Annotated in this window: 50 protein-coding genes, 1 tRNA gene and 1 pseudogene (1 of these 52 running past the window's edge); 27 read left to right on the forward strand and 25 right to left on the reverse strand. The window is 44.4% G+C overall.

The annotated features are described in order from the left end of the window. The first annotated feature begins 24 nt into the window (after positions 1 to 24). Positions 25 to 101 (forward strand) — tRNA-Asp (locus tag HGG78_RS13460). 184 nt (positions 102 to 285) lie between these two features. On the opposite strand, the gene add is transcribed toward HGG78_RS13460, so the two are convergent. The 6 genes from add to glnA all read right to left on the reverse strand — a co-directional run bounded on the left by add (position 286) and on the right by glnA (position 8,796). Continuing rightward, positions 286 to 1,287 (reverse strand): adenosine deaminase, encoded by a 1,002-nt coding sequence (add, locus tag HGG78_RS13465; protein ID WP_172533204.1) that lies wholly within the window; start codon positions 1,285 to 1,287, stop codon positions 286 to 288. Positions 1,288 to 1,370: 83 nt separating this feature from the next. Then, entirely contained in the window at positions 1,371 to 3,926 is a 2,556-nt protein-coding gene (gene gepA, locus HGG78_RS13470) for a phosphodiesterase GepA (RefSeq protein ID WP_172533205.1), read from the reverse strand. Positions 3,927 to 4,020: 94 nt separating this feature from the next. Beyond that, on the reverse strand, positions 4,021 to 5,424 hold the full coding sequence (glnG, locus tag HGG78_RS13475; protein ID WP_053312254.1) for a nitrogen regulation protein NR(I): 1,404 nt from the start codon (positions 5,422 to 5,424) through the stop codon (positions 4,021 to 4,023). Between the two features lie 30 nt (positions 5,425 to 5,454). Next, positions 5,455 to 6,510, reverse strand: coding sequence for a nitrogen regulation protein NR(II) (glnL, locus tag HGG78_RS13480; RefSeq protein ID WP_053312253.1), 1,056 nt, complete (start codon positions 6,508 to 6,510; stop codon positions 5,455 to 5,457). A 131-nt stretch (positions 6,511 to 6,641) separates the two neighbouring features. Continuing rightward, positions 6,642 to 7,208, reverse strand: a complete 567-nt coding sequence (locus HGG78_RS13485; protein ID WP_172533206.1) for a DUF4124 domain-containing protein — start codon at positions 7,206 to 7,208, stop codon at positions 6,642 to 6,644. A gap of 178 nt (positions 7,209 to 7,386) precedes the next feature. Then, positions 7,387 to 8,796 carry a glutamate--ammonia ligase gene (glnA, locus tag HGG78_RS13490; protein ID WP_053312251.1) on the reverse strand — a complete coding sequence of 470 codons (1,410 nt, stop codon included), beginning with the start codon at positions 8,794 to 8,796 and terminating at the stop codon, positions 7,387 to 7,389. Positions 8,797 to 9,294: 498 nt separating this feature from the next. On the opposite strand from glnA, the gene typA reads away from it, so the two are divergent. Continuing rightward, positions 9,295 to 11,118 carry a translational GTPase TypA gene (typA, locus tag HGG78_RS13495; protein ID WP_053312261.1) on the forward strand — a complete coding sequence of 608 codons (1,824 nt, stop codon included), beginning with the start codon at positions 9,295 to 9,297 and terminating at the stop codon, positions 11,116 to 11,118. Positions 11,119 to 11,217: 99 nt separating this feature from the next. Then, positions 11,218 to 11,751 carry an AAA family ATPase gene (locus HGG78_RS13500; RefSeq protein WP_172533207.1) on the forward strand — a complete coding sequence of 178 codons (534 nt, stop codon included), beginning with the start codon at positions 11,218 to 11,220 and terminating at the stop codon, positions 11,749 to 11,751. 168 nt (positions 11,752 to 11,919) lie between these two features. On the opposite strand, the gene HGG78_RS13505 is transcribed toward HGG78_RS13500, so the two are convergent. Beyond that, complete coding sequence (locus tag HGG78_RS13505) at positions 11,920 to 12,561, reverse strand: DUF2959 domain-containing protein (RefSeq protein WP_168523692.1); 642 nt, start codon at positions 12,559 to 12,561, stop codon at positions 11,920 to 11,922. A gap of 92 nt (positions 12,562 to 12,653) precedes the next feature. Here HGG78_RS13505 and HGG78_RS13510 point away from each other — a divergent pair, with 92 nt between their 5' ends. From HGG78_RS13510 to HGG78_RS13520, 3 genes are all read left to right on the forward strand, one after another. After that, positions 12,654 to 13,595, forward strand: coding sequence for a virulence factor BrkB family protein (locus tag HGG78_RS13510; RefSeq protein ID WP_255091356.1), 942 nt, complete (start codon positions 12,654 to 12,656; stop codon positions 13,593 to 13,595). Further along, positions 13,567 to 14,001: a D-aminoacyl-tRNA deacylase gene (dtd, locus tag HGG78_RS13515; RefSeq protein WP_172533209.1), complete on the forward strand. Its 435-nt coding sequence runs from the start codon at positions 13,567 to 13,569 to the stop codon at positions 13,999 to 14,001. The genes HGG78_RS13510 and dtd overlap by 29 nt, the downstream gene beginning before the upstream one ends. Positions 14,002 to 14,200: 199 nt before the next feature. After that, complete coding sequence (locus HGG78_RS13520; protein WP_053312247.1) at positions 14,201 to 15,130, forward strand: bifunctional GNAT family N-acetyltransferase/hotdog fold thioesterase; 930 nt, start codon at positions 14,201 to 14,203, stop codon at positions 15,128 to 15,130. On the opposite strand, the gene HGG78_RS13525 is transcribed toward HGG78_RS13520, so the two are convergent. From HGG78_RS13525 to hslR, 4 genes are all read right to left on the reverse strand, one after another. Beyond that, entirely contained in the window at positions 15,094 to 17,013 is a 1,920-nt protein-coding gene (locus HGG78_RS13525) for an AsmA family protein (protein ID WP_172533210.1), read from the reverse strand. The two genes, HGG78_RS13520 and HGG78_RS13525, sit on opposite strands and share 37 nt — an antisense overlap. Before the next feature lie 106 nt (positions 17,014 to 17,119). After that, complete coding sequence (gene pckA, locus HGG78_RS13530; protein ID WP_172533211.1) at positions 17,120 to 18,748, reverse strand: phosphoenolpyruvate carboxykinase (ATP); 1,629 nt, start codon at positions 18,746 to 18,748, stop codon at positions 17,120 to 17,122. Between the two features lie 343 nt (positions 18,749 to 19,091). Beyond that, a complete protein-coding gene (gene hslO, locus HGG78_RS13535) occupies positions 19,092 to 19,967 on the reverse strand; it encodes an Hsp33 family molecular chaperone HslO (protein ID WP_053312244.1) in 876 nt (291 codons plus the stop codon). Between the two features lie 31 nt (positions 19,968 to 19,998). Continuing rightward, positions 19,999 to 20,385 (reverse strand): ribosome-associated heat shock protein Hsp15, encoded by a 387-nt coding sequence (gene hslR / locus HGG78_RS13540; RefSeq protein WP_053312243.1) that lies wholly within the window; start codon positions 20,383 to 20,385, stop codon positions 19,999 to 20,001. 240 nt (positions 20,386 to 20,625) lie between these two features. On the opposite strand from hslR, the gene gspC reads away from it, so the two are divergent. The 12 genes from gspC to HGG78_RS13600 all read left to right on the forward strand — a co-directional run bounded on the left by gspC (position 20,626) and on the right by HGG78_RS13600 (position 31,929). Beyond that, a complete protein-coding gene (gene gspC, locus HGG78_RS13545) occupies positions 20,626 to 21,537 on the forward strand; it encodes a type II secretion system protein GspC (RefSeq protein ID WP_373682300.1) in 912 nt (303 codons plus the stop codon). Between the two features lie 38 nt (positions 21,538 to 21,575). Beyond that, the gene (gspD, locus tag HGG78_RS13550) at positions 21,576 to 23,606 is read left to right on the forward strand and encodes a type II secretion system secretin GspD (RefSeq protein ID WP_172533213.1); all 2,031 of its coding nucleotides are present in this window, start codon (positions 21,576 to 21,578) and stop codon (positions 23,604 to 23,606) included. Further along, complete coding sequence (gene gspE, locus HGG78_RS13555; protein ID WP_172533214.1) at positions 23,603 to 25,102, forward strand: type II secretion system ATPase GspE; 1,500 nt, start codon at positions 23,603 to 23,605, stop codon at positions 25,100 to 25,102. Before gspD ends, gspE begins: the two co-directional genes overlap by 4 nt. Before the next feature lie 3 nt (positions 25,103 to 25,105). Then, positions 25,106 to 26,326 (forward strand): type II secretion system inner membrane protein GspF, encoded by a 1,221-nt coding sequence (gene gspF, locus HGG78_RS13560; protein WP_053312239.1) that lies wholly within the window; start codon positions 25,106 to 25,108, stop codon positions 26,324 to 26,326. 53 nt (positions 26,327 to 26,379) lie between these two features. Continuing rightward, on the forward strand, positions 26,380 to 26,823 hold the full coding sequence (gene gspG / locus HGG78_RS13565; RefSeq protein WP_053312238.1) for a type II secretion system major pseudopilin GspG: 444 nt from the start codon (positions 26,380 to 26,382) through the stop codon (positions 26,821 to 26,823). Positions 26,824 to 26,899: 76 nt separating this feature from the next. Further along, entirely contained in the window at positions 26,900 to 27,478 is a 579-nt protein-coding gene (gspH, locus tag HGG78_RS13570) for a type II secretion system minor pseudopilin GspH (protein ID WP_053312237.1), read from the forward strand. Further along, a complete protein-coding gene (gspI, locus tag HGG78_RS13575; RefSeq protein ID WP_422108887.1) occupies positions 27,468 to 27,824 on the forward strand; it encodes a type II secretion system minor pseudopilin GspI in 357 nt (118 codons plus the stop codon). Before gspH ends, gspI begins: the two co-directional genes overlap by 11 nt. After that, positions 27,811 to 28,461: a type II secretion system minor pseudopilin GspJ gene (gene gspJ, locus HGG78_RS13580; RefSeq protein ID WP_172533215.1), complete on the forward strand. Its 651-nt coding sequence runs from the start codon at positions 27,811 to 27,813 to the stop codon at positions 28,459 to 28,461. The genes gspI and gspJ overlap by 14 nt, the downstream gene beginning before the upstream one ends. Next, complete coding sequence (gspK, locus tag HGG78_RS13585; protein WP_172533228.1) at positions 28,451 to 29,485, forward strand: type II secretion system minor pseudopilin GspK; 1,035 nt, start codon at positions 28,451 to 28,453, stop codon at positions 29,483 to 29,485. The genes gspJ and gspK overlap by 11 nt, the downstream gene beginning before the upstream one ends. After that, positions 29,454 to 30,665, forward strand: coding sequence for a type II secretion system protein GspL (gene gspL, locus HGG78_RS13590; protein WP_172533216.1), 1,212 nt, complete (start codon positions 29,454 to 29,456; stop codon positions 30,663 to 30,665). Before gspK ends, gspL begins: the two co-directional genes overlap by 32 nt. A 10-nt stretch (positions 30,666 to 30,675) precedes the next feature. Continuing rightward, positions 30,676 to 31,170, forward strand: coding sequence for a type II secretion system protein M (locus HGG78_RS13595; protein ID WP_053312232.1), 495 nt, complete (start codon positions 30,676 to 30,678; stop codon positions 31,168 to 31,170). Beyond that, entirely contained in the window at positions 31,171 to 31,929 is a 759-nt protein-coding gene (locus tag HGG78_RS13600; protein WP_338326141.1) for a type II secretion system protein N, read from the forward strand. A gap of 44 nt (positions 31,930 to 31,973) precedes the next feature. Here the strand turns inward: HGG78_RS13600 and cysQ are convergent, their stop codons facing one another. The 4 genes from cysQ to HGG78_RS13620 form a co-directional block, all read right to left on the reverse strand. Continuing rightward, positions 31,974 to 32,801, reverse strand: coding sequence for a 3'(2'),5'-bisphosphate nucleotidase CysQ (gene cysQ, locus HGG78_RS13605; protein WP_168786871.1), 828 nt, complete (start codon positions 32,799 to 32,801; stop codon positions 31,974 to 31,976). Positions 32,802 to 32,825: 24 nt separating this feature from the next. Next, the gene (gene nudE / locus HGG78_RS13610) at positions 32,826 to 33,371 is read right to left on the reverse strand and encodes an ADP compounds hydrolase NudE (protein WP_053312229.1); all 546 of its coding nucleotides are present in this window, start codon (positions 33,369 to 33,371) and stop codon (positions 32,826 to 32,828) included. A gap of 162 nt (positions 33,372 to 33,533) precedes the next feature. Then, positions 33,534 to 34,121, reverse strand: a complete 588-nt coding sequence (gene nfuA, locus HGG78_RS13615; RefSeq protein ID WP_172533217.1) for a Fe-S biogenesis protein NfuA — start codon at positions 34,119 to 34,121, stop codon at positions 33,534 to 33,536. A 101-nt stretch (positions 34,122 to 34,222) separates the two neighbouring features. After that, positions 34,223 to 34,927: a ComF family protein gene (locus HGG78_RS13620; protein ID WP_172533218.1), complete on the reverse strand. Its 705-nt coding sequence runs from the start codon at positions 34,925 to 34,927 to the stop codon at positions 34,223 to 34,225. Between the two features lie 88 nt (positions 34,928 to 35,015). Here HGG78_RS13620 and bioH point away from each other — a divergent pair, with 88 nt between their 5' ends. Then, positions 35,016 to 35,789: a pimeloyl-ACP methyl ester esterase BioH gene (gene bioH / locus HGG78_RS13625; RefSeq protein ID WP_172533219.1), complete on the forward strand. Its 774-nt coding sequence runs from the start codon at positions 35,016 to 35,018 to the stop codon at positions 35,787 to 35,789. Positions 35,790 to 35,949: 160 nt separating this feature from the next. Further along, positions 35,950 to 36,420, forward strand: coding sequence for a hypothetical protein (locus HGG78_RS13630; RefSeq protein WP_053312226.1), 471 nt, complete (start codon positions 35,950 to 35,952; stop codon positions 36,418 to 36,420). Positions 36,421 to 36,537: 117 nt separating this feature from the next. Here HGG78_RS13630 and HGG78_RS13635 read toward each other — a convergent pair whose 3' ends face one another. Further along, complete coding sequence (locus HGG78_RS13635) at positions 36,538 to 38,865, reverse strand: Tex family protein (protein WP_053312225.1); 2,328 nt, start codon at positions 38,863 to 38,865, stop codon at positions 36,538 to 36,540. An 84-nt stretch (positions 38,866 to 38,949) separates the two neighbouring features. Next, positions 38,950 to 39,429 (reverse strand): transcription elongation factor GreB, encoded by a 480-nt coding sequence (gene greB, locus HGG78_RS13640; protein ID WP_053312224.1) that lies wholly within the window; start codon positions 39,427 to 39,429, stop codon positions 38,950 to 38,952. Positions 39,430 to 39,582: 153 nt separating this feature from the next. Between greB and ompR the strand changes: the two genes are divergently transcribed. Beyond that, on the forward strand, positions 39,583 to 40,302 hold the full coding sequence (gene ompR, locus HGG78_RS13645) for an osmolarity response regulator transcription factor OmpR (protein ID WP_053312223.1): 720 nt from the start codon (positions 39,583 to 39,585) through the stop codon (positions 40,300 to 40,302). A 60-nt stretch (positions 40,303 to 40,362) separates the two neighbouring features. Next, the gene (envZ, locus tag HGG78_RS13650) at positions 40,363 to 41,667 is read left to right on the forward strand and encodes a two-component system sensor histidine kinase EnvZ (protein ID WP_172533220.1); all 1,305 of its coding nucleotides are present in this window, start codon (positions 40,363 to 40,365) and stop codon (positions 41,665 to 41,667) included. A gap of 99 nt (positions 41,668 to 41,766) precedes the next feature. Here envZ and HGG78_RS13655 read toward each other — a convergent pair whose 3' ends face one another. The 6 genes from HGG78_RS13655 to gmk all read right to left on the reverse strand — a co-directional run bounded on the left by HGG78_RS13655 (position 41,767) and on the right by gmk (position 49,460). Further along, positions 41,767 to 43,161 (reverse strand): uracil-xanthine permease family protein, encoded by a 1,395-nt coding sequence (locus HGG78_RS13655; RefSeq protein ID WP_053312221.1) that lies wholly within the window; start codon positions 43,159 to 43,161, stop codon positions 41,767 to 41,769. 219 nt (positions 43,162 to 43,380) lie between these two features. Next, the gene (gene recG / locus HGG78_RS13660; protein WP_172533221.1) at positions 43,381 to 45,459 is read right to left on the reverse strand and encodes an ATP-dependent DNA helicase RecG; all 2,079 of its coding nucleotides are present in this window, start codon (positions 45,457 to 45,459) and stop codon (positions 43,381 to 43,383) included. Positions 45,460 to 45,543: 84 nt separating this feature from the next. Beyond that, a complete protein-coding gene (gene trmH, locus HGG78_RS13665) occupies positions 45,544 to 46,230 on the reverse strand; it encodes a tRNA (guanosine(18)-2'-O)-methyltransferase TrmH (protein WP_168523650.1) in 687 nt (228 codons plus the stop codon). A 67-nt stretch (positions 46,231 to 46,297) separates the two neighbouring features. Next, positions 46,298 to 48,418, reverse strand: coding sequence for a bifunctional GTP diphosphokinase/guanosine-3',5'-bis pyrophosphate 3'-pyrophosphohydrolase (gene spoT, locus HGG78_RS13670; RefSeq protein WP_168523648.1), 2,121 nt, complete (start codon positions 48,416 to 48,418; stop codon positions 46,298 to 46,300). A 39-nt stretch (positions 48,419 to 48,457) separates the two neighbouring features. Continuing rightward, positions 48,458 to 48,730: a DNA-directed RNA polymerase subunit omega gene (gene rpoZ / locus HGG78_RS13675; RefSeq protein ID WP_053312218.1), complete on the reverse strand. Its 273-nt coding sequence runs from the start codon at positions 48,728 to 48,730 to the stop codon at positions 48,458 to 48,460. Between the two features lie 106 nt (positions 48,731 to 48,836). After that, the gene (gmk, locus tag HGG78_RS13680) at positions 48,837 to 49,460 is read right to left on the reverse strand and encodes a guanylate kinase (RefSeq protein ID WP_053312217.1); all 624 of its coding nucleotides are present in this window, start codon (positions 49,458 to 49,460) and stop codon (positions 48,837 to 48,839) included. A gap of 389 nt (positions 49,461 to 49,849) precedes the next feature. Here gmk and HGG78_RS13685 point away from each other — a divergent pair, with 389 nt between their 5' ends. After that, entirely contained in the window at positions 49,850 to 50,524 is a 675-nt protein-coding gene (locus tag HGG78_RS13685) for a 7-cyano-7-deazaguanine/7-aminomethyl-7-deazaguanine transporter (protein WP_172533222.1), read from the forward strand. Positions 50,525 to 50,597: 73 nt separating this feature from the next. Here HGG78_RS13685 and gppA read toward each other — a convergent pair whose 3' ends face one another. Both gppA and rhlB read right to left on the reverse strand, forming a co-directional pair. Beyond that, positions 50,598 to 52,091, reverse strand: a complete 1,494-nt coding sequence (gene gppA, locus HGG78_RS13690) for a guanosine-5'-triphosphate,3'-diphosphate diphosphatase (RefSeq protein ID WP_172533223.1) — start codon at positions 52,089 to 52,091, stop codon at positions 50,598 to 50,600. Positions 52,092 to 52,098: 7 nt separating this feature from the next. After that, the gene (gene rhlB / locus HGG78_RS13695) at positions 52,099 to 53,409 is read right to left on the reverse strand and encodes an ATP-dependent RNA helicase RhlB (RefSeq protein ID WP_172533224.1); all 1,311 of its coding nucleotides are present in this window, start codon (positions 53,407 to 53,409) and stop codon (positions 52,099 to 52,101) included. A gap of 111 nt (positions 53,410 to 53,520) precedes the next feature. On the opposite strand from rhlB, the gene trxA reads away from it, so the two are divergent. The 4 genes and pseudogenes from trxA to ubiD form a co-directional block, all read left to right on the forward strand. After that, positions 53,521 to 53,847 carry a thioredoxin TrxA gene (trxA, locus tag HGG78_RS13700; RefSeq protein ID WP_053312213.1) on the forward strand — a complete coding sequence of 109 codons (327 nt, stop codon included), beginning with the start codon at positions 53,521 to 53,523 and terminating at the stop codon, positions 53,845 to 53,847. A 197-nt stretch (positions 53,848 to 54,044) separates the two neighbouring features. Then, a complete protein-coding gene (gene rho / locus HGG78_RS13705) occupies positions 54,045 to 55,304 on the forward strand; it encodes a transcription termination factor Rho (protein WP_053312212.1) in 1,260 nt (419 codons plus the stop codon). Between the two features lie 107 nt (positions 55,305 to 55,411). Further along, a complete protein-coding gene (locus tag HGG78_RS13710) occupies positions 55,412 to 56,407 on the forward strand; it encodes a hypothetical protein (RefSeq protein WP_053312211.1) in 996 nt (331 codons plus the stop codon). A gap of 77 nt (positions 56,408 to 56,484) precedes the next feature. Then, a pseudogene (ubiD, locus tag HGG78_RS13715) lies at positions 56,485 to 57,671 on the forward strand (4-hydroxy-3-polyprenylbenzoate decarboxylase); its annotated part runs 191 nt beyond the window's last position; the annotation flags it as partial.

Genomic DNA, 57,671 nt, shown 5'->3' on the forward strand with positions numbered 1-57,671 from the left:
ATATTGTCTAACCAGACACGCAGCGGAGCGGTAGTTCAGTTGGTTAGAATACCGGCCTGTCACGCCGGGGGTCGCGGGTTCGAGTCCCGTCCGCTCCGCCACTTTATTAGAAACCTCAGCAGCAATGCTGGGGTTTTTTGCGTTTAGGGCATTAAGCTATACTCGTTACACTAGCCTCTCTTCTCTTTATTGCTACAGCGACAGAAGTGCATAGCACTAAAAAATGAGTATGAAAAAGCCGATACATAACATGATCGGCTTAGATAAAGAAATATTTGTTCTTTATTAACGGCTGGCTACTTTCTCTTGTAATGCACTTTTATCTTTTTCTGTAAGGAAAGCAAGCTCCAATCCGTTTATTTGAGCTTGGCGAATTTGAGTTTGAGAAAGACCGGCTTGAGGTGCTGCAACTTCATATTCATAAGGTAATTCAATGCCTTCAACTGCAGGGTCATCAGTATTGAGACAGGCAAGTACACCATGTTCAAGGAATTGCTTAATAGGATGAAGACTGAGTGAGTCAACTGTGCTGGTTTGGAAGTTGGATGTTAAGCATGACTCGATACCAATACGCTTTTCTACCAAATAATCCATGAGTCGTGGGTCGTGGATTGCTTTTACGCCATGCCCAATGCGCTCTGCGCCGAGCTCTTTAATGGCTTGCCACATACTTTCGGCACCTGCTGCTTCGCCAGCGTGTACAGTTACTTTCAGACCTGCATCTCTTACTTGCTTAAAGTGAGAGATAAAACGGTCTCCGGGTTGACCAAGTTCATCACCGGCGAGATCCACTGCAACGATGTTGTCTTTTTGCGTTAAAATAGCATTCAATTCTTGCTGGCACGCTTCTGTACCAAAAGTTCGACTCATAATACCGATGAGATTAGCTTGAATACCAAAATCTCGAACTCCTGCTCGAACGCCATCAACCACAGCTTCGACGACTCCTGCAAGTGGTAGGTTATGTTTCATTGCCATGTAATAAGGTGAGAAACGCAATTCTGCATAATCAATTTGTGCATTTAAAGCATCTTCAACGTTTTCGTAAGCAACACGGCGGCACGCATCAAGATCACCAAGTACAGCGACACCCCAATCGAGCTTAGATAGGAAGGCAACAAGTGATGGTTCGGCTTCGACAATTTGTACGTGTGGTGTTAATTGTTCAATGTTGTCTGCAGGAAGTTTTACATTGAATTGTTGGCCAAGTTCTAAGATGGTTTTGGTGCGAATATTACCGTCGAGGTGACGGTGTAAATCTGTAAGCGGCAGGTTTTTAGTTATCATTATTTTCTTTCCGAATGTTTTTATCTGGCACTAGTATAAAAATCAATATGATCAGTGTCAGTAGTAAAGCCGTTAAAATCGCTCTATTTCGTCGATTTTTGTTTCACGTTAACCATATCTGTTGGCCAATCTGCAAACGGAATGGCTTTGCTGAATAAAAAGCCCTGTCCATGCACGCATTCTAGTTGCTTGAGTAACTCTACTTGTTCATTAGTCTCAATACCCTCTGCGACTATTTCGACATTAAAACCGCGAGTCATGTTAATAATTGCAGCAACAACAGAGCTATCTGTGTTTTCTTGAGCTAACTGGGAAACAAATGCCCTATCAATTTTTAAGCAGTCAAAAGGGAGTTTGTGCAAATAAGCGAGAGAGCTATAACCTGTACCAAAGTCATCGATGGCAATATCAATCCCAAGTTGTTTGAGTGACTTCATGTTTTCGAGAATGACTGGATCGTTATCTACAATTCTAGATTCAGTTATCTCTAGCGTCAGGTTGCTTGGGGGAAGCTCTGTTTTTTCTAAGGTCTGCTCAAGTTGTTCGATAAAATCTGGTTGAGAAAGTTGGTTTACCGATAGATTTACATGGATCTTGAAAGTGCTATCCCATTTCCCCATCTGGATACCTTTCATGGTATCGAAACAAGACTTGTATAAAATTTGCTCACCAATTAAACCGATGAAGCCACTCTCTTCCGCAATTGGAATAAAGTCTAAAGGGGGGATAATCTCACCACTTGATGTTACCCAGCGTGCTAAAGCTTCTGCGCCTACAATCTTACCCGTAGCAAGCTCTACGATAGGTTGATAAAAGGGGATGTATTCTTGGTTCTCAATTGCCAGCTTAATTTGAGTCAGCATTTGCGTGCGTTTACGTGATTGTTCAGCCATTTCTGGTGAGTAATAGCTGATGTGTGTCAGTTCTAGTTTTGCATTGCTTAATGCGATACTACCGTTACGTAGACTGAGTGTCATATTCGCACTCTCATCACCGAGCACAACACCAATGGATACGTTGATCACTACTTGTTCACTGTACATCGCAACGGGGGCTGAAAACATTTGTAGAATGTTATTTGCCGCGCTTTGGGTTTCAGATCTTTGCTTTGCGGATGGTATGTAAATGGCAAACTCATCGCCACCAATACGTGCAATGTATGAGTTGTTAGCAAAAAGAGAGCGTAGTCTTTCTGCAATGATCACTAGTAATTTATCGCCTTGTTGATATCCCAGGCTGTCATTGATGTCTCTGAATTTATCTATACCAACGATAAGCAGGCTACCGTTGAGTTTATTTAAATGCTCACAGCTTTCTATTAAACCCTCTCGGCTATAAAGTTTAGTAAGAGAGTCATAGACCAATTGAGAACGAAGTGCTTTAAACGAGGCTTTTAAATTATTTGCCATTTCATTAAATGAATAAACCAATAAGCTTATCTCATAAATCTTTCCTGCCTTAGGCATCGCACTTTCCCAGTCTCCTTTTGCAAGTTGTTTAGCTGCAGAAGCTGTAGCAGTAATCGGTGTGGTTACATGATTAAATGCAATAAGCCCAATTCCAATGCCGATCAGACTGACGATGCATCCGATTATCCAGCTATTTTGCTGATTTTCTGGAAGTTTGCCTAATAGATCAGTTTCCGATATTGAGACCCCTATGAACCAATGAAGACCATATTGATCTTTAAATGGAGTGAGAAGGTTGAAGTAACGAATTCTATCGACGCTGGTTTCAAACTTACTGAATGAAGAGGGCAGCAACGTATTATGGGTATCGACATATTGAGCACTGGCTTGTATTACAGGGTTTGCATTTTCTATTGCAAATAGTCGTTCTCCTTGGGGGGATAAGTTAGTCCCCCATGAGACAACGGCGCTTGCGTTTGAGTGGGCAACAAGCCGTTTTTGCTGATCCATGATATATACATTGGCACGCGTCTGTTTTCTTAATGAATTAAGAAAGGTGTTGAAGGTGTTTATTTTTACATCGCTAACGACGACGCCGATAAATTGGCTACTATCAAAAACGGGAGCGAGAGCTGAGAGGGTGACTTCTTGGCGTTCGTCGACATTGGCATAAATAGAAGACCAGCCAGATGTGAGACTTTTGGCTACAGGGCTATACCACGGCCGGATTCGAGGATCATAATCAACAATGGTAGAGCGGATGTTTCTATTTATCGTGTCACCTTTATAGATGATTAAATTCTGTTGCGTTCTTTCATCTTGCAGCATGAGTGAGTATTCATGATCATTTTCTTTTCTAAAGCCAACAAACTCGGCTTGCTCTCCACCGAAACTGATGACATCAAGCTGCTCGATTGTCTTGTAAAGACTATCGAAACTGGTTAGCAGATATTGTTCAATTTTACTTGTGTTGCCTGGGGTATAGAGGTGGTTGAAGCCAATGCTATGACTGATAGCAAGACTCGCTTGAAACGGTTTGTCGAGAAAGTTGAGTAGATGTTGCTCAACGTTATTTGTTAAAGAAATAAGTTGTTTGCTACTAAGGTCATCCACGACACCTTCATAGTGATATTTTTGAACGCCAATGATCACACCAATGGTGAGCAGGAAGATCATAACAAACGGGAGAACAACGGCTGTTCTCAGCGTAATTTGGTTGATAAATGGCATGTCGTGTCTTTTCTTCCATAAAAAATTGAGAAAACACGCGAAGGAAGAGGGGGATTTAGCTTGCTGATTACAAGCTAATCACCAGCTTAAGTTATTAGTAAAGTTCTTTTAACTTCCTTGTCAGCGTGTTGCGTCCCCATCCTAGCACCTTTGCGGCATCTTGTTTATGCCCATTGGTATGATGGAGTGCTGCTTCTAAAAGTATACGTTCAAATTCAGGGAGTGCGTAAGAAAGTAGTTCAGTTTCTCCTGAAGCTAAGGATGACTTAGCCCAACTTGCAAGTTGTTGCTGCCAACTTATATCATTATCAAACTCGTTATTTTTCTTTTCTGATAATAACTCGGAAGGAAGATCACTGGGCAGAACCTCACTGCCACTTGCCATCACGGTTAGCCATCGACAAATATTTTCAAGTTGACGCACGTTACCTGGCCATTCTAATCGATTTAAAATCTCGACACTTTTGGGGTGTAAGGTCTTCATCTCTACACCTAGCTCTTTCGCTGCTAGGGCTAGGAAATGTTTTGTCAGCTTTTCAATATCTTGACGTCGTTCACGTAGTGCTGGGATATGAATTCGAATCACATTGAGGCGGTGAAATAAATCTTCGCGGAATTTGCCTTGATGAACGAGCTTTTCTAAATTTTGGTGAGTTGCAGCGACAATGCGTACGTCAACTTTGATCGCTGAATGTCCTCCAACCCGATAAAACTGACCGTCGGCGAGGACGCGTAATAAACGGGTCTGAATATCGAGTGGCATATCACCGATTTCATCTAGAAATAACGTTCCACCATTGGCTTGCTCGAAGCGGCCTTGGCGGACGCTATTCGCACCAGTGAATGCTCCTTTCTCATGGCCAAATAGCTCCGATTCAATAAGGTCTTTGGGGATTGCGGCCATATTCAGGGCTATAAACGGTTTTTGTGAACGAGGACTATGGCGATGAAGTGCATGCGCGACTAACTCTTTGCCGGTACCTGACTCACCATTAATGAGCACTGAAATAGACGAGCGAGATAAACGACCAATCGCACGAAACACCTCTTGCATTGATGGTGCTTCACCGATTATTTCTGGCGTGTCATCAATGCCAGCTTGCTGGGCTGATTGCTCTTTACGTTGCTCTTGACCGTGAGCGATCGCTCGTTCAACTAAGGTAAGTGTTTCATCTACATCGAATGGTTTAGGCAGATATTCAAAAGCGCCTTTTTGATAAGCATTAACGGCTGCGTCTAGGTCAGAATGCGCGGTCATAATAATAACGGGCAATTCCGGAGAGCGAGAGTGAACTTGATTGAGCAGTTCGATACCGTCAATGCCTGGCATTCGTATATCTGAAATGAGTACATCTGGCGTTTCTCTTTCTAGTGCCATCAATACACTTTCTGCATCCGAGAAGGTTTCACATTTTATATTGGCAGATGAAAGTGTTTTTTCCATTACCCAACGGATTGAACTATCGTCATCGACAACCCAAACGTATCCTTTACTCATAATTTTTATTCCTTAACAGCAAACCGAATCTCACAGTGGTGAAATGGGTAAATATATTGTAAATGTTGTTCTACCTGGCCAGCTTTCTACATCAATTTTTCCATTATGTTGGTCAATGAGATTTTGTGAGATTGAGAGACCTAAGCCTGTCCCGCCTTCTCGCCCGCTGACCATTGGGTAGAAGAGCGTGTCTTGCAATTCCAATGGAATACCTGGTCCGTTATCGGTGATCTCGATACGTGCGACCAATTTATGTCGCTGGCCATGAATATTAGCTTGGTGCACCGTTCTGGTGCGCAACGTTATTTTTCCATGTGGCTGGGATGTTAATATTTGAGCTGCATTGCTAACGATATTAAGCAAAGCCTGTTCGATTTGATCGGTATCCATCAAAATATCCGGCAGGCTTGGGTCATAATCTCGCTCTATTACTAAATTGGTGCTAGCTTCTAGCTCGACTAGCTGTCGAACTTTTTCCAAGATGACATGTAAGTTTTCAGACTGCTTTTTGCCAGGCCTTTGTGGGCCAAGCAAACGATCCACCAGCGCACGTAAGCGGTCTGCTTGCTCAATAATGATTTGGGTGTATTCAGTTAAACTCTGGTCAGGAAGCATTCTTTCTAGCAGTTGAGCCGCACCACGCAGTCCACCTAATGGGTTTTTAATTTCATGTGCTAAGCCTCTCACCAGTAACTTTGCAGCTTGTTGTTGTGCGTGTTGGTTGAGCTCTTGGGTTAGGCGACGTTGTTGCCCCACTTTTCGCATTTCGACCAATAGCATCAATTCACGTTGCCAAGAGATTGGACTTACAGTGACTTCAAGCATCAGCGGTTTACCATCAACGACAAACGTAACATCACTGTCAGTAATACTTTGACCACTTTGCAAAGGTTGAGATAGCAACGCTAAATCTAACGAAGCATGCTGGATTAATTTCGACAAAGGTTGGTTGATGATACGTTTGGCACTTTGGGAAAATAATTGTTCTGCTGCAGGGTTGGCGTAACGGACCGAAAGTGATTCATCTAGCATCAATGTCGCGGTGACCACATTGTTTAAAATGGTTTGGCTTAGCTCGTAATTCACGTTTTCATCCTTGTTCGTGTTCCAAAATAGTGCACCGCACAAACTTGGTGCATTATATGGCTAAGTATGGCGCATTGGTATCAGAAGAAAAAGTGAAACCTATTGTTATATCAAGCGTCTTGGTGAGAAGGTCATTGTTTCACAGTTGCTCGATGTAAATGCACCGTCACAATCGATGAAGATGCAATAACCTTGCCGTTTACAACTGATTGAATTAAAAAGCGATGACTGCCTCGGTCAATGTTTTTTAGCACCCAACGAGTTTGATTTGTTGGCGTGCTATAGGGCTTTTCATTAAGTAGTAGTTGTAATTGTTCTACGGCACTTAAACGGCGATTCAGCTCAACTTGAATCGTAATTTGCCCAGCGCTGTTATGAATATTTTCATTATTGTTTGGTGAAATAATGGTTATGGTAAGTGGCGCTAAAACTGGTGAGTATTTATCTTGCATGGTGTTGTTGAGCTGAGGTTGCTCGGCAGGTTCGAGTGCTTCAAAAGTAGGAGTTGTGGCTACAACATGAGCGTCGGCAATGACTATTTCTTCAGCTCGGTAGTTTAGTTGAGCATCATCACTTATGGGCTCATCACTAAAGTGGCGAATGTTATCGCCATCTACCCATGTGTACACATTTTGAGCGTTGCTAAGTGCTGCAATAAACACGCTGAGCGTAATGATGATGCTACGAATTAGGTTCACGATCTCTTCCTTCAAAAAGATGTTTTCACATTAGGTGAATAGCGGCGTATATGGCCGTTATCGCTATAACACTAATGCTAGCGTGTGCTTGCTTTTCTCCTAATATTAAAAAGGCCCGCCTGCGAGGCGAGCCTAATAAATCAGTAACCAGAGTTACATTTTACACTTGGGATAAGAACTATACAGAGTAGTACAATTCAAATTCTAGTGGGTGAACAGCCATATTCACACGTTCTACATCTTTTGATTTTAGCGTGATGTAAGAGTCGATGAAATCATCAGAGAATACGCCGCCAGCGGTTAAGAACTCACGGTCTTCGTCCAGTGCTTTCAGAGCCACTTCTAGTGATTCTGCTACTTTTGGAATCTCAGCTGCTTCTTCCGCAGGTAGGTCATACAAATCTTTATCCATTGCTTCACCTGGGTGGATCTTGTTCTTGATACCATCAAGACCAGCCATAAGAAGTGCGGCAAACGCTAGGTATGGGTTTGCTGCTGGATCTGGGAAGCGAGCTTCGATACGACGTGCTTTCGGGCTTGGTACCACAGGGATACGGATAGAAGCAGAGCGGTTACGAGCTGAGTAAGCGAGCATAACTGGCGCTTCAAACCCTGGAACAAGACGCTTGTACGAGTTCGTTGACGGGTTAGCAAATGCGTTGATAGCGCGCGCGTGCTTGATGATACCGCCAATGTAGTAAAGCGCTAGGTCAGATAGACCGCCGTATTTGTCACCAGCAAATAGGTTTACACCGTCTTTTGCTAGAGATTGGTGAACGTGCATACCGCTACCGTTGTCGCCAACAAGTGGTTTAGGCATGAAAGTCGCTGTTTTACCGAATGCGTGAGCAACGTTATGAACAACGTACTTATAGATTTGGATTTCATCTGCTTTAGTCGTTAGCGTGTTGAAGCGAGTTGCGATTTCGTTTTGACCCGCTGTCGCTACTTCATGGTGGTGTGCTTCAACAACTAAGCCCATCTCTTCCATGATCAAACACATCGCTGAGCGAATGTCTTGCGATGAGTCAACTGGCGCTACTGGGAAGTAACCACCTTTAACACCTGGACGGTGACCTTTGTTACCACCTTCGATGTCGGCACCAGTGTTCCATGCTGCTTCTACGTCATCAATTTTAAATGATGCACCAGACATGTCGTTGCTGTATTTCACGTCATCGAATAGGAAGAATTCAGGTTCTGGGCCAACAAGAACGGTGTCTGCTATGCCTGTAGAGCGCATGTAGTCTTCAGCGCGTTTAGCGATAGAGCGTGGGTCACGGTCGTAACCTTGCATTGTTGCAGGCTCTAGAATGTCACAACGGATGTTTAGCGTCGCATCTTCTGTGAATGGATCAAGAACTGCACTTGATGCGTCCGGCATCATTACCATGTCAGATTCATTAATGCCTTTCCAGCCAGCAACTGATGAACCATCGAACATCTTACCTTCTTCGAAGAAGTCTGCGTCGATTTGGTGAGCAGGAATTGAGATATGTTGCTCTTTACCTTTTGTATCGGTAAAGCGCAGGTCAATAAACTTAACTTCGTTTTCTTGGATAAGCGATAGAACGTTTTCTACTGACATCTTGGATAACCTCCAGTGTTATTAAAGCGGTAATAGCCCGAATCGATTGAAACTAGCATTGATTAATTTCATTTCAAACTTATTAATCGATGCTGTTTCCGTTAAAGCCAAATTCGTGCCAAAAAAATTAGTCCATTAATTTCAATTGGTTGCTTAATTTAGTGCCTAGTTTTAACAGATGATTGCACCATAATGATCTTTCTCTGCACTATATTGGTGCTTGGTTGTTTTCGCTGCACCATTATCAAACAAACTTGGACTATTCAGCCTAGATTTAAACATATTGTCAATGAGGATTTTGTTCCTTTTGATGCAATTTGTTTCAAATCAAGTTAAGGGCTAAACTGGTAGGGAGCGAAAATCAGCGTGATAGATCACATATTTCTAGGTTTTTCGCCAAAATCTGGTACATTATTGACCGTTTTTAAAATCAAGTTCTATGCTCGTTGCGGCAATGTCCCGAAGCGAGTTACTCCTTTAATAAGTGAAGCAAAATCCATGGCTACTCCACAGATTGATAAATTAAGAAATATCGCGATCATCGCACACGTCGACCACGGTAAAACAACCTTGGTTGATAAACTCCTGCAGCAGTCAGGTACGTTAGAGTCTCGCGGTGAAACGGAAGAGCGGGTCATGGACTCGAACGATATCGAGAAAGAGCGCGGTATTACTATTCTTGCGAAAAACACAGCAATCAACTGGAACGATTACCGCATCAACATCGTAGACACCCCTGGACACGCAGACTTCGGTGGTGAAGTTGAACGTATCATGTCTATGGTTGACTCTGTTTTGCTTATCGTTGACGCTGTTGATGGCCCAATGCCACAAACGCGTTTCGTAACACAAAAAGCATTCGCACATGGCTTGAAGCCAATTGTTGTTATCAACAAAATCGACCGTCCAGGTGCTCGTCCTGATTGGGTTATGGATCAAGTATTTGACCTATTCGATAACCTAGGTGCAACTGATGAACAGCTAGACTTTAAAGTCGTTTACGCTTCAGCACTAAACGGTTGGGCTACGCTAGAAGAAGGTGAGACTGGCGAAAACATGGAACCACTGTTCCAAGCGGTTGTTGACACAGTAGAAGCACCAAACGTAGACCTTGATGGTCCACTGCAAATGCAAGTGTCTCAGCTTGATTACAGCTCTTATGTTGGTGTTATCGGTGTTTGTCGTGTAACTCGTGGTTCTGTTAAAGCAAACCAACAAGTGACCATTATTGGTGCAGACGGCAAAAAACGTAACGGTAAAGTGGGTACGGTTTTAGGCTATCTTGGCCTTGAGCGTCATGAAGTTGAAAAAGCTAATGCTGGTGACATTATCGCTGTAACGGGTTTGGGCGAGCTTAAAATCTCGGACACTATCTGTGACCAAAACAATGTAGAAGCTATGGTTCCACTTTCTGTTGATGAACCAACAGTAACCATGACTTTCCAAGTAAACACTTCTCCTTTTGCAGGTAAAGAAGGTAAGTTCGTGACTTCACGTAACATTCTTGAGCGTCTGCAAAAAGAATTGGTACACAACGTTGCACTACGTGTTGAAGAAACTGACAACCCAGACCGTTTCCGTGTATCAGGTCGTGGTGAACTTCACCTTTCGATTCTGATCGAAAACATGCGTCGTGAAGGTTTTGAGTTAGCGGTATCTCGTCCTGAAGTTATCATCAAAGAAGAAGATGGTCAGAAAATGGAACCGTTTGAAACGGTAACCATTGACGTAATGGAAGAGCACCAAGGCGGCATTATGGAGAAAATTGGTTTACGTAAAGGTGAACTGAAAGATATGTCTCCAGATGGTAAAGGTCGCGTACGTCTAGACTTCGTGATGCCATCTCGTGGTTTGATTGGTTTCCAAACGGAATTCATGACGCTGACTTCAGGTTCTGGTTTGCTTTACCATACATTTGATCACTACGGTCCACACAAAGGCGGTAACATTGGTCAACGTAACAATGGTGTGCTTATCTCTAATGCGACCGGTAAAGCATTGACTTACGCACTGTTTAACCTACAAGAGCGTGGTCGTCTATTTACTGAGCACGCAGATGAAGTTTACGAAGGTCAAGTTATCGGTATTCATAACCGTTCTAACGACTTAACAGTTAACTGTCTGAAAGGTAAACAGCTAACTAACGTTCGTGCTTCTGGTACTGATGAAGCGCAAGTGCTTTCTCCGGCAATCAAGTACACGCTTGAGCAAGCTCTAGAGTTCATTGATGATGATGAACTAGTAGAAGTAACGCCAGAAAGCATTCGTATTCGTAAGCGTCACCTGACTGAAAACGATCGTAAACGTGCAAGTCGTGGCTAAGCTTAAGAGCTAAAACTGCGCTTCGTAGAGTAATATGAAAGGGTGAGAAATAACTTCTCGCCCTTTTTTGTATCTGTCGTTTTTATTTAAAGGAAGAAGATGAAACCGATTATTATTTCTGGTGGTCCTGGAGCTGGAAAAACCACAATCATTGAACAATTAAAACACCGAGGATATCTCACCTTTGCTGAAGGTTCTCGTACGCTGATTGAGCAGCAAAGCCAGCATAAAGATGGCATATTACCGTGGACTGACTTAGCGGCTTTTGCGCAGTTATGCTTACAATTGATGAGTGAACAGAAGCTGCAAGCGCAACAAAGTGGAAAGCAGTGTTTTTTGGATAGAGCGATTCCTGATATTTGCGCCTATCTAAAGCAAGGTGGTTTGGCAGTGCCTGATGAATATATTCAAGAGAGCCAAGGTTATCATCGATATGCTTTTTTCTGCCGTCCTGAAGCGTCAATTTACGTTCAGGATGCCGTGCGTCCTCATTCATTTTTAGAAGCGTTAGAGATTCATCATCAGCTACAAGAAACTTACCAAACGCTTGGATTTGAGGTGATTGAAGTGCCTTGGGGAAGCGTGATAGAGCGAGCCGACTTTATCGAAGCTAATACCAATCGTAGTGAATAGCTGGTCATTCTCGCTGGTTAAAACACTCGATAACGGCGTTAGAATTTTTGATGGTAGAATAACTACTGTTCGATAAATTCCGCCTTGTTATCAAGCATTTTTTTCTAAGCTATTTCTGATCACTTATTTACTGTGATTGGTATGAGATTCAGTCGGCGTAAGTGTCTTTTATTTAGCGTTGAGCTTGGTTAAAAACTTATCAGACTCAGCAATCGCAGTGTTCATTTGTTTGATCGCATAGCTGATATCTTGCTCTAAACTGATGAATTCACTTTGCATAGAACCTATCGCACTCGCATTCAAGTTGTGTTTTAAATACAACGTATTGTCTCTGAGCGTATTAAGTACTGGTGTCATTTTCTGTTCGGCGCGCTTCATGGCTGACAGCATGGTTTGATAAGACGCTTTTGTTTCTTTCAGCTTTTGTTGGCTTGCTCGTTTCAGTTTGCTGCTGGTATAAAGTTCTAGCTCAGATTGCCATTCATCAAATAGGGCATCAGATACATCTTCAATGGCAGCAATACGATTACTAACCTCTTGTGCGGCTTGTTCACTATCCTGGTATTTATCGTTGATCTGGTTATAAACTTCTTCAAGCTCACCGCCGTTGAAATTGGTCAGTACAGATAATGCCTCTAGAGCGCTAGTAAATTCTTGCTGAGCATCTTGTTGTGAGGTTTTAGCGTCTTCAACGCGATCAACCATAATATCTCGTTTGTGATAGCCAACTTGTTCCATCGCGGAATAGTAAGCCGATTGACAACCTGTTAACGTGAAGATGGAGACAAGTACGGCGAGCAAATAAGGCATCTTAATTTCCTTTCGATTAGAATGACTTTGATACGACGGAGTCTCAAAGTGTTGGTGGTATGAGTAAGCGGTTTATGGATAAGTCTAGTACAATGAATGAGTTGATAGGGAGATACAAGTTGAAATTTGATCAAGCCGTGAAAGCTGGGATCCAGTTTACACGTTATCTGCTGAACCGTATGGGCCATGACCGTGTTAACGTAAATGCGGGTTATTTAGCCTATATCACGTTACTATCGATTGTTCCGATGCTGACTGTTCTTCTGTCCATTCTCTCCTCATTTTCTATTTTCACCAATGTTGGTGTTGTGATTCAAGATTTCGTTATTACCCACTTTGTTCCTGCTGCGGGTGATGTGGTGCGTGAAGCATTAATCGAGTTTATTGCCAATACGGGCAAGATGACGGCAGTCGGTGGTGGCTTTTTATTTGTCGCCGCGTTAATGCTGATATCGAATATTGATAAGAATTTGAATTACATTTGGCGAGTAAAGAAGAAGCGTCGTATGGTGCTGTCTTTTTCAATGTACTGGATGGTGTTGACACTTGGTCCTATTTTGGTCGGTGCGAGTATTGCGGCTACGTCTTACATTACCTCTCTGAAAATCGTTGATAATGAAACCGTTACCGGAGCGTATAATTTACTACTACGTTGGCTACCTTTTATCTTGTCATTTTGCGCATTTGTCGGCCTTTACCTACTAGTTCCCAACAAGAAAGTGCATTTTTCCCATGCGCTTATTGGCGCTATTGTGGCTGCACTTTTATTTGAATTCAGCAAGAAAGGGTTTGCTGCATACATCACTCAATTTCCTTCGTATCAACTAATTTATGGCGCGCTAGCTGCGATTCCCATCTTGTTTGTCTGGGTGTATTTGTGTTGGATGATTGTGTTGGTTGGTGCTGAAGTGACAGCTGCTTTAGGTGAGAAAGAGCACTGGAGCAACAGCAAAGAAATGCTAAACTCATCGCCAGTTTCAAATCAAGAAGTGAAAGGAAGTCAAAGTGATAGCGTTGATCCAGAGAGTGAGTGAAGCCGCCGTTCGTGTTGATGGTCAAGTGGTTGGTGAAATAAACCAAGGTTTATTAGTCTTACTGGGTGTTGAAAAAGACGATGATGAAGCGAAAGCAAAGCGTCTAGTCGAACGAGTCACTAGCTACCGCGTTTTTGAAGACCAAGACGGAAAGATGAACTTAAACATCCAACAAGTGAACGGTCAGGTATTGGTGGTGTCTCAATTTACATTACCTGCTGATACGAAAAAGGGAACGCGAGCAGGATTTTCTAAAGGTGCTCATCCGGCAGACGCTGAACGTCTGTATGATTACTTCTCGGATCGATGTGAACAAGTCTTACCTACTCAGCGAGGCCGCTTTGCCGCGGATATGAAAGTATCACTGATCAATGATGGTCCAGTAACGTTCTGGCTTCAGGTTTAATAAAGGAATTAATGGTCGCTTCTTCAGTTTGGATATACCTTTCCCAGCTAGAAGCTACAGCGGTGTTGGTTATGTTTGTTTACCCCAAACACATAGTTTATCTATGCTGATGGGGGGAACTCGCTTGCCATCTATCTGTAACTTCAAGCTGTTCGGGTATCGTTCTTACTAGTAGGTTCGGCAATTTAGGGATAGCAATATGTTTAAACTGATTACGCCAATTACCGATAACCAACTCAATAAGTATTATCACTTTCGTTGGCAAATGTTGCGTGAACCATGGCATTTACCGATTGGCTCTGAACGAGATGAATATGATGGCATGAGTCACCACCGCATGATCGTCGATGGGCGTGGACGGCCGATTGCGATTGGTCGACTTTACATCACGCCTGACTGTGAAGGTCAAATTCGCTACATGGCGGTCAAAAGTAGTCGTCGTAGCAAAGGCATGGGTTCACTTGTGCTGGTGGCATTAGAGTCGCTTGCTCGCCAAGAGGGAGCGAAGCGTTTGGTGTGTAATGCGCGCGAAGATGCCATCGCCTTTTATGAAAGGAATGGCTTTGAAAGACGTGGATCGTTAACCGATGAGCGTGGCCCAGTGCGTCATCAGCAAATGGTTAAGCCGCTTGACCCTATGGCAAACGTATTACGCAAGCCAGAATGGTGTACGGAATTACAAGAGCGTTGGGCGACTCATATCCCCATTAGTGAAAAAATGGGTATTAAAGTTACTCAGTATACCGGTTACCAATTTGAATGTAGTGCCCAATTAAATCCCAACCTTAACCCGCATAACACCATGTTTGCCGGTTCGGCATTTACCTTGGCAACTCTTACCGGCTGGGGGATGGCGTGGTTATTGATGCGAGAGAGAAACCTAGACGGTGATATTGTTTTGGTTGATAGTCGAATTCGTTATCGTCACCCTGTAGTACATAATCCGGTGGCATTAACATCACTTGATGGGATCAGTGGTGATTTAGACCGATTAGCCAGCGGACGCAAAGCGCGTATTGTGGTGGATGTGACGATTGCTAGTGGTGATAAACCAGCAGTTGAGTTCGTTGGTACTTACATGCTTATCCCTAATTACCAAGAGCTGTTGGCAGAATTATCTGACTCTTGAGGGTCACATGAATAGTTCATTTGCTGCTTGTCGTGAATCAGTTCAAAGCGAGTTTCACGGCAAGTTTGCTTAACATCAACGTTAATCTGTGCATTTTTCATATCGAGTAAGTCAATATTACCAATGATGTTCAGTTGCATATCCTGCGTGGCTAGTTGAGTGGGTTCAATTTTGATGCGTCCTCGATCAGCGGTAATCGTCAGATCATCTAGGTTAAAAGGATGCTCTGTTCTTTGATCGTATTCATTGCTGGTCAGTAACGTTGCTTCGCGTAGGTTTGCTTTCAAACTACCCGTTAGGGAATGAGCTAGAGTCGAGTGATCACTCGCCAGACCTTGCAATTGCACTTCAAATTCACTAACCCCTTCGATGCTAAAAGGTAATGGTAGAGCATTATTGATAAGAGATAGAGGAAAACCATCAGCGTGAATTTCAGTTTGCCAAGGCTCGCTGATTGCGTTGAAGTCCCACTTAGCTATTGCATCGATATAACCTTTTTCTAAAGGAATAAACAGGCGATCTAAACTCCACTTTCCTTGATCGCTGTGCATTTCAATCACGCTTTGCGTGGCAAGTACACTGTCATAACTGGCGCTATTTGCTGTTATCTGCAACTCTCCTTGCCATAACCCAAAGCGTTTGTTGTCAATTAATGTCAGATCGTACCCCTCGATATTGACACCAGAAAGTTGCCAGTAAGGGGCTTTGGCAAGTTGTATAACCTGGCTGTTGCCGATATTTAGCTTTTCTATACTCATGTTTTCAATTGATGATAGCAACTGAGTGAACCAATCGAAGCCATGTGCCGTCTCATTGACCCATTTTAAACCGCGAACATTAAGCTGTTTTAATGACAGAGACGATGGAGTCATGCTCCCCGATAACTGAATATCACCCTGATACAGCTCAGCATTAAAGTCATTGATAATGAGTTGCCCTGGGCGCGTTTCGATACTAATACTGGGTTCAACCCACTGCTGACCGAACCAAGTCGCATCGTCTGCTCTAAGTGATACATAGCCTTGCTCTTGTTGCCAAAGTGAAGCGTGCGGATAGAGGTTTTCTAGTGAGATATCAACATTGCGTAAGTTCACATCACCCATAGTCAAATTGCTATTTAAGATATCCAGACTGTTGATATGGTCGATCTGGTTGGTTAAATACGCTTGGCTTATTTGAGTTAGTCGCTTACTTTCGTTGGCGCTTAGGTTGAGTTTATCAACCGTGACGTTGACCAGAGACCATCCTTGTGGATATTGTTCAGCTTGTCCTGAAATAGCCGCACCTTGCCAGGTAAATGAAAGCCCATAAACGGTGCTGTTATGTGGCTTGTAATCCATATCCAGCAGCACATTATTTAAAGCTTCACCTTGCCAGTAGAGTTGTTCGGCAGAAAATTGAATCTCTCCAAAAGGAATTGATGAGTGCTTATCTGACCAAGAGGGTTGCTTGATCTGCGTATTAACTCCACGTGCCACCCAACCTTGATGAGCGATATCGACATTATGCAGTGCTAATTGATGAAGATAGAGATAAGGAAGGCGCGGCAGGTTAGGAAGATCATGCTGCAAATTAAGACCATCAAGTAAGATACTATCAATTACCAGTTGGTTATCGTGGATCAGAGTGGCATTAAGCCAAATATCAGCCTGTGCAATAGGGATTGTCTGTTTATCTTGATGTATTACCAGGTGATGAAAGCGAAAATGTAAAGGGTATTGGTACTCGACCGATTCAAAGGTGATATTGCCCTTAGAAAGTCGCTCTACAACCAATTGGCTAACTGGCGTGGCATATTGGGTATGTAACAAAGCAAAACAGCCCAATAGCGCGGTCAGCACAAGAGCGATAACTGCAATCAGCAACGCCAATACCTTTTTCATGTTTTCCCTATCCTTAATCCCTTGTCGTGACAGAGTGAAACAAATTCTCTTTATCGGCAACAAAAAAAGCCCCTGTTAAAAGGGGCTTGTTACAAACTTATCAGTTTTAGTCGACTTGAGGGCCTGCTGCCACTAAAGATTGACCTTCTGCGTTATCGGTGTATTTCGCAAAGTTATTGATAAAGCGAGAAGCTAGATCGTGCGCCTTGCTTTCCCATTGTAATGGGTCAACGTAAGTGTCACGAGGGTCTAGAATACCAGTATCAACACCTGGAAGTGATGTTGGTACTTCTAAGTTGAAGATTGGAATATGCTTTGTCTCTGCATTTTCAATCGAACCATCTAGGATCGCATCAATAATACCGCGTGTATCTTGAATCGAAATACGTTTACCACTGCCATTCCAACCAGTGTTAACTAAGTAAGCTTCTGCACCTGACGCTTCCATACGTTTTACCAATACTTCAGCGTACTTGGTTGGATGTAGCGTTAAGAATGCGGCGCCAAAACAAGCAGAGAACGTCGGTGTTGGTTCAGTAATACCACGCTCAGTACCTGCAAGTTTAGCAGTAAAACCTGATAAGAAGTGATACTTGGTTTGTTCTGGTGTTAATTTGGATACCGGAGGGAGCACGCCAAATGCATCAGCCGATAGGAAGATCACTTTATTGGCGTGACCGCCTTTTGAAACTGGCTTAACGATATTGTCGATATGATGAATTGGGTAAGAAACACGAGTGTTTTCGGTTTTCGAACCATCATCAAAATCAATAGAGCCATCATTGCGCACTGTTACGTTTTCTAATAGGGCATCACGGCGAATCGCGTTGTAGATGTCTGGTTCAGCTTCTTTAGATAGTTTGATGGTTTTTGCGTAGCAACCACCTTCGAAGTTAAACACACCTTCGTCATCCCAACCATGTTCATCATCACCGATCAAAGCGCGTTTAGGATCAGTTGAAAGGGTGGTTTTACCTGTGCCAGATAAGCCGAAGAAAACAGCAACATCACCATCTTTACCCATGTTTGCAGAGCAGTGCATAGAAGCAATACCTTGTAGAGGCAAGAAGTAGTTCATCATTGCGAACATACCTTTTTTCATCTCGCCGCCATACCAAGTGCCGCCAATCAATTGCATTTTTTCAGTTAGGTTGAATACGGTAAAGTTTTCTGAGTTCAGACCTTGCTCTTGCCATTTTGAATTGGTGCATTTTGCGCCATTCATGACAACGAAATCAGGTTCAAAACTAACGAGTTCTTCTTCTGTTGGGCGGATGAACATGTTTTTAACAAAGTGTGCTTGCCATGCAACTTCGGTAATTACACGTACACTTAAACGCGTATCTGGGTTAGTTCCACAGTAACCATCAATCACAAAAAGTCGTTTTCCAGACAATTGTTGTGTGACGAGTTCTTTAAGCTCGTCCCAGACTTCTTGGGTAATGGGTTTGTTATCGTTTTTAACCGTGTCTGATGTCCACCACATATTTTCACGGGTGGTGTCATCTTTCACAATGAATTTATCTTTTGGTGAGCGGCCAGTAAAAATACCTGTATCGACAGCTACCGCGCCAAGCTCAGTGACGATGCCTTTTTCATAGCCTTCGAGTTCTGGGCGGGTCTCTTCTTCGAACAGTTGTTCATAACTTGGGTTGCGAAGAACTTCAGTTACGTTTTTTAATCCGTGTTGGGTTAGGTCTAATTGTGCAGCCTTTGTATGTTCCATAACGGTCATAGGTGCTCCTTATAAGGATTTTGTAGGGATTTTGTAATAATACTTGTAGTTTGTAATTGTTATCTGCTCACCATGCTAGCAACGAGACTGGGATAAAACAGGGACGCAGCTCAAAAATTGCCCACGACTGTTGTGTGGTTTTAGGTGTCCCGTCACATATTGGCCTAACTATTTTATCGCGCACGCAAACCTTTGCGCTAGATCAAAAAGATTAATACTTTTTGAAAATTAAGTATGGCGTACTGTCCCTTTGGTGTTTGATTTTATTGGCTTTTGATCACAAAAAAAGCCAGCTTGATGCTGGCTCTGAGACGTATTTCACGTGCTTGATAATACATGCAAATTAATGAAGAGTACCGCTGTTCTGGGTCGCTTGACGGTAGAGTTCAGTTATCTCTGCTTGGTCAAAGGAATAATTCGTGCCGCAGTAATCACAATGTAAAGAAACTGATCCTTCAGTGGCTAAAATGTCGTTAATTTCATCTTGGCCGATAGTGATGATTGCTGCACCACTGCGTTCACGTGAACAACCACAGTGGAACTCTACTGGCTGCGGGTCGAACAGTTGTACTTTTTCTTGGTTATAAAGACGATAAAGTAGATCGTTGGCTGGTAAAGTAAACAGCTCTTCATTTTTGACGGTATTGGTCAGCTGCTCTAAATGTTCAAAGTCATCAGGTGTTCCAGTACCATCAGGCATGGTTTGTAGCAACATGCCAGCGGCATGGGCTTTGCCTTCGTGCTCACCGATACGGATCCAAAGGCGGGTCTTCAACTGCTCTGAACGGATAAAATAGCCTTCTAGTACTTCAACTAAATTAGCGCCCTCTAGACCGACTACACCTTGGTAACGCTCGCCTTGTTTTGGTTCAATAGTGATAACAAGATGGCCTTTGCCCATCAAAGTATGTAGGTCTGCATCATCAGCAATATCACCTTCCCAGCGTGCAACGCCACGAACTTTTTGTTCGTTGTCACCGTTAATAACAGCAAGCGATACCGGGCCATTACCTTGCAGTTGCATGGTAATCGAGCCTTCAAATTTGAGTGTTGCAGTCAGTAGTGTAGTCGCTACCATCAATTCGCCTAACAGTTTTTGTACAGGCGCTGGGTATTCCTTGCTAGAGATGATTTCTTGATACACTTTATCCAATTGTACCAATTCGCCACGTACAGAAAGGTCTTTAAACAAGTAGCGATTTAAAATGTTATTTGCCATTTAGCTATTTCCTCGGAGCATGGTCCCGCTTTTATTGATGTTTAAATTTAATAATGTCTCGACGCTGTTTTTTATCAGGTCGTCGCTCTGGGCTTGGATTATGTGCATTGAGTTTGCGTTGCTCGGCATGGTGTGCACGTTTAGCGATACTTTCGCTGGTTTCACTATACAAGGCTTGTGCTTCTGGAGCCCCGCGGCGTTGCCCAGATAATTTCTCAACGGTCACGGTTTTCTCTTCTGGACCTTGGCGCAAGGTTATGGTTGCGCCAAGTTCGACAATTTTGCTAGGTTTACTACGCTGACCATTATAGTGAACTTTACCACCATCGACCATGTTTCGAGCGATAGAACGAGTTTTATAAAAGCGTGCAGCCCATAACCATTTATCTAATCTTATTTGTTCAGTCTCAGAACTCATACTAGGAAAGTGCCTCTAACAGAGTTAGCCTTGCGTGTTTATGTTTGGCTTACAATGGTGTTTTCGTTCCAGATTTTCAAGCGACCCGACAAATTAATGTCAGATAAAGGGACGCTGAAGAGGTATGTGATATATTAGTTCGTTCGTATAAGGCAATGAACTATATGAAAATGATATCGTTGGTTACAAAAGCAAAATGGTTAACGAAAAATTGCAAATAAAGGATATCTTTTGAGGCGAATTAATTTTAGCAATATGACCTCATCAAGCTCATGGCAGATAGGCGTGCTACAAAAAATACCACAGTGGCAAAAACAAATCAGTTTTGCTCTCACTTTGTTATTACTGATCCTATCTGCTTGGATAATGGGCAAGATGGTGTGGTTGCTACAACAAAATACCTTTGATGTTGCACCTTGGGTGCCGACATCAAGTTCATCGACTACTGCTACTCAGCAGTCGCTTGATCTTTCCTCATTACAACAAGGTGACTTATTTGGACGTTATAGTGAGGAAAAAGCAGAGGTGGTGCAAACCGTAATCAAAGATGCGCCTAAAACTAGCTTAAGTTTATTGTTGGTTGGTGTCGTTGCCAGTAATGAACCCAGTAGAAGTTTGGCGGTTATTGCTAATCGTGGCAGTCAGGCCACTTATGGTGTCAATGAAGTAATTGAAGGCACAAGAGCAAAGCTAAAAGCCGTACTGGTTGATCGCGTTATTATTGATAACTCTGGTCGTGATGAAACACTGATGTTAGATGGGGTTGATTATCACAGGCCAAGTGTGCAAGTGCCTGAAAAAGTTATTGCTTCTAATGCGCGAGGTAATAACCCCGCGTCTGAAGAAGAGAAGTTGGATGACATTCGAATCGCAATTTCTCGCAATCCGCAAGAAATATTCAAGTATGTTCGCCTGTCTCAAGTCAAGCGAGATGATAAGGTGCTTGGATACCGAGTGAGCCCGGGTAAATCCCCTGAATTGTTTGAGTCTGTCGGCTTGCAAAACGATGATATCGCCATTCAATTAAATGGACAGGATTTAACGGATCCAGATGCCATGAGCAAAATTTTTCAGTCAGTCTCGGAGTTAACGGAAATCAACTTAACGGTTGAAAGAGACGGACAACCACATGACATTTATATCCAATTTTAAAAAGACTGATGCATAAGCATGAGTTTAGGGAGTAAGACGTGAAGCATTGGTTAAACAAAAGTACTTGGTTATTGATGGGAGGTTTGCTGTCGTCACCATTGGTACTTGCTAACGATTTTAGTGCCAGTTTTAAGGGTACAGACATTCAAGAATTCATCAATATCGTTGGCCGTAATCTCGAAAAAACCATTATTGTAGACCCTTCAGTTCGAGGCAAAGTCGACGTTCGTAGTTATGACACGCTCACTGAAGAGCAATACTACAGCTTCTTTTTGAATGTACTGGAAGTATATGGTTTTGCTGTGGTTGAGATGGACAATGGCGTCCTGAAAGTCATTAAAGCGAAAGATGCAAAAACATCCGCTATACCAGTGGTCGGTGATGACGAGAAAGAAAATGGCGACAGCGTGATTACGCGTGTGGTTGCCGTGCGTAATGTCTCGGTGCGTGAGTTATCGCCATTGTTACGCCAATTGATTGATAACGCGGGCGCGGGTAACGTAGTGCATTACGATCCTGCCAATATTATTCTGATTACCGGTCGTGCTGCTGTGGTTAACCGTTTGGCCGATATTATCAAACGTGTTGACCAAGCCGGTGATAAAGACATTGAAGTGGTTGAACTAAACAATGCATCCGCCGCTGAAATGGTACGTATTGTTGAGGCATTAAATAAAACGAATGATGCTAAAAATACCCCAGAATTTCTGCAACCCAAGCTTGTGGCTGATGATCGTACCAACGCGATTTTGATCTCGGGTGATCCCAAGGTGCGTGAACGCTTAAAGCGTTTGATCAAGCAGTTAGATGTTGAGATGGCAACCAAGGGTAACAACCGCGTTATTTACCTTAAGTACGCCAAAGCCGAAGATCTGGTCGATGTACTAAAAGGTGTCTCTGATAACTTACAAGCAGAAAAGCAATCGGGTCAAAAGTCGGGTCAAGGGGCACAACGCGGTGAGGTAATGATTTCTGCGCACCCTCAAACCAATTCACTGATCGTCACGGCACCTCAAGATATTATGAAAGCGCTGGAAGATGTGATAGCCCAGCTTGATATTCGTCGCGCGCAGGTGCTTATTGAAGCTCTGATTGTTGAAATGGCCGAAGGTGATGGCATCAACCTAGGGGTTCAATGGGGGTCGTTGGAAAGCGGCTCTGTTATTCAATATGGCAATGCAGGCGCACCAATTGGTCAGGTGATGGTTGGTTTAGAAGAAGCAAAAGATACCACGACCTCTAAAGCGGTTTACGATTCAGATGGAAACTTTTTACGTAATGAAAACACGACTGAAAAAGGCGATTACTCAACATTAGCTTCAGCACTTGGTTCGGTCAATGGCGCTGCCATGAGCTTAGTGATGGGGGATTGGACGGCTTTAATCAGTGCGGTTGCGAGTAATTCAAACTCCAATATTCTGTCATCACCAAGTATCACCGTGATGGATAATGGCGAAGCATCTTTTATTGTTGGTGAAGAAGTCCCAGTTCTTACTGGTTCAACGGCGGGTTCTAGCAATGATAATCCATTCCAAACCGTAGATCGTAAAGAGGTGGGTATTAAACTCAAAGTGGTACCACAAATTAACGAAGGTGATTCCGTTCAATTGCAAATTGAACAAGAAGTGTCGAACGTATTAGGTGCCAATGGCGCGGTTGACGTACGTTTTGCTAAACGTCAGCTTAATACTTCAGTCATTGTTCAAGATGGGCAGATGCTGGTTCTGGGTGGTTTGATTGACGAACGCGCAGTGGAAAGTGAATCGAAAGTGCCACTGCTTGGTGATATTCCCGGACTCGGTTACTTGTTTAAATCGACTCGCACTCAAGTGGAAAAGAAAAACCTAATGGTGTTTATCAAGCCAACCATTATCCGTGATGGTATGACGGCAGATGGTATTACACAGCGCAAATACAACTACATTCGAGCAGAACAGTTGTTCAAGTTAGACCAAGGCTTGAAGTTAATGGATGATAATAACATTCCCGTTATCCCTAAATTTGGTAGTGAGCGCCTTCATGCACCAGAAGTACAAGCCTTTATCGATCAAATGGAAAAGTCGCAATGACCGATGTTTTGCAACAACTTCAGTACCGTCGTTTACCGTTTAGTTTCGCCAATCGCTTTAAATTGGTGTTAGAGCAAGCGGAAGAGAACGCGATACCGACTTTGTTTTACGTTGCACCACTGGCGATAGAATCGCTGGTGGAGGTCAAACGTGTGGTTAAACAACCTTTAAATTTAGTTGAAATGACCGCAAGTGAGTTTGAAAGTAAGTTGACCGATGCGTATCAGCGTGACTCTTCAGAAGCACGGCAATTGATGGAAGATATTGGTGCCGATAACGACGACTTTTTCTCACTGGCTGAAGAATTGCCACAAAGTGAAGATTTGCTCGAGTCGGAAGATGATGCGCCAATCATTAAATTGATTAACGCGATGCTGGGTGAGGCGATCAAAGAAGGGGCTTCCGATATTCATATCGAAACCTTTGAAAAAGTCCTTTCGATTCGTTTTCGTGTTGATGGTGTGTTGCGCGAGGTGTTATCACCGAGCCGTAAACTTGCCCCCTTGCTCGTGTCTCGCGTGAAGGTTATGGCCAAGCTTGATATCGCCGAAAAACGCGTCCCACAAGATGGTCGTATTTCATTACGTATTGGTGGCCGTGCGGTTGATGTTCGTGTCTCTACCATGCCATCTTCGCATGGAGAGCGTGTGGTAATGCGTCTATTGGACAAAAATGCCACTCGCCTTGATTTACACAGCTTAGGTATGACAGCGGCAAACCATGAAAACTTCCGCCAATTAATCAAAAGGCCGCATGGCATTATCTTGGTCACCGGCCCAACAGGCTCGGGTAAATCGACCACCTTGTATGCTGGGTTGCAAGAGCTAAACAGCAACGAACGCAACATTTTGACCGTTGAAGATCCAATCGAATTTGATATTGACGGTATTGGTCAAACGCAGGTTAACCCTAAAGTGGATATGACGTTTGCACGTGGATTACGTGCCATTTTGCGTCAAGACCCGGATGTGGTAATGATCGGTGAAATTCGTGATTTAGAGACTGCGCAAATTGCCGTTCAAGCCTCTTTAACTGGTCACTTAGTGATGTCGACCTTGCACACCAATACCGCGATTGGTGCGATTACCCGTATGCGCGATATGGGGATCGAGCCATTTCTTATTTCGTCGTCGTTGCTAGGTGTGTTAGCGCAGCGTTTGGTGCGCACCTTGTGTTCAGATTGTAAAGAAGCTTATCCAGCCGACAAAGAGCAAAAGAAATTGTTTAATCTGCAACCGGATCAAGAACTGACATTATATCGTGCCAAAGGTTGTGAAAAATGTAACCAAAAAGGCTATCGCGGCCGAACTGGGATCCATGAATTACTGTTAATTGACGATAAAGTGCAAGAGTTGATTCACAGTGAAGCGGGTGAGCAATCCATCGAAAAATTAGTTCGTGAACGAACGCCAAGTATCCGTGATGATGGGTTAGATAAAGTGCTTCAAGGCATTACTTCATTAGAAGAAGTGATGCGAGTGACCAAGGAAGCGTAATTAATGGCCGCATTTGAATACAAAGCATTAGATGCTAAAGGCAAACAAAAAAAGGGTGTTATTGAAGGTGATAATGCCCGTCAAGTTCGCCAACGCTTAAAAGAGCAAGGGCTAATTCCGGTTGAAGTGCTGGGAACCAAAGCGAAAGCAGCGAAGCAAGAACAGTCACCGTTTAGCATGAAACGCGGCATTAGCACGCCAGACTTAGCATTAATCACGCGCCAATTATCGACGCTAGTGCAGTCAGGAATGCCACTGGAAGAGTGTTTAAAAGCGGTATCCGAACAGTCTGAAAAGCCGCGAATTCGTAACATGTTAGCAGCAGTGCGTTCAAAAGTGACCGAAGGCTACACATTATCGGATAGCTTGGGTGACTACCCACATATTTTCGATGAATTGTTTCGTTCAATGGTTGCTGCGGGTGAAAAATCAGGACATCTTGATTCGGTGTTGGAACGCTTGGCTGATTATGCAGAAAATCGCCAAAAAATGCGTTCAAAGCTGATGCAAGCCATGATCTATCCAATCGTCTTGGTTGTTTTTGCCGTCGGTATTGTCGCCTTTTTGCTGGCGGCGGTCGTGCCGAAAATTATTGGCCAGTTTGTACAGATGGGGCAGGAATTACCTAAGTCGACTCAATTCCTGTTGTCATCGAGTGATTTTATTCAGCACTGGGGTATACAGCTATTAGTGCTAACCATTGCACTGGTCTTCCTTGCTAAATGGTTACTGAGTAAACCAAATTTACGTTTGAAGTGGGACCGAAAAGTAATTTACATGCCGATGATAGGCAAGATCTCGCGCGGTTTGAATACCTCACGTTTTGCACGCACCTTGTCTATTTGTACCTCCAGTGCCATTCCTATTTTGGAAGGTATGAAGGTGGCGGTGGACGTAATGGCAAACCAATACGTCAAGCAGCAAGTAACGATGGCTGCCGATAATGTACGTGAAGGTGCCAGTTTACGTAAGGCATTGGATCAAACCAAATTATTCCCACCGATGATGTTGCATATGATCGCCAGTGGTGAGCAAAGTGGTGAACTTGAAAGTATGTTGACTCGTGCTGCGGATAACCAGGACGCAAACTTTGAGTCGACCATCAATATCGCATTGGGCATTTTCACCCCGGCGCTAATCGCTTTAATGGCAGGTTTGGTGCTATTTATCGTAATGGCGACCTTGATGCCAATTTTAGAAATGAATAATTTAATGAGTCGTTAGTAATAGGTAAGCATTCACCTGTTATTTAGACAAAAACTACGTTGGAGATTGGAATGAGAAAAAAAGCAAACAAGCAATCAGGTTTTACCTTGCTTGAAGTAATGGTTGTGGTGGTGATTTTGGGTATTTTAGCGAGCTTTGTTGTTCCTAATTTATTGGGAAACAAAGAAAAAGCCGACCAACAAAAAGCCATCACCGACATCGTGGCATTAGAAAATGCTTTGGATATGTACAAGCTTGATAACAGCGTTTATCCAACAACCGATCAAGGACTTGAGGCGTTAGTGACTAAGCCGTCTAGCCCAGAACCACGTAATTATCGTGATGGTGGGTACATTCGTCGTTTACCGAATGACCCTTGGGGTAACCCTTACCAATACCTAAGCCCTGGCGACAATGGTACCGTGGACATTTTCACCTTAGGTGCTGATGGTCAAGAAGGCGGTGAAGGGGTGAGTGCCGATATTGGCAACTGGAACATGCAAGACTTCCGATAAGCAAATAACAGAGGGCGACTATCGGGTCGCCTCATTTTTCTGACGGCAACGATTTTCTAATGACAGCTATTTTCTGATGACAAGCAAACGTGGTTTCACCCTACTCGAAATATTACTCGTGCTAGTACTGCTTTCTCTTAGTGCTGTGGCAGTCATTGCTACGCTTCCTAGTTCAGGAAAAGATGAAGCAAAACAATATGCGATGAGTTTGTACCAACGTCTGCAACTGGTGAATGAAGAAGCGATTCTCAGTGGTAAGGACTTTGGTTTGCGAGTGGATGAGAAGACATCACGTCTTGTGTTCCTAGCATTGGATGACAAAGGTTGGCAGCCATTAGAGAGTAAAAAAATGACCACCGAAATTCAACTTCTAGAAGAGCTCGCGATGCAATTTGAGCTTGGGGGTGACGCTTGGAAGAATGATGATCGGCTGTTTAAGCCAGGCTCTTTATTTGATGAAGAGATGTTTGCTGAAGAGAAAGAGCAAGAAAAACAGCGACCACCGCAAGTGTTTATCTTGTCGAGTGGCGAGCTAACGCCCTTTGTCTTGAGCATATATCCCAACACGCAAGATGCCGAGCAAGGTTGGCGGGTTATTGTCAAAGACAATGGCGAAATTAAGCTATTAGAGCCAGGGGCATCGGATGATGCGTAGAACACGAGGCATGACCTTATTAGAAGTCTTGGTTGCTCTAGCGATTTTTGCCACCGCGTCGATCAGCGTTATTCGTTCAGTGAGCCAACACATTAACACCATCAGCTATTTGGAAGAAAAAAACTTTGCTGCGATGGTGGTCGATAATCAAATGGCGCAAGTGATGCTCAACCCTAAAAGCTTGAAAGCGCAAACAGGAACACAAGAGTTGGCAGGGCGTACTTGGTATTGGAAAGTCACGTTAGTGCCTACGGCTGATAATTTATTGAAAGCGTTTGATGTCAGTGCAGCATTAGAGAAACAAGGATCACCTTTGGTGACGGTGAGAAGCTATGTCGTCAAATAAAAAACGCCAAGGTTTTACTCTGATTGAAGTGCTGGTGGCGATCGCTATTTTTGCGAGTTTAAGTGTTGGTGCTTATCAGGTGCTTAATCAGGTACAGCGTAGCAATGAAATTTCTCAGCAGCGCAGCCAGCGTTTAAATGCGTTGCAGCGAGCCATGGTGTTAATGGACGGTGATTTTCGCCAAATGGCCACCCGTCAATTTCGTACCAATGGTGAAGAGCCCAATGAACAGATGTTGCAGTGGAAAGAGTACTTGCTCGACTCCGATCAAAAGGGTGTGTTGTTTGCTCGTCTTGGTTGGCATAACCCACAGCAACAATTTCCACGTGGCGAAGTAACTAAAGTAGGTTATCGCATCAAAGAAGGGGTACTTGAACGCATTTGGTGGCGTTACCCTGATACGCCTGCTAGTCAAGAGGGCATTATCACGCCACTCTTGTCAGAGGTGGAATCAATGTCATTGCGTTTTTATAGCAATGACAAATGGAGTGAGGATTGGCAAGAATCATTAAAAATACCGCAAGCCGTCGCGGTGAAGCTAGTGCTGAAAGATTACGGTGAAATTGAACGTATTTATCTGACGTCAGGTGGTGCCATCAACCAGAACACGCAGGGAGCTGATAATGATGCATCATAATCGCTCACTACAAGGCAGGCGTTCGCAACAAGGTGTGGCATTGATTGTTATTTTATTGCTGCTGGCGATCATGGTGTCAATTGCGGCGACCATGTCAGAACGTTTATTTACTCAGTTTCAAAGAGCCAGTAATCAGATCAACTATCAACAGGCTTACTGGTATAGCCTTGGGGTTGAATCGTTAGCGCAAGCTGCTATAGAGCAGAGCTACAAAGATGGCGATAACATTAATTTGAGTCAGTCTTGGGCGTTGGAAGAGCAAACCTACCCTCTCGATTACGGCACAGTTAAGGGTCGTGTTACCGATAAGCAGGCGTGTTTTAATCTCAATGTATTAGCTCGAGTTACGCCCACTACAGGCGGAGCTAATAAGCCCTATTTAGTGCAGGTGCTGCAATATTTATTGGAAGAGTCAGAAGTTGATAGCTACCAAGCTGAGGTGATTGCTGATTCAGCATGGGAATACATTGATGAAGACAGCAATGTCCAGTCATCTTACGGTGTTGAAGACAGCTATTATGAGTCGATGTCTCCGGCTTATTTAGCGGCTAACACTTTACTGGCTGATAGCAGCGAACTTCGCGCAGTGCAGCAAGTGACGGGGGACGTGATACAACGTATAGCTCCTTACGTTTGTGCATTGCCAAGCGATGATTGGCGATTAAACGTTAATACTGTCGCACCAGAGAACGCAAAATTGCTGGTGGCGATGTTCAGCCCGCATTTAAGTGAATCTGATGCAAAAAACGTATTAGAAAACCGTCCATTTGATGGGTGGGGGAGTGTCGATGATTTCTTAGCGGAGGCATCAATTGCCGCCGTAGATAGCAAAGTGAAAGATGAAGCGAAACAGTATCTCTCAGTGGATAGCGCTTACTTTGAACTCGATGCTCAAATATTGGTTGATGACTCGCGAGTTCGCATTCGCAGTTTATTGTTTAGTGATAATAGAGAAACCGCAACGGTAGTACGCCGTCGCTTTGGAGGGATCAGTGAGCGAGTTTCTGACCGTTCGACTGAGTAGTCAACAGGACGCTGAAATACCTTGGTTGGTGTGGTCATCACAACAACAAGAAGTCATTGCCAGTGGTGAAATATCTGGTTGGGAGCAGTTATCTGAGCTCGCTACTTACGCTGCGCAGCGAACCACAATTGTGTTGCTGGCTGCAAGCGATTTGGTACTTACGAAGGTTGATATTCCATCGGGCGCTTCTCGTCAGTTGGAATCTATGTTGCCTTATTTAATTGAAGATGAGATTGCTCAAGATGTCGATGACCTGCATTTTGCTATTTTGCAGAAAACGGCGTCAACCGCTTATGTAGCGGGGGTTGATCGTAGCTATCTTACCCACTGCCTTGAACAGTTAAAATCGGCAGGAATGGAAGTTAAGAAAGTGCTACCAGATGTGCTCACCGTTCCTTTGCATGACGGGTTATCAGCACTGCAAATGGGTAAAGAGTGGCTGATTCGTAAAGAGGAATATTTAGGCGTAAGCCTTGAGGCTGAGTGGTTAGATCTGTTTAGCCATTCGGAATGGGTGAAACAAGATGATCAATACTTGCCGCTGAATGCTTATACCCCTTTACCGGAGTTAACCTTGGCTGAAGGTCAACATTGGCAGCAAGCTGAACCTCAATTAGTGATGGCGCTGCTTACAGAGCAAGCCATTGCGAGCAAAATTACGTTGTTAACCGGTAGTTTCAAAGCTAAATCTTCTTTCTTCAAGCATTGGCAGGTTTGGCAAAAAAGTACGTTGGCCGCGTGTTTGTTATTGGTGATCTCGACGGCTTATAACGTATTGCAATCAGGGCAATACGAGACACAAGCGACCGCTTACCGAGTCGAAAGTGAACGCGTTTTTCGCGCCGTTTTCCCTGATAAACAGAAGATACCGACGGTTAGCTATTTAAAAAGACAGATGAATGATGAAGCGTCGCGTCTTGCCGGTGGCGGCAGTGGTGGCGCCATGCTTGAATGGTTAGCTAAGCTGCCAGCAAGTATCGGTAGTGTGCCGAACATGCGTTTGCAAAGTGTTAAATATGATGGCAATCGTGGTGAAATTCGTCTTGAAGCACAAAGCAACGATTTTCAGAGCTTTGAGTTAGCGCGCGTTCAACTGGAAAAGCAGTTTATGGTTGAGCAAGGGCAGTTAAACCGCTCCGGTGAGATTGTGAATGGTACTTTTGTACTCAAAAGTAAATGAGGTGAGTTGAATGAAAAATAGTCTTAACGCACTTCAAGCTTGGTGGACGAGTATCAGTGCTCGCGAACAAAAAATGGTGTTGGGTTGTTTGGTGTTGGGCATTGTCGGGGTGATTTATTGGGGCGTTTTGTCGCCATTAGATCAAAGAACTGAGCTGGCTAAAGCGCGTATTGTGAGTGAAAAACAGTTACTGAATTGGGTAACAGATAAAGCGGATGATATTGTCCGATTACGTGCACAAGGTGGTGTCGTTGCATCCAATCAGCCGTTTAACCAAGTGATTTCTTCAAGTGCACAGCGTTTTCAGATTGAACTCATTCGAATCCAACCTCGTGATGAGATGATGCAAGTATGGGTTCAACCTTTGCCTTTCACCAAGTTGGTCGATTGGATTGCGTTTCTAAAAGAAACTCAAGGTGTTGATGTTGAGTTTATGGATATTGGCCGAGCGCAGCAAAGTGGTGTGGTTGAAGTGAAACGTCTGCAATTGAAGCGAGGTGGCTAGGTGAAACATGGATGGTTATATGGTGGACTGCCGCTACTGGCTTTTACAACAAGTTTGGTTGCACATATTCCGGCCTCTTTTGTCGTAAGCCAAGCTCCGATGCCACCTGAATTACGCATCACAGGTATCGCGGGGACGATTTGGTCTGGCAGTGCTCAGCAGGTATTTTGGCAGGGGCAAAATATCGGTGACCTGAAATGGGATATTCAACTGTCATCACTGTTTGTGGCTAAGTTAGAAGCGGCCGTGCGCTTTGGGCGAGGTAGTGATATGGGCGTGCGAGGTAAAGGTAATGTCGGTCTTAGTTTGTCTGGTCCTTACGCGGAAAACTTGGTGCTGTCTGCCGCGACTAAGCAGCTAACAGCAGCACTAGTCTTGCCATTTCCTATTGATCTCCAAGGTCAGCTAGAACTGTCACTCAAGCAGTATCAATACTCAAGTCCATGGTGTGAGTCGGCTCAAGGTACATTAGCATGGACCGATAGCAAAATAGGCTCACCGTTAGGAGAGTTGTCTCCAGGCCCTGTAGTGGCTGATTTAACTTGCCAAGCCAATGATGTGGCATTGACCGGCCAACAAAGCAGTGCGCAAGTCAGTAGTGATTTCTCTGCGCAGCTTAAGCCAGACATGAATTATAGCTTTCAAGCATGGTTTAAGCCGGAAGCACAATTTCCAAGCGAAATGGGCGAGCAGCTAAAGTGGGTTGGTAATCCTGATAACCAAGGTCGATATCAGTTCCAGTACCAAGGGCAACTGTAAGGCTGAAAACTTAACCGCGAAAATTTAGAGGCTGACCCAAGTGGTCAGCCTTTTACTTTAAGGATATCGTCCCAAGGTAAGCCCGCGTCACCAAGCACGATGAAATTCGGGTTTTCTAACGTTTCTCGCTCGTTGTATGACAACGGCTCTAGCAGAGTGCTGAGGATTCTCCCCCCAGCTTCTTCAACAATACATTGAGTCGCCGCCGTGTCCCATTCACCGGTTGGCCCTAAGCGCAAATAACAGTCAACAGCCCCTTCAGCAACTAAACACGCTTTTAAAGCGGCAGAGCCAAGTGGCACTAGCTCATAATTCCAAGCACTGCTCATGCGGTTAGTGATGCGGTTGATGTCTTGACGACGGCTAATCGCAATGGCGATCGATTGTCCCGGAGTTTCATGCTTGTGGGTTTGAATACGTAGGTTTTCAGACATATCGGGAATTTTCCATGCCCCTTTGCCCGTATAAGCATAATAAGTCACACCAGAAACTGGTCCATACACCACACCCATCACAGGTTTGTTATCCTCAATTAAAGCAATGATGGTGGCAAAGTCACCGCTGCGAGCAATAAACTCTTGGGTGCCATCCAGTGGGTCGACTAACCAATAACGATTCCATTGGCTACGTTTTTCTAAACTGATGTCGGCTGCTTCTTCGGACAATACCGGAATGTCTGGTGTTAGCTCGCTCAGTCGTTCATTGATGAATTTATGGGCCGCAAGATCAGCGCTCGTGACAGGTGTGTGGTCACTTTTAGTAAAAGCTTCGTAGTTTTTTTTCTCGTAGATGTCGAGAATCAATTGCCCTGCGGAGCGTGCAATTTCAATGACATTTGGCAATAGGTGAGATAAATCTTTGGCTGTTGGCATCATCAATCCTTTAGCTCTGCTTCGTTATTTTAAGCGGCGCAAAGCAAGCAGTAGTGCGGTAATACTTCGGGCTTCACAAAAGTCGAGATGGGTGAGTAGCTCTTCAGCTTGCGCTAAAGGCCAGCGAATCACTTCTAATGGCTCGGGTTCATCACCTTCTAGCTTTTCTGAGTATAGATCTTGCGCAAGGAATAGGGTCATCCGACTTGAAAAGTAAGAGGGAGCGAGGACGACCTCTTTAAGAGGCGTTAGCGTATGGGCACCGAAGCCAATCTCTTCTTTTAATTCACGAACAGCGGCTTGTTGTGGTGTTTCACCTTGGTCAATCAAACCTTTGGGAAAACCGAGTTCATAACGTTCTGTACCTGCGGCATATTCTCGAACTAATAGCAGATCACCTTGCGCAGTGATAGGCACCATCATTACTGCATGTCGGCCGCTGGGTTTCATTCGCTCATAGGTGCGCTGTTCCCCATTTGAAAAGCGTAAATCCAACGATTCAATCGTAAACAGTTTCGACTTCGCTTCCGTGTTGGTCGCTAAAATATCGGGCAGTTTTCTGGGTGGCATACGCTAATTCCTTACAGGCAAATGACTTTTCTAACTATATGAGAAAAATGCTTGATTTGAAAAGAACTAACGGTAGCGAAAGCATTTAAAGATAAAAAAAGCCGAGAATGTTATCTCGGCTTGGCATTTTATTAGTTCTAACTTAACTTTATTGGTTCTCAGTTAGTAATAAGAGTGATCACCACGGTCATGTTCTGTCGCATCGCGAACGGCAGTCAATTCACCTTCGAATTGTTGAAGTAGCTCTTTCTCGATGCCTTCTTTTAGGGTCACATCAACCATTGAACAACCGTTACAACCGCCGCCAAATGCTACGATGGCAACGCCATCTTCGGTGATTTCCACTAAGCTTACATGACCACCGTGGCCAGCAAGTTGTGGGTTAACTTGAGTTTGAATCGCATATTCAACACGTTCGATTAAACTCGCGTCATCTGCGACTTTGCGCATTTTGGCGTTTGGCGCTTTCAATGTCAGTTGAGAGCCCATTTTGTCGGTAACAAAATCGATTTCTGCATCTTCCAAGAAAGGCAGGCTTAACTCATCCACATAAGCAGAGAAAGCTTCATATTTGATTTCAGTATCGGTCGCTTCTACTGCTTCTGGTGGGCAGTAAGACACACCGCACTCCGCATTTTGGGTACCAGGGTTCACCACAAAAACACGAATGTTGGTGCCATCAGGTTGCTGACCAAGCAACTTGGCGAAATGGGTTTGGGCTGTTTCGGTAATAGTAATAGAATTTGACACGACGAATACCTGAGTAATTTTGTAGGCTATTTGCTCACCATTCTACTCCTGAAAAGCTGCGGATCCAGTCCTTTTTTGTTCTCTAAACAAAAACGTAGTGGTTAATCTTTCGGTTCAGGAGTGCGGCAGATGCAATAAATATCAATCCTTTCGACGCCAACTTCAAGCAGTAATTTACAGATCTGTTGGATAGTACTGCCTGTGGTGACAACATCGTCAACAATTGCGATATGTTTCTGATTTGGCTTGTGTTGTAGTGTAAAGGCATGTTGTAGGTTTTGTTTACGCTGCGCCTTAGATAATCCTTTTTGCTGCGGCGTGGCGCGCTTACGTTTGATCAGTTGATGATCACAAGTGACATTAACAAGTTGTCTGCTTAATTGATTGGCGAGTAACTCACTTTGATTGAAGCCTCGTGTTAAGCGTCTTTCCCAGTGCAGAGGTACGCTGGTTATTAAAGGAGCTGGCTCATCAATTCGTGGAGCCAAAAGTGCGCTTAAATTACGCGCTTGCCAAAACTGCCCTTCGTATTTCAGTTTATGAACGGTGTGGTTGAGCGGAAATATATAATCACCGACACAATACAAACGATGCCAAAGCGGTGGGCTGGCTAGGCATTGTCCGCACTGCGGTACATTAAGTAGTGTCGGCAAACCACACTGTTGGCAACGAGGCTGGGGAGCAAAGTAGGTCAAGCAGGTTTCACACCAAGCGCTATTTTGGTGTGCAGCGATCGGTAGGTGGCAAAGTTGGCATTGCCTGCTGACTAAGCGATAGATGGTTTTTTGAAGCCAATGCGATAACATAACTCACCGAAAGTGGCGAAAAGATGTTCTGCTATGATCGGTATTTCTGTAATGCAAAAGAATGAATTTAGTGGGAGAGTTTGCGACCATGGCAACAGCGTTGTATTGGCAAGTGGAAGGAGAAGGGGCTGATTTAGTCCTAGTGCATGGCTGGGGAATGAACGGTGCAGTATGGCAACAAACCGTCGATGTACTGAAGCATCATTTTCGTGTCCATGTTGTCGATTTGCCCGGTTATGGACACAGCGCGAATAATCATGCGGCTAGTTTAGAAGCCATTGCTCTGGCGCTGCTCGAGCAAGCGCCAAAAGCGGCGATTTGGGTTGGATGGTCTCTTGGTGGCCTAGTCGCCACGCATATGGCGCTGCACCATAGTGAATACGTTAGTCAACTTGTCACCGTGGCTAGCTCACCGAAATTTGCGGCTGACAAACCGTGGCGAGGTATTCAACCTCACGTACTTAGTGCTTTTACCGATCAATTGGTTGATGATTTTCACACCACTATTGAACGCTTTATGGCATTGCAAGCGATGGGCAGCCCTTCTGCGAGGCAAGATGTGAAATTGCTCAAACAGGCGATATTGTCGAGACCGTCCCCTAATCCGCAGTCCTTACTCGCCGGGCTTAAGATGTTAGCTGATGTCGATTTACGTGAGCAACTGACAACCATTTCGGTGCCGATATTGCGTTTATATGGTCGATTAGATGGCCTTGTACCGATTAAGGTCGCGCACGATCTGCAACAAGCTTTGCCAAAAAGTGAGCAATATATCTTTAGTGAGTCGTCTCATGCCCCCTTTATGACCGAGTCTGATGCTTTTTGCCAACAGCTGATTGCTTTTTCTCAAGGTAGCCAATGACGTTATCGGTCTACTAGCGATAAATAAACACTAAACAGTAAATATTTGTTAAAGATGCTAAAAGTTTGTGCAATCTGGTCGATATATAATCTAACCCAACCAGGCTGGCTTAGTTAAAGGCTAGCCTTGCGGGGCGGGCGATACTGAGGAGGTTTCGGCTATGATTGTGTCACCAGCGAATATAAGTGTGCCACTCATCGCCCCATCGGTTAATGTGCAAACGGAACAGGCTGCGCGTGATAATAAAATTCGTGCACCGGTTATGCCAACCGTTGAACTGGCTAAAACCAACGCTGAGCGTAAGGTTAAAGCGGATGATAAAAGACGAAAACAGTCGTCATGGGACCCTTCAGAGCATCCTGGCTATGAGGTTGGCACCGAACACGAAACATCGACTTCTTATCAAGCTGAGCAGAAAAGTGAGTTAGAAAGGCTCTTTGATCTATTAGCACTCGCTACTTACAGCAAGGAACAAGGTAAAGGCTATGCAATGCGGTTTAGGCTACCTAAACACATTATTGATGCTGCGATAACCGAGGGAAAAATGGCGCGCAGGCGAACCGTAATTAAATATCATTATGGCCACGCAGTTGCTCCTAATACTCCTTCTGAAGTCATTGCGGTGTTGTAGGCAGCGGTAACGCTATCTATCGCGATAAATAAAATCCCCACCCAATGCGGATGCATGAGTGGGGATTTGTGTTTTTAAGCGTCTATGTCAGGGCTGTTTTAGCCTAGCTTAGGCTAATTATTTTTTTGCTTTGGCGAAAGCGGCGGCAAATGCACCACCCATAGCACCGTTTTGTTGTGGCTCTTCACGACGGTTATTTTGCTGCTGGTTGCGCGGCTTGTGCTGATGTTGATTTGGTGCGCTACTTCTCTGGCTACGATTGTCTTGACCAGGTTCGTCATTCAAACGCATAGAAAGCGCAATACGCTTACGTTGAACATCCACTTCCATTACTTTTACTTTGACGATATCCCCCGCTTTGACTACTTCACGAGGGTCGGCAATATAGCGATCCGTTAATGCAGAAATATGCACTAAACCATCTTGGTGAACACCTATATCAATAAAGGCACCAAAATTAGCCACGTTTGATACAACGCCCTCCAAAATCATACCAATTTCAAGATCTTTTACTTCGGTGACTCCGTCGGCAAAGGTCGCTGTTTTAAACTCTGGTCTTGGATCTCGGCCTGGTTTATCTAGCTCTTTGATAATGTCGCTTACGGTAGGGACACCGAAGTTGTCATTGGTGTAATCCACCGCGTGTAGTCCACGTAGAAAATCACTATTGCCGATCAGTGCTTTGATCTCTTTATTATTTTTCTCAGCGATGGCTTTTACTACAGGGTAGGCTTCTGGGTGAACAGCGGAAGCATCCAGAGGGTTTTTACCATCCATAATGCGCAAGAAGCCGGCACACTGTTCAAATGCTTTAGGTCCAAGGCGCGCTACTTTTTTCAGTGTTGAACGAGAAGCGAAGCGTCCATTTTCATCGCGATAATCGACAATATTCTGTGCGAGCGTATTGGAAAGGCCAGCAACGCGAGTCAAAAGTGCTGCTGAAGCCGTATTAACATCAACACCGACAGCGTTTACACAGTCTTCAACAATCGCATCTAGGCGTTTGGCGAGCATCGACTGACTGACATCGTGCTGGTATTGACCGACACCGATCGATTTCGGGTCGATTTTCACCAACTCCGCAAGTGGATCTTGTAAGCGGCGAGCAATTGAGACTGCGCCACGTAGCGACACATCCATATTGGGGAACTCTTTGGCTGCTAGCTCAGACGCGGAGTACACCGATGCTCCAGCTTCACTGACGATAATTTTCTGTACCTTCAAATTGCCACGTTTAATCACGTCGGCGACAAAGGTATCGGTTTCACGTGAGGCGGTACCGTTGCCAATCGCAATCAAATCCACATTAAACTGACGCACCAGTTGGTCAACAATTTTGGCTGATTTCTCATGCTGATTATGCGGTTGGTGTGGGTAGATGGTTTCAGTCGCCAGTACTTTACCGGTGGAGTCAACAACGGCAATTTTAGAACCCGTTCGTAAGCCAGGATCCAAGCCGAGAGTGGCTCTCGGCCCAGCTGGAGCGGCCATCAACAAGTCTTTTAAGTTAGTGGCAAAGACTTCAATCGCTTCGATTTCAGCTCGTTCTTTCATTGCACCCATCAGCTCGGTTTCCATATGCATAGATACCTTGATGCGCCAAGCCCAGCTAATGACTTGCTTGCGCCAGTTATCGGCAGGCGCTGAACTTAAATGAATACCATAATGTTCGGCAATAATGGTTTCGCAGTACGACTGGCGCGCACCTTCTTCTTGTTCTGGGTCTGCGTTGATATTGAGCGTTAAGAAGCCTTCATTACGGCCGCGCAGCATGGCAAGTGCTCGGTGTGATGGCACTTTGCTGATTGCTTCATCGTGAGTGAAATAATCTTTGAATTTCTCACCCGTGTTTTCTTTGCCATCAATCACCCGCGAAACCAGTTGAGCATTGCGGGTTAAATGGCGGCGAATTTTTTCCAGTAAGTTGGCATCTTCAGCAATACGTTCCATCACAATGGCTCGCGCGCCATCTAAAGCTGCTTTGCTATCGGCGACCCCTTGCTCTGCATTGATGTATTGCATGGCTTCACTTTCAGGGTCGGTTTGCGGTTCATTCCACAGCTTGTCAGCTAAAGGCTCTAAGCCAGCTTCAATTGCAATTTGCCCCTTGGTACGACGCTTAGGCTTGTAAGGTAGATACAAATCTTCAAGGCGAGTTTTGCTGTCGGCTTGGTTGATATCGTGCTCTAGCTCTGCAGTCAGTTTGCCTTGTTCTTGAATTGACTTAAGAATCGTTTGACGGCGGTCATCGAGCTCACGCAAATAGGATAAACGACTATCTAGGTTACGCAGTTGGGTATCATCAAGCCCACCCGTGACCTCTTTACGATAACGGGCGATAAAAGGAACGGTATTACCGTCATCAATTAGGGTAACCGCAGCGGTCACTTGCTCTGGGCGAACATTCAGTTCTTGAGCAATCATGTTACAGATAGCTTGGCTCATCCGTGGGTTCTCTTTATTGTTCGGTAGAACCACCAGGGGTGGTGGTTGGAATAGGGTAACTATTGGGGTTCGTGGCGGTGATTTCTAGTCTTGCTGGTATTCGATAGCATTTACAAACCACTCTTTTTCTCCTTCTGGGGTACGAACCACAAATTCATCATCGACTTCTTTTTTTAGCAAAGCGCGCGCCATAGGTGAATCAATCGAAATGTAGCTTTTTACACCGCCGTAGATTTCATCTGGGCCGACAATGCGGAATTTTTTCTTATCTCCGGCTTCATTTTCAATTTCGACCCAAGCACCAAAGAATACTTTGCCTTCTTGTTGTGGCGAGTAATCAACAACGTTGACTTGCTCGAGGCGTTTGCGTAAAAAACGCACTCGGCGGTCAATTTCACGCAGGCGCTTCTTGTTGTACTGATAATCCGCATTTTCACTGCGATCACCAAGGCTTGCAGCCCACGTCACTTTTTTGGTCACTTCGGGGCGTTCTTCACGCCACAAAAAGTCCAATTCTTGTTTGAGACGGTTAAAGCCTTCACGCGTAATTAGGTTTGTCTTCATAGTCCTGACGTTCCTTGGTTGAAACTGCCCGCTACATTAGCTAAAAAAGACATAAACGTTAACAATTCTTTCAGCGACTTTAGTCAGAACGGTGTTACATTTTACTAACTCGGTTGGATATTGGCTCGAGTTAAGAATTAGGTGGGATCATAAATGCAAGAAAACTATAAAATTTTAGTGGTTGATGACGATGCACGCTTGCGTTCATTGCTTGAACGTTACCTATCGGAACAAGGTTTTCTTGTTCGTAGTGTGGCAAACAGTGAGCAGATGGACCGCCTGTTAACTCGTGAAAACTTCCATTTGATGGTATTGGATTTAATGTTGCCCGGTGAAGATGGGTTATCCATTTGTCGCCGTTTGCGTAATGCTAACAATATGCTGCCAATTTTGATGCTGACCGCGAAAGGGGATGAAGTGGATCGTATTGTCGGGTTAGAAGTTGGAGCCGATGATTACTTACCAAAACCGTTCAATCCACGTGAGCTATTGGCTCGAATTAAAGCGGTATTGCGTCGTCAAGTGATTGAAGCACCGGGAGCTCCGAGCGCTGAAGAGTCGGTGATTGAATTTGGTGAATTCCGCCTAAATTTAGGCACGCGTGAAATGTTTCGTGGTGATGAACCAATGCCATTGACGTCCGGAGAGTTTGCGGTCTTGAAGACCTTAGTGACCAATGCGCGTGAGCCTATGTCTCGCGATAAACTGATGAACATGGCGCGTGGACGTGAATATTCCGCAATGGAGCGTTCTATCGACGTGCAAATTTCCCGTTTGCGTCGCATGCTTGAAGTTGATCCAAGCAAACCTCGATATATTCAAACTGTTTGGGGACTTGGCTATGTTTTTGTCCCAGATGGTAAAGAGTCTTAAAGATTTAACGAGCTCCTGCATGGTTACCATCAGGAGCTTTTTTCACAGCAAGGTCCTCGTATGCGTATCCGCAGCTCGTTCACTCAATCGATTCTACTTTTCTTTTCATTACTCATCGCTAGTCAAGTGTACTCTTACTATGCGGTGTTCAATTATGCTTTGATGCCAAGTTTGCAGCAGTTCAATAAAATTCTCGGTCATGAAATTAACCTGATGCTAGATGATGCCGCAAGCGATACTGATGGGTTGGATATGGATGCCCCGCAGCGCCGCCGTGTTTTAGAGCAGTTAGGGGTAACGATTCATGCCGAAGACAGTGAAATCGCACAAGAGTATGAACAGGCGATCAGCATTGATTTGATGAGTGAGGAGATGACGCATGAGCTCGACTCTCCCACTGATGTACGCATGATGCTCGGCAAAGAGAGTTACATTTTATGGATAAAAGTGGAGTCGTTCCCCGGATCATTGATTCGAATCCCACTGTCTGAGTTGCAAAAAGAAGATTTTTCACCGTTATTTCGCAATAGTTTGATGATGGCTATTTTGATTGTTGTCGGCGGGTGGTTGTTTATCCGTTTACAAAATCGTCCTTTAATTGCTCTAGAAAAAGCGGCTAAGGCGGTGGGGCGAGGTGACCATCCACCGCCATTGCCAGTAAAGGGGGCATCGGAAATTCGTTCCGTCACAGTGGCGTTCAACCAAATGTCACAAGGGATACAAGCCTTAGAGGAAGATAGAGCATTACTGATGGCAGGTATAAGCCATGACCTACGCACGCCATTGACGCGCATTCGTCTTGCGACGGAGATGATGTCACCTCAAGACAGCTATCTAGCGGAAGGGATCATCAGTGATACCGAGGAGTGCAATGAGATTATCAGTCAATTTATGGATTATCTAAAACCGGTCAATATCCAGACATTTGAGAAGGTTGATCTCAATGAGATAGCCAACGATGTCGCAACTGCTGAAGGGGGATATGAGATAAAGATTGATGTATCTTTGCATTCATCGATGCAGACCGCTTTCGGTAACCCCATTGCAATTAAGCGTGCGGTGAGTAACTTGGTGGTGAATGCGATTCGTTACGGAAATGGATGGGTAAAAGTCAGCACGGGCACCACTGCCGATAATAAAATGGCGTGGATATGTGTTGAAGATAATGGTCCCGGTATTGAGCCTAGCCAAGTGAGTAAAGTATTTGAACCTTTTACGCGTGGAGATACTGCACGAGGCAGCGAAGGGACCGGATTGGGGCTTGCGATCGTCAAACGTATTGTCGGACAGCACCATGGTAGCGTGACGGTTCGTAATCGCAGTGAAGGTGGTTTGAAAGCGCAGATCAGCTTCCCAACTAAATGAAGTTAACGCAACATCGTTCAATATCCTATCGTGATATTCGATCGATAAATCGATAGTAATAAAAATGGGCTCATCTGAGCCCATTGTTGTATTTGCTGGTTAATTCGATTTCATCTCTTCTAAGAGGCCATCTTCTTCTGGCAATCTTTCTGGCAAAATTAGATTAAGCAAAATAGCGGTAATACCGCCAGCGGCTACGCCAGATGAGAAAATACTCTTAATGAATTCAGGCATGAATTGTAAGATTTCAGGTTTTTGAGCAATACCTAAGCCCATCGAAAATGACAGTGCCATGATCAAAATGGCGCGGCGGTCGAGTTCAACACGCGAAATAATACGCACTCCAGCGGCTGCGATTGTGCCAAACATAACAATGGTCGCACCGCCTAATACTGGTTCAGGAATCAACTGCACAAAGCTGGCAACACCTGGGAATAAACCAAGTAGCACTAACATTGCTGAGATAAAATAACCCACGTAGCGACTTGCTACGCCAGTTAGCATGATCACGCCGTTGTTTTGGCTAAAGGTTGAATTGGGGAAACTATTAAATACCGCTGCCAGTGCAGAGTTTAGACCATCGGCTAAGACGCCGCCTTTAATCCGCTTCATGTAGATCGGTCCTTTTACAGGCTCTCCTGACACCTCTGATGTAGCGGTGATATCACCAATTGCTTCGAGAGCGGTGATCAAGAAAATTAGTACTAATGGAATAAATAGCGACCAATCAAAACCGAGACCAAACTGCATTGGTATTGGTAGTGCAATGGTTGCTGTTTCACCTAATGAGGAGGTGTCTATCATGCCCATGAAGTACGCCATCACATAACCGGTGAGCATCGCAATCACGATCGAGGCAACACGAATGTAAGGGTTGCTTGAGCGGTTCAGTAGCACAATCAGCCCCAATACGGTTCCAGCTAGAGCCAGTTTATCTAGGCTGCCAAAGGTTCCGTCGCTTAAAGCGGCGTAACCGCCCCCCATTGAGACTAAACCAACTTGTACTAACGTTAGGCCAATCAGTGTGACCACAATGCCAGAGACCAAGGGCGTAATGACTCGGCGTGCGTATTCTAAAACGCGAGATAGTAAAATTTCAGCAAAAGAGGCGACCAAAATGGTGCCGAAGATTGCGGCCATCATGGTTGATATATCCGCGCCGCCCGCTTTTAGTGATAAGCCAGCGCCAATAATCGGACCAAGAAAATTAAAGCTGGTCCCTTGAATTGACAATAACCCTGAGCCAATTGGGCCAATGGTACGAATTTGAATGAAAGAGGATAAACCAGACGCGAACAATGACATGCTAATAATGGTGTTGGTTTGTTCTGGCGACACACCGAGAGCTTGGCAGATGATTAATGATGGCGTAATAACGGCAACAAACATGGCCAGTAAGTGTTGTAGGGCCGCAAAAATCGTTTGTGGCAGTGGCGGTCGATCATTGAGTTGATAAACCAAGTCAGACTTACGCGAAGCGTTTTGGGTAGTCATAGTGTTTTCCTAATTGTGCATAGTAGCTTAGAGCCCGCTGAATGGGAGCGCTAAGTGGAGCAGATACGTCATCTGTGATTGCTGTTAGTCAGAATCCGCTCGGACTGGGAGTGGTGAGTCGCTCACCAAAAAAATTGGCGAAATTATAGAGGCTTTATCGTGAAAAGCAAACGTTTGCTTCTGGTGGGGGGCCAAATTAATATGCAAAGGAGTCACGTACTAAGCTTTAGCGTAAACGTCTTTATCACCGAGCCAGCGTTCAATAATCGCGGTGGCGTTACTTGGATAGTGGTCGTGTAAATAACGTGCGATACGCTGTACTTCAGGTATTAAGCGCTGATCGCGGATTAAATCGGCAATTTTAAAATCAGCCAAACCAGTTTGCTTGGTACCGAGTAATTCACCCGGGCCACGGATTTCTAAATCACGCTGGGCAATTACAAAACCATCATTGCTTTCGCGCAATACCGCGAGTCTTTTTTGTGCCGTTTTAGAGAGTGGAGCGTGGTATAGCAATACACAATGGCTGGCGACGGAACCGCGTCCAACGCGTCCACGTAATTGATGTAGTTGAGCTAAACCTAAGCGTTCTGGGTTCTCAATGATCATTAAACTCGAATTGGGTACATCAACACCTACTTCAATAACGGTGGTGGCGACCAGTAAGTGTAGCTCGTTGTCTTTGAACGCTTTCATCACCGCCTGTTTTTCAGCTGGCTTCATTCTGCCATGCACTAAGCCAATTTTGACATCGGGCAATGTTCGTTGCAGTTCTTCAGCGGTATCTGCCGCAGCTTGTGCTTCTAATACTTCTGATTCATCAATTAAGGTACAAACCCAATAGGCTTGTTTTCCTTCATTGAGGCAGGCGTTACGCACTCGTTCGACGATGTCATCACGTTTGGTATCAGGAATGGCGACCGTTTGAATGGGGGTTCGCCCCGGTGGCAGTTCATCAATCACTGAAGTTTCTAAGTCAGCATAGGCGGTCATGGCCAGTGTGCGTGGAATCGGTGTGGCCGTCATTATTAACTGATGCGGATAAGCCCCTTGCTTGGCTCCTTTCTCTCGCAGTTCCAAACGCTGGTGGACACCAAAGCGATGTTGTTCATCAATGATCACCAGAGCCAAATGGTGGAATTGCACATGTTCTTGGAACAGTGCGTGAGTACCTACTACCATTTTTGCCTCGCCGCTAGCAATACGCGCAAGTTCAGTTTCTTTGGCTTTTCCTTTTAGTTTACCCGCCAGCCAGCCAACAGTAATACCCATATTTTCAAACCAGTTGGCAAAATTGATCGCATGCTGCTCGGCCAGTAATTCGGTGGGGGCCATTAACGCAACCTGATATCCATGTTCTATCGCGCGTAGAGCGGCCAACGCTGCCACTAATGTTTTACCGGAACCAACATCACCTTGAACCAAGCGCATCATCGGGTGTGGTTTGGCAAGGTCAGCTTCGATCTCTTGCACCACACGTGTCTGAGCATTGGTTGGCGAAAAAGGCAGTTGTTTAAGTAGCTGCTGTTTGAGGTTTGCAGATTCTGTTAGTGGCAGTGCAATATCTTGTTGCCCTTGGCTACGAACTGCCAACATCGAAAGATTCTGCGCAAGTAATTCTTCGATGATTAAGCGAATTTGTGCCGGGTGTTTACCTTCATCAAACAGTTCGAGATTGATGTCAGTTGGTGGGCGATGGACGATGTGCAGCGCTTGGGCTAGCGTTAATTGGTGATCGTATAAACCGGAAGGCAGTAACTCTTGTACTGCGGCTTTATCGAGTAAATCGAGAGCTTGATCTGTTAGGGGGCGCAGTGTCAGTTGGCGCAGACCATCGGTGGTTGGGTAAACCGGTGTTAAGCTGGCTTCAATATCTGGTTGCTGCTGTGGGACATGGAATTTGTAATCAGGGTGGACAATTTCTAATCCAAAACCACCGCGCTTTATTTCGCCGTAAGCGTGTACTAACTTACCTTCAGAAAAGTTATTTTTCATTCCTGCTGTGAAATTAAAAAAGCGCAGTGTGATCGTACCATTGCCATCGCTGATTTTAACCGTCAGCATTTTACGTTTACCAAATACCGTATCAACGGTCATTACTTTACCCTGTACAGCAGCCCAAAGCCCAGGGTGAAGTTTGGCTATTGGGTAGATACGAGTTCGGTCTTCGTAGCGTAAAGGAAGATGAAACAGCAGATCTTGAACGTTATTCAGGCCAATTTTACTGAGCTTCTCAGCCACTTTTGCCCCCACTCCAGAGAGTGAGGTTAAAGGAATTGCAGAAAGTAGCTGTGACATAAAGTGGCTCGTTAACAGTTCATTTTGTTGTTATTCAATCATCTAACTGTTTTTTTGTACAGGATAAAATAAGGTGAGTTGAGGTTACTTGCTTTGCATCGCCTGCCACCAAGCTTCATCCGCCACAATTTGTCCTACATGGTCTAATTCGGGGTAGGGTAACCCCTTACGCTTGGCCACTTTGGCTAAGACTGGATGACCACGTTCAAAAATAATGCGTTGAATGGTTTGCTCCGGTAGGAGACTCTTTTCTCGGTCATACATGCCTGCCGCTTGGCGTTGACGCTGTGCTTCATACAGAATCAAAGCACTGGCGACAGAAACATTGAGTGATTGCACCATACCTACCATGGGAATGATGATGTCTTGGTCTGCGAGATCTAACGCTTGTTGAGTGATCCCATTTTTTTCGCCGCCTAAAATGATGGCGGTCGGTTTGGTGTAATCAATCTCTCTAAAATCCACAGCGCTATCTGATAAATGCGTCACTAATACCTGCATGCCTTGGTTTTTTAATTCACTTACCGCATCGCCGATGGTGTCATGGGTATCGACCTCGACCCAGTTTCTTGCCCCCGCTGAAGTATGGGCTAGAGTACGCATTTTTTTGTCTGGCCACACGGCATGAATTTTATGTAAGCCAGTTGCATCCGCGGTGCGGATAACCGCTGACACATTGTTGGGTTTGTGAACTTCCTCTAGGCATAGGGTGAGGTCTGGTTGACGAGCTTTTAATACTTGTTGGATTCGTTGGTATCGTTCGATATTCATAAAAAATTTAGCTTGTATGGAAATAAAAATGCCCTTGAGCATTAGCATCAAGGGCACGTTTTGATCTTTAGTTCTTTCTACGTCGCACTTTGAGTGCGTGAGGCATCACGCGAATTTTCTTCATAATGCCAGCCAAGTGAATGCGATCTTTTGTGGTCAGTAGTACCGTTACCGTATACAAACGACCATCACGCTCTTCTGTTGATAGACCATGAATGTTTGATCCCGTTTTTGAGATCACATTGGTCAATGCCGCTAAAGCACCTTGGTGGTTTTGCATATCCACTTTAAGCTCGGTAATGAACTCTTGGTCGTAATCTTTTGACCATTCCACTGCCATGTATTTGTCCGGTTCTCGTTGATAGCCACGGACATTCGGACAAGTTTCACGGTGCACGACTAAACCACGTCCCGGAGAGACATGAGCAATGATGTGATCATCTGGAATAGGGTGACAGCAGTTCGCAAAGGTCAGCAAAATTCCTTCAGCGCCACGGATTGGTAGTTTTTTCCTCGGCTTTCCATCACTGCTTTGCACTTCGGTCAGTTCATCAGCATCGCCCAATAAGCGGCGCGCAATGACAATGCTCATCAGTTCGCCCAAACCAATGGCAGCAAGGAGATCATCGACGGAGGCAATTTTCAGTTCGCCTAATACGTGTTTGATATTGCTCTCATTGATATCACTCAGTGAGAGATCGCCCAACGCGTGGTTTAGTAAGCGGCGGCCGAGAGTGATTGACTCTTCGCGACGCATCGTTTTGAGTACTTGACGGATCTTCGTACGAGCACGAGAGGTTACTACGTAGTTGAGCCAAGCGGCGTTAGGACGAGCACCAGGTGCACTGATGATTTCTATCGTTTGGCCATTCTTTAGGGCTTTGCTCAGTGGGTATGGGTTGCGATCTACACGTGTACCAACACAAGTATTGCCAACGTCGGTATGAACTGCGTAAGCAAAATCAACGGCGGTTGCACCGACAGGTAGCTCAACAATGCGACCTTTTGGAGTAAAGACATAAATCTCATCAGGGAAGAGATCAGATTTTACGTTTTCAATAAATTCAAATGAGTTACCAGCACTTTGTTGAAGCTCAAGTAGGCTTTGCATCCAACGCTGCGCTTTGATTTGCGCAGTGGTACCAGTGCGGTCACCATTGCCTTTATAAGACCAATGCGCCGCAACCCCTTTGTCCGCCATTTGATCCATATCTTCCGTTCGGATTTGGACTTCAACAGGTACACCGTGAGGGCCAACCATTGAGGTATGAAGTGATTGATAGCCATTCGCTTTTGGTACGGCAATATAATCCTTCATACGACCTGGACGAGGCTTGTAAAGGCTGTGTACTTGTCCTAACACGCGATAGCATGTATCGGCGCTATCAACGATGACACGAAATGCGTAGATATCCATGATGGTGTGAAAGCGCTGCTCTTTGGTTTTCATCTTGTTGTAGATAGAGAACAGGTTTTTTTCACGGCCAACCACGCGAACTTGCAGGTTAACGTCTTGCAGACGGCCTTCAATTTCACTATGGATACGCTGGATCATCTCTTTTCGATTACCACGCGCTGACTTTACCACTTCTTTTAGAACACGATAGCGATTGGGATACAGTGCTTCAAAGCCAAGCTCTTCGAGTTCAGTCTTAATATTATGGATGCCCAAACGATGAGCAAGTGGGGCGTAAATCTCTAGCGTTTCGCGGGCAATACGACGTTTTTTATCAGGTCGCAGAGCGCCCAGCGTGCGCATGTTATGTGTGCGGTCAGCAAGTTTGATAAGAATAACGCGAATATCTTGCACCATGGCGAGCACCATCTTACGAAAGTTCTCTGCTTGTGCTTCTTTGCGGTCACGGAATTTAAGTTTGTCGAGCTTGGAAACGCCATCCACCAGTTCTGCAACGGCATGGCCAAATTGATTTTCGAGATCGTCTTTGGTGACGTCGCAATCTTCAATGACATCATGTAGCAATGCCGCTTGAAGCGTTTCTAAATCTAGACGCATTTCGGCCAAGATACGAGAAACAGCAACAGGGTGAATGATATAAGGCTCGCCGCTAGAACGTGTCTGCCCTTCATGAGCCTCACGTGCGACAACATAAGATTGACGCAGAGCCTCAACTTGAGGCTCTGTTAGATATTCTTGTACAACGTCTTTAAGGCTATCAAATAGGTACAAATTATAGGCCCGGAAGGTTGTTGAATTTGAATGTCAGAATTAACGGTTGTGAGCGATGCTGCTTACTGCGGCTAATTCTGCTGCTTCTTGCTCTTGTTGCTCTTGACGCTCACGTGCATCAAGTACATCTTTCGTGATAAGACCTTCTTCAATTTCGCGAAGAGCGATAACTGTCGTCTTATCGTTCTCTTCTGGCACAAGTGAATCTTTACCGCCAGTTTGCATTTGACGTGCGCGGCGAGCCGCAATCAGAACTAGGTCGAAACGGTTGCCAACTTTTTCAACAGCGTCTTGAACAGTTACGCGTGCCATGAGAACTCCAAATAGTTAACTAAATTTTTGAATGACGAGAAAGTATACAGCCTAACGATACTAGATTCTAGCAATTAGACTGCTCTATATCAGTTTGTGGCTGAGGTTATTCAGCCAATAGTGCTTTAAGCATGCCGTTATATTTAGCAGCTTGCTTGTCTTGCTTCAATCTTTCTGCTCGAATGATGGCTTTAAAATCAATCAGGGCAGTGTCGAAATCATCGTTAATGATCAAATAATCGTATTCATCATAATGAGAAATTTCAGATTTTGCTTCAGCCATGCGTTTTGCAATAACCGCTTCGCTGTCTTGACCACGAGTGTTAAGGCGACGCTCTAATTCACCGTTTGATGGCGGCAAAATGAACACGCTTTTTGCAAGTGGCATCTGCTCTCGAATTTGACGGGCACCTTGCCAGTCAATGTCCAAGAACACATCAATTCCTTTATCTAAGTTATTTTCAATCCAAATACGAGAAGTACCGTAGTAGTTACCAAACACTTCCGCATGCTCTAAAAATTCACCCTGGGCAATGAGTGTTTCAAACTGCTCTTTTTGAACAAAGTGGTAGTGTACACCATCTTGTTCGCCAGGACGCATGCCGCGAGTAGTATGGGAAACAGACACTTTCATTGCATAAGCTGGGTTGGTTTCCAACATTGCAGAGATCAAGCTAGATTTGCCTGCGCCACTCGGTGCAGAGACGATATAAAGAGTACCTTTGCCCATCAGTTCTGTTCCACTTTAAGGTTTGGATTGAACGTTGATAATACGTCTATCAACATTATAAAAGATAGCACTGACCGCGACAGTCACATCAAGTTTGATGGAAAATTAGGCCAGAAAAAATGGAGGCGAAGAGTAGCATGATCTTTCAGATCTTCACAAGAGAAAGCTTGATCCCAAGTGATAAAGGAAAATACCAGTGACTCTAAAAATAGCGTAAAGAAAGTTTATTGGCTTAAACGTTTGCTTTTTTTGAGTCACTTGCAGCGTAAATTGATTAATGTATAATCGCCGCCCGCTGAGTTTTCATGCTCAGTCATACCATTTATTCGCAGAAGATTTTTCTTCAATTTGGGTTCCCTCGCCCCCAAAACAAACTAAAAAGGTACAGTATGAATAACTTTACCCCTGCGCAGCAGCGCAAAGCTTTGGCACTATTGGTGCTGTTTCATTTGATCATTATTGCTTCAAGCAACTACCTTGTTCAATTACCCTTTACGGTGTTTGGTTTCCATACCACTTGGGGCGCATTTACATTTCCGTTTATTTTTCTAGCGACAGACTTAACCGTGCGTATTTTTGGTGCGCCATTAGCTCGTAAGATTATCTTCTTAGTGATGTTACCGGCATTGGCAGTGTCGTACTTTTTGTCGGTGGTGTTCTTTGAAGGTCAATATCAAGGAGTGGCTCACCTACAGGAATTTAACCTGTTTGTCGCGCGGATTGCGATTGCGAGCTTTATGGCTTACTTGCTTGGACAAATTATGGATGTTCATGTCTTTAACCGCTTACGCCAAATGAAGCAGTGGTGGGTGGCACCGACCTGTTCGACGCTATTTGGCAATGCTCTCGATACCATCGCCTTTTTTGCTATTGCATTTTACCAAAGCCCAGATCCATTTATGGCCGAGCATTGGACTGAAATCGCGTTGGTTGATTACGGTTTTAAACTGTTGATTAGTTTAGGTTTATTTGTACCTATGTACGGTGTGTTACTGAATTATTTAATTAAGAAGCTGACGGCAGTGAACCCTGGTTTTCGTGCAGTTGGTATGAAAGCGCAATAAGTTTCTCTATAAATAGTTCCAAATATAAAAAGCCCGAGTATGGTGAGTGCTCGGGCTTTTTATTGATATTGTTTTAGCTATTTTTGATAGCTAGCGGCCAACCAATATCGGTTTGACGGTTAGCCTCTATCTCTAATTCTGCTGCCGTAAGAGGGTTGTCTTTTAACCAGCTTGCTTGCAAAGTGAGTGTGAGTTGATCACCTTGCGCATGGAGTGTGAAGGTCGGTTCTAACTGACTGTTTCGACGATGACTAAGCAATACGGCAAGGCGCAGTAAGCGCAAAACTCGCTTACCACTATTGGCAGAAATTGCGTGTTGTTCTGGTAATGAATAAAGCTGTTCACGATAACGGCGCACCACTTCAGCTAAAAAGTGTTTTTGTGCACGCGTATAGCCGGGTAAATCGAGGTTTTGTAGTAGGTAGGCGCTGTGTTCGCCCCCTTTTTTGAAATCGATCGCTAAGCCGATTTCATGTAATTGTGCCGCCGTTGATAGCAGCATTTCCGCTTGTGGTTCCGCAACCCAATCTTCACCCCCACATTGTTGCAGTAGTGATAACGTCAGTTGAGAAACTTGCTGGGCGTATTCAGTATCAATTTGATAGCGAGCTTGCACACTGTTAATTGTACGAGCTCGAATATCGTCTTGGCGTAATTCATCGACCATCTCATAAACTAAGCCTTCGCGTAGTGCGCCTCCGGCTAAAGTCATCGACTCAATGTTGAGTAATTCGAAGATAGCAATCAAAATGGAAAGACCACTTGGGAAAACTAACGCTCTCTCTAAGGTCAAGCCTTCGATCTCTAGCTCTTCTAAATGGTCGGCCAGCATTGCTTGTTTTTGCAAGCGTTTGAGCTTGGCATGAGTGATCACTTCATCCATACCTTGCGCTAACATAATTTCTTGTAGTGCTTGTACTGTGCCGCTGGCACCGACACAAACATCCCATCCTAACTGAGAGTATTGCTCAAGAATCGGTTCTAGGGTTTGCTTGGCAGCTTCAATCGCTTGATTGAAATTGGTGACGTTGAGTTGTCGGTCTTTAAAATGACGTTCAAGCCAAGTTACACAACCCATTTTTAAACTGGTTAGGGCTTTGGCTTCAAAACCTTCACCAATAATGAGTTCGGTACTGGCACCACCAATATCGACCACTAAGCGGCGGCCTAAGCCACCAGAAGTATGAGCCACCCCTTTGTAGATGGTGGCAGCTTCTTCTTCACCGGAAATAACGTTAATTTGATGGCCCAATATGTTATTGGCTCTAGCTAAGAACAAATCAACGTTAGTCGCGGTGCGCAGTGTGGCTGTGCCAACAATACGGATATTACTGGCGGGTATGTCTTGTAGTCGTTCCGCAAATAAGCTTAAGCAGTCCCATCCCCTTTGCATGGCTTCATGGCTGAGTTGGTTGTTATCATCTAACCCAGCAGCTAAGCGAACTTTACGCTTTATTTTGGCCATGGTCTGCACACTGCCATTGATATGACGCACAATGAGCATATGGAAACTGTTCGACCCAAGGTCGATGGCAGCATAGAGTGGAGAGGAGGCGGCTTTACTCATAAATGAATTAAGAACTCTTATTCTGATGCGGTTGACGTGGTCGACGGTTTTGTGGCTTGCGGTTATTGCCAGAACGAGGACCGTTATTATTGGTACGACGTTGTTGCGGGTTGCGACTACGCATACGTATTGGTGCTGGAAGGTCTTCAATGAGAGCCGAAGCATCGTAATCGGATACAGGAATTGCGTGTCCGGTGTACTCTTCAATTGCCGTTAAGTTAATGGCATATTCTTCACATGCAAAACTGATGGAATGACCACTTGCACCTGCACGGCCAGTACGGCCAATACGGTGAACGTAATCTTCGCAATCGTCGGGTAAGTCATAGTTAAATACGTGAGTTACTTGTGGGATATGCAAACCACGAGCAGCGACATCTGTTGCGACAAGAATATCAACTTCACCAGTTGTGAATTGCTCAAGGATTTTTTCACGTTTTTTCTGTGGAACATCACCCGTTAGCAAACCGACACGGTGACCATCTGCAGCTAAGTGTCCCCAGATTGAATCACAACGGTATTTAGTATTAGCAAAAATAATGGCACGCTCTGGCCAATCTTCTTCGATAATGGTCTGTAATAATGCCATCTTGTGTTCATTAGAAGGGTAGAAAAGCTCTTCTTGAATACGATGACCAGTTTTTTGCTCAGGTTCTACTACCACGTGCTCAGGGTTGTTCATGTGTTCAAAAGCTAACTCTTGCACACGATATGACAAGGTTGCTGAGAACAGCATGTTCAAACGATCTTTTGGTTCTGGCATACGGCGGAATAAGAAACGAATGTCTTTAATAAAGCCAAGGTCGAACATGCGATCAGCTTCATCAAGTACAACAGCTTGAATGTTGTTTAAGTTAAATACGTGCTGTTTGTAGAAATCAATGATACGGCCAGTGGTACCGATCAATACATCCACACCACCTTGTAACTTGGCTAGCTGTTTATCATAGCTTTCACCGCCATACGCTAACGCGGCTTTAATGCCGGTGCTAGCAATCAGTGGTTCGGCATCATTGAAAATCTGGATCGCTAGCTCACGCGTAGGAGCCATGATAATGGCACGAGGCTGAGTCGGTTTACGTCCTTCATGTTCAGGGGTTGTAAGCAAATGGTTAAAAGTAGCAGTAAGAAACGCAAGCGTTTTACCAGTCCCTGTTTGGGCCTGGCCTGCAATGTCTTGGCCGGTGAGCAGTACCGGCAACGCCAAGGCTTGGATCGGGGTACAATAATCGAACCCTTTTTTCTCCAATCCTTCAACAACTTGGGGGTTTAATCCCAAATCGGCGAACTTTTGCTCTGTGATATGCGTCTTTTTCATTGCTATAGAATATCAGCTTAAGCTTGCAATACGAAAGTAAATACATTCCAATAGAGCATCTATTTACTGGTTAGCTTACAACCAGTTCAGAAAAACACATTGGAGTGGAAGATGAGCGATAAGATTTTGCAGCTTACGGATGAAGGTTTTGAGAACGATGTAATCAAAGCTGCAGGCCCAGTTCTTGTTGATTTTTGGGCAGAATGGTGTGGTCCTTGTAAGATGATTGCCCCAATTCTGGATGAAATTGCAGAAGAGTACGAAGGCAAACTGACTATCGGTAAATTAAATATCGACCACAACGCAGGTACTCCACCTAAGTTTGGTATTCGTGGCATCCCAACGCTATTACTGTTTAAAAACGGTAGTGTTGCAGCAACGAAAGTAGGCGCGCTATCAAAAACTCAATTAAAAGAGTTTTTGGACGCTAACCTATAACTGGTATCATAAGGCCGTACATTTTTGATGTACGGCTTTGTTTTTTGAAATTAAACAAACTCTAGACTAGGCTAATATTTAGTGCTAGTTTATCGCACGTTAATTAGATAAGTGTTCACTTCTTGGTCGATCCTGAGACCAAAATCCATCTTAACTAGAAAATAGATCCTATTTTGACTAAACAAGTATCCACCACAATGAATCTAACAGAATTGAAGAACAGACCAGTGTCTGATCTTGTGAAACTTGGTGAGAGCCTAGGCCTCGAAAACCTAGCGCGTCTAAGAAAACAAGACATTATCTTCTCCATCCTAAAAGCGCACGCAAAAAGTGGTGAAGACATATTTGGCGACGGGGTCTTGGAAATTCTTCAAGACGGTTTTGGTTTTCTTCGCAGTGCCGACAGCTCATACCTAGCTGGTCCTGACGATATCTACGTATCACCAAGCCAAATTCGTCGTTTCAACTTACGCACTGGTGACTCAGTAGCGGGTAAAATTCGTCCACCCAAAGAAGGTGAGCGTTACTTTGCTTTGCTGAAAGTTAACACGGTTAACCGTGATAAGCCTGATAACGCACGTAACAAAATCTTATTCGAGAACTTAACACCTCTTCACGCTAACGAGCGTATGATCATGGAGCGTGGTAATGGTTCGACAGAAGATATTACCGCACGTGTTCTCGATCTTGCTTCACCTATCGGTAAAGGCCAGCGTGGTTTGATTGTTGCTCCGCCAAAAGCGGGTAAAACCATGTTGTTACAGAACATTGCACAAAGTATTGCTAACAACCACCCAGAATGTGAGTTGATGGTACTGCTTATCGATGAACGCCCTGAAGAAGTTACTGAAATGCAACGTTTGGTAAAAGGTGAAGTGATTGCATCGACGTTTGATGAACCTGCTTCCCGCCACGTTCAAGTTGCTGAAATGGTAATTGAAAAAGCGAAGCGTCTGGTTGAGCATAAGAAAGACGTTGTTATCTTGCTTGACTCAATTACTCGCTTAGCTCGTGCTTACAACACCGTTGTTCCTTCATCTGGTAAGGTACTGACTGGTGGTGTCGACGCTAACGCATTGCATCGTCCTAAACGTTTCTTCGGTGCCGCTCGTAATGTCGAAGAGGGTGGTAGTTTAACCATTATCGCGACTGCGCTTGTGGATACAGGCTCTAAAATGGATGAAGTTATCTACGAAGAGTTCAAAGGTACAGGTAACATGGAACTGCACCTTAACCGTAAGATTGCAGAAAAACGTGTCTTCCCAGCGATTGATTTCAACCGCAGTGGTACTCGTCGTGAAGAGTTGTTAACTAAGACCGATGAACTGCAAAAAATGTGGATTCTACGTAAGATCGTTCATCCTATGGGTGAGTCGGATGCGATGGAATTCCTTATTGATAAGCTTGCGATGACGAAAACTAACGATGAGTTTTTTGATGCAATGCGTCGTCAATAACGACAGCTAAGTTATACTTTGCGAACGCCACCTACTTAGGTGGCGTTTTTATTTGCATTATCCTCAGTAACCTTTCACAATGGATGAAATGTTACAAGGAGGTTAACATGCAACAAGGAATGTTGTCGTCACTTCTCCTTTCGGTTGTTTTGTTGCAGGCGACGCCCACAGCGTTGGCAATTGAAATGCCGTCAGCTAATGCCCAACAATGGCTACAAGAAGAATCAATTCGCAATAAAACCGCGGAATTACTGCAGTATGCGATGCTTGATGAAGTTGATTCTCTGAATTTTGCGTTACAGCGATTAGCATTACCGCAGCAAGAAGCTGTGCGTTTTCTTTTGTTGCAGAAAATAGAGCAGTTGAATCTCACTTTAACGCCGAAAATGCTTATCTTTGTCGAATCTCAACAAGCAATAGTACCGACTTATCAAGTAGTGGAAAAAGAAGAGGGGTATGAATTTTCAACGCCTGCTTTTAATTCTCCCTCTATAGCAAACCGCCTAATTAAAAAGCAGCAGCAAGAGCAAACCATTCTCGATTTTTTGATCAAGGTAGAGCAGAAAGATTTGATATTAAAAACCTGGCTATCTGGTAGTGCCAATCAGGTGCGTATACGAGAAGCGTTATTGATCCGTGAATTAGACCGTTTATCAACGGAAGCGCTTTTGTATCTTGCTGCTCAATTGACCTCTGAATCGGTGACAAGTTGGTTGCCATCTTCCCAAGTGATGGTGCGTTTAGCTCAAGTGAGCGAAAATCCAGACATATATAAGTTGCTCTGGCTAATGCGGGCTGATTTCCATCTTGAACAAGAATTGGTTCGTCTAGCTAGTGTTGGCAACGAGTTTGCCATCAGTCAGATAATACTAGCCAGTGAAAACCCAAGCTTAAAAATACAAGCAATTGATGAGTTAGTGCGAATAGAGCCGATGCCACCGTTAGTTCGTGAGTTTTTGATCGCAAAAATGTCAACCAATGATGATGTATCTCTTGTAGCTAGTGCATTGGTTGAACAAGGGCAGTCAAATTGGCTGAAAGAATTAGTATCTAGTAATCATCGAGTAAAAAGTCATAATATTTTGCAGGTGCTCTCGCAATAACCTCATTAAAATTGGGGATCGTCTCACGTTTGTTTTTGGTATACTGCATGCAGTTTAACCAGCCATGCAGTAGGCCTATGAGTTTTAAGGATTTACGTGAGTTCATTGACCACCTAGAAAAAATCGGTCAATTGAAGCGTATAACTCACCCCATCGACCCTCATTATGAAATGACGGAGATCAGCGATCGTATTTTACGTGCAGCTGGTCCTGCTTTGTTGTTTGAAAATCCTATCGGTTACGATTTTCCCGTACTGACCAACCTATTCGGTACGCCAGAGCGTGTGGCTATTGGTATGGGGCGTCAAGAGGTTCAAGAACTACGAGAAGTAGGTAAATTGTTGGCTTATCTCAAAGAGCCGGAGCCACCGAAAGGTTTTAAGGATGCGATTGATAAGCTACCAGTTTTTAAACAGGTGCTTAATATGCCGACTAAACGTTTGCGTAAAGCATTTTGCCAAGAAGTGATCTGGCAGGGTGAGCAAGTTGATCTAGATAAAATTCCAGTGATGAGTTGTTGGGCTGACGATGTTGCACCGCTCCTTACTTGGGGTTTAACGGTGACCAAAGGGCCTAATAAAAAGAGACAAAATCTCGGGATTTATCGTCAGCAGAAGCTAGGTAAAAATAAAATTATCATGCGCTGGCTTGCTCACCGAGGTGGTGCTCTGGATCTAAGAGATTGGATGGAAACTCACCCTGGGGAAAATTTCCCAGTTTCTGTGGCCTTTGGTGCAGATCCGGCAACCATTTTAGGCGCGGTAACCCCCGTTCCCGATACACTTTCTGAATACGCTTTTGCAGGCTTGCTCCGTGGTAGCAAAACCGAAGTCGTTAAATCAATTAGCAATGATCTAGACGTGCCTGCCAGTGCTGAAATTGTGCTGGAAGGCTACATCGATCCAAACGAATTTGCTGATGAAGGACCTTATGGTGACCACACTGGTTACTATAATGAAGTAGAAAAACATCATGTATTTACCATCACTCATATTACGATGCGTAAAAATCCAATCTATCACAGTACTTACACGGGGCGCCCGCCGGATGAACCTGCTGTGTTAGGAGTGGCACTAAATGAGGTTTTCGTACCAATACTCCAAAAGCAATTCCCTGAAATTGTTGATTTCTATTTACCACCCGAAGGTTGTTCGTATCGAATGGCTGTGGTGACAATGAAGAAACAGTATCCTGGCCATGCGAAACGGGTCATGATGGGAGTATGGTCATTCCTACGTCAATTTATGTATACCAAATATGTGAT

It is taken from the genome of Vibrio aestuarianus, assembly GCF_012395185.1.
Classification (GTDB): domain Bacteria; phylum Pseudomonadota; class Gammaproteobacteria; order Enterobacterales; family Vibrionaceae; genus Vibrio; species Vibrio aestuarianus.

What these genes read in the sequence shown, in the direction of transcription:
- gepA (WP_172533205.1), bottom strand. Translation starts at nt 3,926, where the DNA reads ATGCCATTTATCAACCAAATTACGCTGAGAACAGCCGTTGTTCTCCCG.
- HGG78_RS13710 (WP_053312211.1), top strand. Translation starts at nt 55,412, where the DNA reads ATGCAACAAGGAATGTTGTCGTCACTTCTCCTTTCGGTTGTTTTGTTG.
- HGG78_RS13505 (WP_168523692.1), bottom strand. Translation starts at nt 12,561, where the DNA reads ATGCCTTATTTGCTCGCCGTACTTGTCTCCATCTTCACGTTAACAGGT.
- nudE (WP_053312229.1), bottom strand. Translation starts at nt 33,371, where the DNA reads ATGCCACCCAGAAAACTGCCCGATATTTTAGCGACCAACACGGAAGCG.
- gspK (WP_172533228.1), top strand. Translation starts at nt 28,451, where the DNA reads ATGCATCATAATCGCTCACTACAAGGCAGGCGTTCGCAACAAGGTGTG.
- rpoZ (WP_053312218.1), bottom strand. Translation starts at nt 48,730, where the DNA reads ATGGCACGCGTAACTGTTCAAGACGCTGTTGAAAAAGTTGGCAACCGT.
- HGG78_RS13620 (WP_172533218.1), bottom strand. Translation starts at nt 34,927, where the DNA reads ATGTTATCGCATTGGCTTCAAAAAACCATCTATCGCTTAGTCAGCAGG.
- HGG78_RS13520 (WP_053312247.1), top strand. Translation starts at nt 14,201, where the DNA reads ATGTTTAAACTGATTACGCCAATTACCGATAACCAACTCAATAAGTAT.
- trmH (WP_168523650.1), bottom strand. Translation starts at nt 46,230, where the DNA reads ATGAATATCGAACGATACCAACGAATCCAACAAGTATTAAAAGCTCGT.
- bioH (WP_172533219.1), top strand. Translation starts at nt 35,016, where the DNA reads ATGGCAACAGCGTTGTATTGGCAAGTGGAAGGAGAAGGGGCTGATTTA.
- HGG78_RS13685 (WP_172533222.1), top strand. Translation starts at nt 49,850, where the DNA reads ATGAATAACTTTACCCCTGCGCAGCAGCGCAAAGCTTTGGCACTATTG.
- hslO (WP_053312244.1), bottom strand. Translation starts at nt 19,967, where the DNA reads ATGGCAAATAACATTTTAAATCGCTACTTGTTTAAAGACCTTTCTGTA.
- HGG78_RS13655 (WP_053312221.1), bottom strand. Translation starts at nt 43,161, where the DNA reads ATGACTACCCAAAACGCTTCGCGTAAGTCTGACTTGGTTTATCAACTC.
- gspF (WP_053312239.1), top strand. Translation starts at nt 25,106, where the DNA reads ATGGCCGCATTTGAATACAAAGCATTAGATGCTAAAGGCAAACAAAAA.
- HGG78_RS13510 (WP_255091356.1), top strand. Translation starts at nt 12,654, where the DNA reads ATGAATGAGTTGATAGGGAGATACAAGTTGAAATTTGATCAAGCCGTG.
- recG (WP_172533221.1), bottom strand. Translation starts at nt 45,459, where the DNA reads ATGTCACAGCTACTTTCTGCAATTCCTTTAACCTCACTCTCTGGAGTG.
- gspH (WP_053312237.1), top strand. Translation starts at nt 26,900, where the DNA reads ATGACAAGCAAACGTGGTTTCACCCTACTCGAAATATTACTCGTGCTA.
- gmk (WP_053312217.1), bottom strand. Translation starts at nt 49,460, where the DNA reads ATGGGCAAAGGTACTCTTTATATCGTCTCTGCACCGAGTGGCGCAGGC.
- HGG78_RS13595 (WP_053312232.1), top strand. Translation starts at nt 30,676, where the DNA reads ATGAAAAATAGTCTTAACGCACTTCAAGCTTGGTGGACGAGTATCAGT.
- gspG (WP_053312238.1), top strand. Translation starts at nt 26,380, where the DNA reads ATGAGAAAAAAAGCAAACAAGCAATCAGGTTTTACCTTGCTTGAAGTA.
- typA (WP_053312261.1), top strand. Translation starts at nt 9,295, where the DNA reads ATGGCTACTCCACAGATTGATAAATTAAGAAATATCGCGATCATCGCA.
- HGG78_RS13525 (WP_172533210.1), bottom strand. Translation starts at nt 17,013, where the DNA reads ATGAAAAAGGTATTGGCGTTGCTGATTGCAGTTATCGCTCTTGTGCTG.
- cysQ (WP_168786871.1), bottom strand. Translation starts at nt 32,801, where the DNA reads ATGCCAACAGCCAAAGATTTATCTCACCTATTGCCAAATGTCATTGAA.
- rhlB (WP_172533224.1), bottom strand. Translation starts at nt 53,409, where the DNA reads ATGAAAAAGACGCATATCACAGAGCAAAAGTTCGCCGATTTGGGATTA.
- gspE (WP_172533214.1), top strand. Translation starts at nt 23,603, where the DNA reads ATGACCGATGTTTTGCAACAACTTCAGTACCGTCGTTTACCGTTTAGT.
- trxA (WP_053312213.1), top strand. Translation starts at nt 53,521, where the DNA reads ATGAGCGATAAGATTTTGCAGCTTACGGATGAAGGTTTTGAGAACGAT.
- HGG78_RS13635 (WP_053312225.1), bottom strand. Translation starts at nt 38,865, where the DNA reads ATGAGCCAAGCTATCTGTAACATGATTGCTCAAGAACTGAATGTTCGC.
- gppA (WP_172533223.1), bottom strand. Translation starts at nt 52,091, where the DNA reads ATGAGTAAAGCCGCCTCCTCTCCACTCTATGCTGCCATCGACCTTGGG.
- hslR (WP_053312243.1), bottom strand. Translation starts at nt 20,385, where the DNA reads ATGAGTTCTGAGACTGAACAAATAAGATTAGATAAATGGTTATGGGCT.
- ompR (WP_053312223.1), top strand. Translation starts at nt 39,583, where the DNA reads ATGCAAGAAAACTATAAAATTTTAGTGGTTGATGACGATGCACGCTTG.
- pckA (WP_172533211.1), bottom strand. Translation starts at nt 18,748, where the DNA reads ATGACCGTTATGGAACATACAAAGGCTGCACAATTAGACCTAACCCAA.
- gspI (WP_422108887.1), top strand. Translation starts at nt 27,468, where the DNA reads ATGATGCGTAGAACACGAGGCATGACCTTATTAGAAGTCTTGGTTGCT.
- HGG78_RS13630 (WP_053312226.1), top strand. Translation starts at nt 35,950, where the DNA reads ATGATTGTGTCACCAGCGAATATAAGTGTGCCACTCATCGCCCCATCG.
- HGG78_RS13500 (WP_172533207.1), top strand. Translation starts at nt 11,218, where the DNA reads ATGAAACCGATTATTATTTCTGGTGGTCCTGGAGCTGGAAAAACCACA.
- gspJ (WP_172533215.1), top strand. Translation starts at nt 27,811, where the DNA reads ATGTCGTCAAATAAAAAACGCCAAGGTTTTACTCTGATTGAAGTGCTG.
- envZ (WP_172533220.1), top strand. Translation starts at nt 40,363, where the DNA reads ATGCGTATCCGCAGCTCGTTCACTCAATCGATTCTACTTTTCTTTTCA.
- glnG (WP_053312254.1), bottom strand. Translation starts at nt 5,424, where the DNA reads ATGAGTAAAGGATACGTTTGGGTTGTCGATGACGATAGTTCAATCCGT.
- add (WP_172533204.1), bottom strand. Translation starts at nt 1,287, where the DNA reads ATGATAACTAAAAACCTGCCGCTTACAGATTTACACCGTCACCTCGAC.
- greB (WP_053312224.1), bottom strand. Translation starts at nt 39,429, where the DNA reads ATGAAGACAAACCTAATTACGCGTGAAGGCTTTAACCGTCTCAAACAA.
- rho (WP_053312212.1), top strand. Translation starts at nt 54,045, where the DNA reads ATGAATCTAACAGAATTGAAGAACAGACCAGTGTCTGATCTTGTGAAA.
- glnA (WP_053312251.1), bottom strand. Translation starts at nt 8,796, where the DNA reads ATGTCAGTAGAAAACGTTCTATCGCTTATCCAAGAAAACGAAGTTAAG.